The organism is Maricaulis sp., assembly GCF_048269565.1.
In the GTDB taxonomy this organism is placed as follows: Bacteria; Pseudomonadota; Alphaproteobacteria; order Caulobacterales; family Maricaulaceae; genus Maricaulis.
The window spans coordinates 1-45,441 of the sequence record NZ_JBLXIK010000011.1; the positions used below are offsets into that span (position 1 = coordinate 1).

A 45,441-nucleotide genomic window follows, 5' to 3' on the forward strand; every position below is an offset into this window, starting at 1 on the left:
GCATTCGCCGCGTCCCGCACACCTCCCAAACGGGGGGAACCACTCAAACCTCCAGCGGCGAGCCGCGTGGAGATTTTCGTGCATCCCTCAGGGCTGGCGCGCCACGCCCTCGCGGCGCGGATCGGCGCCGCCGATCAGGGTGCCGTCCTCCAGCCGCCGCACGATATGGATGCCGGAAATCTCGCCGCGATTGGCATCGAGCGTGAAGCCGAGATCCTGCAGGCCGGCGAGGATGGCCGGGTCCATGCCGGCCTCGATCCGGACGACATCGCCATTGGCGACGACATTGGGCAGATCGATCGCCTGTTGCGGTGTCAAACCCCAATCCAGCATGCCGACCAGGGTCTTGGCGGTGTAACCGATGATCGAGGAGCCGCCCGGCGAGCCGGTGGCGAGGACGAATTGGCCCTCGGCATCGAACACAATGGTCGGCGACATCGAGGAGCGCGGGCGCTTGCCGGCCTCCGGCGCATTGGGGATCATCCGGCCTTCGGCATCGACGGGGATGCGGGAAAAATCGGTCAGCTGATTATTGAGGAAAAAGCCGCCCGCCATGCGGTGGCTGCCGAATGTGCTCTCCACCGTGGTCGTCATCGAGACGACATCGCCATCATTGTCGACGATCACGAAATGGCTGGTGCCCGGCGAATCCGGCGTCGCGTCGAAGCCCGGCACGTGAATGCCCGCAGGGATGCCGGCGGTGACATGCGGCGTGGCTGTGCTGCCGGCAACGAGGCTGGCGCGGTCGCTGATGTAGTCATCGGCCAGCAGGCCCGCGACCGGCACGGTGACGAAATCGGGGTCGGCGATATAGGCGTCGCGATCGGCATAGGCCAGGCGGCTGGCCTCGATGAAGCGGCGCCAGCCCTCCACGCTCTCCGGCCCGGTGGCCGCCATGTCATAGGACTCGAGCAGGCCGAGGATCTCGTTGACCGTCACCCCGCCCGAGGCCGGTGGCGGCATGCCGCACACGGTCCATTGCCGGTAGGGCCGGCAGATCGCCTCGCGCCGCAGCGCCTGGTAGCCGGCCAGATCGCTGGTCGTCAGGCCGCCGGGGCGCGGCTCGTCCTGAACCGCCGTGACAATCGCCTCGGCGAGCGGGCCGGAATAGAGATTATGCCAATCGGCGGCGATGGCGCGGGCGCTCGTCGCATAGGCCGGATTGCGCAGGATGTGGCCAACGGGCAGGGGGCTGCCATCCTCGAGGAAGAAATAGCTGCGCGAGGCCGGCCATTCATCCAGCGGCGTGCGCGGTGCTGTGCCGGCGATCAGCCCGTGCAGGCGCGGCGAGACGGCAAAGCCGTCATCGGCCAGCTCGATGGCGGCGCTGAAGCCGTCGGCCCAGGGCAGTTCTCCGTGATCGCCATGGGCCAGGGCCAGCATCGCCACGGCGCCGGGCGCGCCGACAGAATGGCCCGAGAAGACGGCGTCATAAAAGCTCAGGGGCTGGCCGGTCTCGTCGAGGAAGAGGTCGGGCGAGGCGCTGGCCGGCGCCGTCTCGCGGCCGTCATAAGCGGTGAGTTCGCCGGTTTCGGCGTCGTAATACATCAGGAAGGCGCCGCCCCCGAGGCCGGAGCTTTGCGGCTCTACCAGGCCGAGCACGCTCTGCACCGCGATCGCCGCGTCGATCGCATCGCCGCCGGCGCGCAGGGCCTCGAGCCCGGCTTCCACCGCGTGCGGATTGGCGGCGGCCACCATGGCCTGGCTCACCGGAGCGGGCGCTTGCGGCGTGGCCTCGGGGGCCGTCTCCTGGCCGCAGGCCGCCAGGGTGAGTGTCGATACCAGCGCGCTGGCACACAGCAGAAAACGGATCATGGCACTTGCCCCCTGTCGCAGTCTGGGCACGATAGCGCGAAGCGGCACCAGATGAGAGGCCCCAAATGGCAGTTCCGGGAAAAACCAACACATTGACCGATGTCGCCGGGCTCAGGGTCGGCCAGGCCGAGGATGCCGCCGTGCAGACCGGGGTGAGCGTGATCCTGCCCGATCAGCGCGCCGTCTGTGCCGTCGATGTCCGCGGTGGCGGACCGGGAACGCGTGAGACCGATGCGCTCGCCGCCCACACCCTGGTTGATGCCGTCGACGCGGTGGTGCTCTCGGGCGGTTCTTCCTACGGGCTCGCCGCGGCCGATGGCGTCGCTGCGATGCTGGGTGCCCAGGGGCGCGGCTTTGACCTGATGCCGGCGCCGGGCGTGCCGGTCTCGCCGGTCATCCCCGCGGCCATCCTCTATGACCTCGCCAATGGCGGCGACAAGGCCTGGGGCGAGGATCCGCCCTATCGCCAGCTCGGCAAGGCGGCGCTGGCGGCCGTATCCGGCGAGGTGCGGCTCGGGCGCGCCGGGGCCGGCTATGGTGCCCGCGCCGGATCGCGCATCGGCGGCACGGGTTCAGCCAGCCTGGTCACCGCCGACGGCATCACGGTGGCGGCTTTGGTCTGCGTCAACAGTTTCGGTTCGGTGACCATGCCCGGCAGCGATGTCTACTGGGCCTGGCCGTGGGAGATTGGTGGCGAGTTCGGCGGCGCCCGCCCGGCGCCGGACTGGTCGGCCACGCCGGAAGATTGGGGCGCGGCCAAGATCAATCCCGGCGCCCGCGAGAACACCACCATTGCCATTGTCGCCACCGACGCTGCCCTGAGCCCGGCCCAGGCCCGGCGCCTCGCCATCATGGCCCAGGACGGGCTGTCGCGGGCGATCCGGCCGGTGCACACGCCATTTGACGGCGATGTCGTCTTCGCGCTGTCGACGGCGCAGCGCGACTTGCCGCAACCGGCTGAATTCACCCTGGCACGGCTTGGCTCGCTCGCCGCCGATTGCCTGGCCCGGGCCGTCGCACGCGGTGTCTACGCGGCGTCGGAACAGGCCGCGGCAGAGACGCTCTGAGCGCCTGTGCAAGAGGCCTGCGTTTGCCGGTTCACGGTACTTGCTTTCGCAAAGGCTCGCGGTTAGGTTCCGCGCCTCCTCAGGGCAATAGACCTTGAGGGCATGGCCTGCACCGGTAGCTCAGTTGGATAGAGCACTAGACTACGAATCTAGGGGTCGGGAGTTCGAATCTCTCCCGGTGCACCATTTTCCAGACTTCAGAAGACGGCCTTGCAGGTCAGACGCGTCAGGCCGCAGCGGTTTCGCGCGAATGCCACATGTCGCGGATGGTCTGCGATAGCGAGACCGGCTCGAAGGGCTTCACGATCACACCGAGCGCGCCCATGGCGATATATTCATCCTGCTCATGGACTTGCGCCTTGGCGGTCATGAAGATCGCAGGCAGGTCACGGCCTTCTGGCAGTTCGCGGATGCGCCGCAGCGTTTCCGGGCCATCCATGCCGGGCATCATCACGTCGAGCAGAACCAGTTGCGGCGCGAAGCCGGGCAGGGCATCGAGTGCTTCCTGTCCCGACAGGAAGTGCCGGACCTCGAAGCCGCCGAGATCCTCGAGCACCATCACCGCGACGGTGGCGATCGAGCCGACATCCTCGACATAGAGAATTCTCTTCAGGTCATCGCTCATGGGTCAGGCTGCCTCTTCCTGGCGTGAAGAGACGGGCAGGTCGAGGTGGAACACGGTCCCCTGGCCCTCCTCGGTCTCAAAACTGACCGCGCCGCCGAAGGCTTCGATCAGGGTCTGGGTGATGTTGAGGCCAAGCCCGCTGGAGCCCTCCTGGCGCGTCAGCGAGCTGTCGGCCTGGGCGAAACGTTCAAACACCTTGCTGCGGAAGGCTTCGGGAATGCCCGGGCCATGATCGGCGACAGAGATGCGCACACGATCGCTCTGGCTCATCATGGCCGATACCATAACCTCACCGCCTTGCGGCGAATAGCGGATCGCGTTCGATAACAGGTTGACCAGGGCCTGGTTGAAGCGGTTCTGGTCGAGGCGGACAAGGGTCGCTCCGATGCCGCAACACCGCCGCAGGGTGACACCGCGGGCCTCGGCCATGGAGTCATTTTGCGCCACAATCGTGCCAACGAGGCCGCAGATCTCGACCGCCTCCATGTGGTATTCAATCTTGCCGGCGGCGATTTTCTCGAGATCGAGAATGTCATTGACCAGCGTGGTCAGGCGCTGGCAGCTATTGTGGGCCAGTTCGAGCAATTGCGCGCTCTTGTCGTCGAGACGGCCCTCGGTCTTGATCTTCAGCAGGCCGAGCGCGCCGTGGATCGAGGTCAGCGGTGTGCGCAATTCATGGTTTACGGTCGAGATGAACTCGTCCTTCATGATGTTCACCTGCTTGCGCTCGGTAATGTCGCGCACGATGCCGCAATAGAGCGGCCGATTGTTGAGCAGGATTTCGCTGACCGACAGATCCATCGGAAAGGTCGAACCATCCTTGCGCTGTCCGGTGACTTCGCGGCCGGCACCGATGAGTGAGCGAATGGCGCCCGGCGCGGACAAGTCCGGGGGGAGATCGCTCGCCGGGTCAGCCTGTGGCGGCAGCAGCATGGCGACGCTGCGACCCGTCATCTCGTCGGGCTCATAGCCGAAAATCCGTTCGCAAGCCGGGTTGTAGCTGTCGATATTGCCGAACTCGTCGACCACGATCAGCCCATCGACAACACTGTTGATGATCGAACGGGTCTTGAACTCATTCTCCTGCAGACCCTCGGTCATCAGCTGGAAGGCGCGCGCCAGCTCGCCGATCTCGTCATTGTCCCTGACCGGCAGGTGGATCGGCCGCAAATGGGAGCGGGCACGGGAGATTTCCTGGGTCATCTGGCGCAGGGGCTTGGTCAGCTGGTTGGCGATCAGGGCCGTCACAATGCTGCTGAGCAGGATAAGGACGGCGCCGAGCACCAGGCTTTGGCGCTGGGTCTGCAGCACCGGAGCCATCAATTCGTCGCGCGGCACACTGACGACGATGCCAAGCGAGGCGTGGTCAAACCGGTCGTCGATCGGCAGTTCGATGAAATACTTGACGCTGTCGGCCTCGACCAGGGCCGCTTCGCCGCCGGAGAATTGCAGCCGCGTCAGGAAGGCCGGCGGCGGGCGTGTGTAATTGCTGGCCAGCTCCAGATGGGAGATCGTGCCCTCGGCGGTGTATTCCATATAATCGCCGGCCTGGGTGACGATGAAGGTGTCGGTGCTCAGCTCGATGGTCCGGAAGGTTTCGGCGAGCATGGTCTCGTAATTGGCATTGATGACGATCATGCCGAACAGCTCGCCATCAGGACCGAACACCGGGACAATGCCGCGCACCGTCGGGATCATGGCGGAATCGATCTGGCCGTGTTCGCGGTTATAGGTGACGGGCGAAAAGAACACCCCGCCCGGCGGCAAGGCGGCACCGTGCCGGAAGTAACTCTCGCTGGCCTTTTCCTGCAGGTTTTCAGAGACAACGGTTTCGAACCCGTCAGGGACACGATTGACCCGGACCAGTTCACGGCCATTGTCGGCGATGCCGATATAGCGGATCTGATTATAGGAGGGGTGGGTGCGCATCACCGAGGTGAAGATCGTCGCCAGCCGCTGCTCCCATTGCGCGGTCAGCGAGCCGTCCTCGGGATCGACATCACCGTGCTCACGACTGCGGATAATGCCGCTGATTGGCGGCATCTGCGCGATAATCGTCGCGTCATTGCCCAGATTGCGGAAGGTCTCGCGAAACTGCAGCGCGGCGAGCCGGCTTTCACCGGCCAGGCTCTCGATGGCGGTGTTGAACGAGATTTCCGTGGTGCGCAGATAGGCCAGGCCGCTCATCACCAGGGCTGTGGCGAAGGAGGCGGCACAGGCGAGCAGCGTAATCTTGACCCGCAGGGAGCTGGTGATCCGGCTCGTCCGAGTTAACATCTTCACTCCATGCAATCGCATTAATTGCCGGACGGGACTGCCGGCATCGGGCAAGCTCCATCTTTACCGTCATAGGGCTGGAGGGCGATTAATCCCGGCCTCATATTTAATGCACCGGTGCTCGTCCGCGGGCACCGGGCCGGCAGCTACACCGGCAGTTCGGTGGTGTTCTTGATGGCTTCCATGGCAAAGCTGGCGCTGACATCAGAGAGCGGCGCGATGGCGATCAGCTTCTTGTAGACATCGTCGTAGGCGCGCACATCGGGCAGGCAGAGCTTGATCAGATAGTCGACATCGCCGCTGAGCCGGTAAAATTCCACGACTTCCGGCATGCGCCGCACCCCCTCGGCAAACCGGGTCAGCCATTCGGCGTCATGGCGGCTGGTGCGTACTGTGACGAAGAGGGTGGCGTGCAGGCCCAGCCCCTCGGCATCGAGCAGGCTGACATTGCGGCGGATAATGCCGTGTTCGGCCAGGCGCTTCATGCGCCGGGCGGTTGGTGTCGCGCTGAGGCCGATCGCGTCGGCAATGTCCTGTACGGTCCGGTCAGAATCGACCTGGATCAGCTTCAATATGCGGCGGTCATAGTCGTCCAGCACGTCATTTCCCCTGATTCAGAGTTTGCATCTCTTCATATTGCCTGAATTGGAGGGGAAATGAGTGTTTTAAACTCAGGCGGGGGTGATTTGATGGCGGCCCAGCTTCGAGAGTGCCATCGACATGCCGCCACGCCCTGAAACTCCTGCCGCCCTGTCGCGCCTGCGGGCCGGCATGGTCGGTCGTGACGAAATCCTGTCAACGCCAATTGGCGAGCGCCTGATGGTTTATGCCGATTACACGGCCAGCGGACGTGGCCTGCGCCAAGTGGAGGCGCAGATCGAGCGCCTGACGGGCCTGTATGCCAATCCCCACACCGTCGACAGCGCCACGGGCCGGGCGTCGGGTGAATGGCTGCGCCAGGCCGATGCGATGATCCGGCAGGCGGTGAATGCCGGCCCGCAGGACTGCCTGATCGCCTGCGCGTCCGGCGCGACGGGGGCGATCCACAAACTGCAGGAGATTCTCGGTCTTGCCGTGGCACCGGCCAGCCGGGACCACATTGTGTCCGCGATCGCGACCGGCCTGGGCGCCGATGGCCGCCAGCTTGTCGAGGACGCGCTCGCCGCGACCCGGCCGGTGGTTTTCGTCGGCCCCTATGAACACCATTCCAACGAGCTGAGCTGGCGTGAAAGCCTGGGCGAGGTCGTGGCGATCGGTCTTGATGCCGATGGCGGGATCGATCTGGTTGAGCTCGAGGCGCAATTGCGCGATCCGCGTTTTCTCGGGCGGCGCCGGATCGGGGCCTTCTCGGCAGCGTCCAACGTCACCGGGGTGCGCAGCGATGTCATCGCCCTGGCCCGCCTGCTCCACGCCCATGATGCCATCCTGTGCCTCGATTGCGCGGCCAGTGCGCCCTATCTGCCGATCGACATGCATCCGGAAGGCCTGTCCGATGCCGCGATTGATGCGGTCTATTTCTCGCCGCACAAATTCATCGGCGGACCGGGGGGCTGCGGCATTCTTGTCTTTGACCAAGCGCTCTACCGGCGCGATCTGCCGCCAACCCAGAGCGCCGGCGGCACCGTGCGCTATGTGACCAAGAGCGGGCATGATTTTATCGAGGACATCGAGGCGCGCGAACGTGCCGGCACGCCGGGCGTGCCGCAGATTGTCCGCGCAGCCCTGGCATTGCAGGCGCAGCGCGAAGTCGGGCATGAGACGATTGCCCGCCTTGAGCACGCAGCGCTCGAGCGGGCGATGTCCCGCTGGAGCGCGAATTCGCGAATCGACATTCTCGGTCCCGCCGATCCGGCGCGCCGGATCGGGATCGTGTCGTTCAACATTGTCCAGCCGAACGGGGAGATTCTGCACCCGCGTCTGGTGACGACGCTGTTGAATGACCTGTTCGGTATCCAGTCACGCGCCGGCTGTTCCTGCGCCGGACCCTATGGTCACGAGCTGCTCGGGATCACGCCGGAACAGTCCGAGGCCATTCGCAACGCGGTATTGCAGGGACAGGCCGGATTGCGGCCGGGCTGGTGCCGGGTCAGCCTGCACTGGGTGATGGAGGCCGAGGAGATCGAATTCCTCATCCGCGCGGTCGAGTTCATCGCCGCCCATTCTGACCGGCTGGCAGGCTTGTATGCCTATGACAGTGCCAGTGGACGCTGGAGCTGGCGCGGTGAGAATCCGGCGCCGGCAACCGGCCTGCCCGATCAGTTGCTTGACGCGGGACCGGTGGCAGCGGCGCATGTCCCGACGGATCGCGATGCCTGGTTCGCGGCAGCTTTCCGCGCTGCCGAAGCATTGGTCGAGGTCAAGCCGGCCCTGGTGTGAGCCGGCGGCTGATCAAACGCCCGCAGTGCGCAACAGGGCGTCGATCTCGTCACGCTGCGCGGCAGTGGCCGGCGCGCCGCGCGGATAGAGCGGGGTGGGCCAGTCGCGGTCATTGATGCGATGCCCGTCCCAGCGCTCGGTGGATGCGATGAAATGCTGCGCCATTTCGCGGCCACCGGTTTCCAGGCAGCCCAGCAGGCAGGTGTCGATATAGGATTGCGGGATCGGGTGATCGCTGTCGGCATGCAGCTGTTCGCGATTGACCACGATCCAAAGCCGGGCGTCGCCGAGCTCAAGGGTGTCGGGGTTCAGCAGGCTCACGGTTTCCGGCGCCACCGGCACGAAGTCATAGCCGCGCTCGCGATGCCGGATCTCATCAGTGACCCGGGTCGGCACCAGGGCGGCGCTGAGCACCGATGTCGATGCCGGCCGGACGCCGAGATAGGTGGCGGCTTCGTCGCCATAGCGCGTCGTCCAGCCGCGTTGCCAGCCGGCGGCCATCACCGGGATGATCGGCGCGTGCAGGCCGGAATAGGTCTGGCGGCTGTAGGCATTGAGCAGGCTGCCATAGCCGACGATGTATTCAGCAGTGTCCATGGGAGGGAGCATAAACGGAAACGGCGCGGGATGTCCCGCGCCGTCCGTATTCAATCATGGCCTTCCGGCCGGTATGCCACCGCCTAGTTGCGGCGTGCCGTGGAACGGCTGGAATAGGAGGCTTGCGCCACCGGCATTTCCTCGGAATAGGTCTGATCGCCTGCAGGCATATCAGTCCCGTAGAGATAGGTGCTGGTGCCGGGAGCCGGCGGCTGGTTCGCCGCGACAGCCGGGATATTGCTGCTCATTGGCGGATTATGGCCAGGCAGATCGATATCGTCGCAATCCATCAGGCGCCATTCCCAGCGCTCTTCGGAACGCATGGTGTAGCGGGTCACCGAACCGGTCTCGGCCGGAATGACATGGCTGTCGACCCGGGCGGGCTGGTCGACGACCTGGATGGAATAGGTGTCATAGCGCGGGTCGATCGGAATTTCCTCGACGCTCGCGGCCTGGACCAGGACTTCGCGGGTGATCGTGGAGAATTCAGCCGGGTGGTTGATCTCGTTGATCTCGGCTGGCGTGACGATGACATTGCGGGTCACGGTCTGATACTCGCCGGCTTCTTCGACCAGGCACCAGATTTCGCCGGTTTCCGAATCATAGCGGGTCATCGAGGCACCAGGCTCATAGCCGCGGCGCCAGACCTGGCGGGGCTCACGGACCATGATGGTCTCGGTCACCGTATCGTGCACGGCTGGACGCACAACATATTCCGAATAGGCCGGGCGAACCTGAACCGTTTCGGTGACGGTGTTATAGACCGGCTCATGGACGATGTAGCGCACACCGGCCTCACGCGAGACGTATTCGCGGACCTCGTCGCGCAAACGCGGCGGAGCCACGTCATAACGCTCATAGGAATCCTGGGTGACCACCTGTTCCGTGAAGGCGTCGTATTGCGGTTCGATGCGCACTCGCGCATAGCACTCACCGCTCGTGGCGCTGGATGGCGGATCCGGCGGAAACCACTCGGCATCGCCCGCGAAGGCCGCCGACGAAGCCAGAATCGCCAGTGCGCTTCCGGTGATCAAAAACTTGCTTTGCATGTTGCATCCCCCCTTCAGGACGACGCCCCGCGACGACCGCAGGGCACTCCAATTACCGGAGACGTTAACGCACTTCCTTGGTGGCGTTAAGGAAATTTAAGCAATTATTTCAAGATTCACCGGGCAGGGGAATGTCCTGCCGGAGACTCGCCTTGGAAGGGGCGCCGGTCAGCCTCCCGCGACACTGCGCAGGATCTGGCCGGTCAACCATGCGCCCCAAGTCCCGGTGATATAGCCGACGACTGCGAGCAGGACACCCACCGGTGCCAGCGACGGGTGGAAGGCCGAGGCGACGACCGGGGCCGAGGCTGCGCCGCCGATATTGGCCTGGCTGCCCACCGCCAGGAAGAAGACCGGCGCCTTGATCAGGAATGCCATCAGGATCAGCAGGGTGGCATGGACGGCGATCCAGATCGCCCCGATCACGAAGAATTCCGGATTTCGGGCGATGGCGGTGATGTCCATATTCATGCCGATGGTGGCGACGAGAACATAGATGAAGACCGAGCCGACCTTCATCGAGCCGGCGCCGCTCATCTTGCGGGCCGGGGAGAAGGACAGGCCGACCCCGATCGTGGTGGCAACGATAATCAACCAGAAGAAACCGGAATGCAGGCTGTAGCGTTCCAGTTCCGGGTAGTGTTCCAGGAACCAGGGTGCGAGGAAATCGGATGCCAGATGGGCGATCGCGACGGCCCCGAAGCCGATCGCGGCGATATAGATCAGGTCGCGCAATTCTGGAATGCGCGCGTGTTCGGCTTCATAGGCCTCGGCCTTGACGCGCAGATGGTCAACGGCGCGCGCATCGGCACCGAGGCGGCGGTCGATCGCGCTTGCCTGGCTGGCCGCGATCAGCAACAGCGCCATCCAGACATTGGCGACAATGACATCAACCGCAATCCAGGCCGAGAAGATCTCGTCGCCGACATCGAAGATTTCGTACATCGCTGCCTGGTTGGCGCCGCCGCCGATCCAGCTGCCGGCCACGGTGGTCATGCCGCGCCAGACGGCTTCCGGCCCGTCAACGCCGATCAGGTCGGGCAGGAAGGTGCTGGCGATCATCAGCGCAATTGGTCCGCCGATGATGACGCCGAGGGTTCCGGTCAGGAACATGATCAGGGCCTTGGGCCCGAGCCGCAGCGTGGCGGGCAGGTCGGCCGACATCGCCAGCAGGACCAGGGCGGCCGGCAGGAGATAGCGCGAGGCCATGAAGTAGAGCCGCGACTGGTCCGGGTCGACGATGTTGAAAGTGTTCAGAAGCGAGGGCAGGAAATAGCACAGCAGGAGCGGCGGGAAGATCTGGTAGAAGCGCTTGAAGACCGGTCCGCCCGAAGTCGAGGTCCAGAAGACGACCCCCAGAATAACGGCCAGCAGGCCCAGGACGACGGCATCATTGCTGATCAGCGGTGCGATTTCGGTTTCCATGCATTCCCCCGTTTGAGGCGCCGATAAGACGGTGCCCCGGCGCACTTCGCAAGCCCCCAATGCAAAACGGCCCGGCGCAGGGCCGGGCCGTTTCATCAACGCTCCGTGAGCCTACCAGACCGAGACGCGTTCCTCGGGCGGCAGGTAGAGCTCATTGTCTTCGGTGACACCGAAGGCTTCGTACCAGACATCCATATTCCGCACGACGCCGTTGGTGCGATATTGCGACGGGCTGTGCGGATCGGTGGTCAGCCGCGAGACGAGGCTGTCCTCGGTGTAGAGGCGGCGCCACACCTGGGCCCATGCCATGAAGAAGCGCTGATCGCCGGTAAAGCCGTCAATCACCGGTGCTTCACCGCCATGTTCGTCGAGATACATGTGGTAGGCGCGATAGGCCATCGAGAGCCCGCCGATATCGCCGATATTCTCGCCCAGCGTCAGGCGGCCATTCACATGCATGCCTTCAACCGGAGAGAACTCTTCGTACTGGGCAACGATCTGGTCGGTACGGGCATCGAACTGCTCGCGCGAGAACTCCGTCCACCAGTTGCGCAGCAGGCCATCACCATCGGACTGGCTGCCCTGGTCATCGAAGCCATGGCCCATTTCATGCCCGATCACGGCACCGATGCCGCCAAAATTGACCGCCGGGTCGGCATTGGGGTCGAAGAAGGGCCCCTGCAGGATGGCCGCCGGGAAGACGATCTCGTTCGCGGTCGAGGAATAATAGGCATTCACCGTTTGTGGCGACATGCCCCATTCCCAGTCGCGGATCGGCCCATTCAGACGGGCGCGGCTGTCGGCGCGGTACCAGGCCGAGATGCGTTCCGAATTGCCAAACAGGTCATCCGGGCGGATCTCGATCGAGGAAAAATCCGGCCACTGATCGGGATAGGCGATCTTCGGGGTGAATTTGGCGAGCTTGTCGAGCGCTTCGGCCCGGGTCTCGTCATCCATCCATTCCAGCGTCTCGATCCGCTCGCCCAGGGCGCGGCGCAGATAGGCGACGAGGTCTTCCATCTGGGCCTTGTTCTCGGCCGGGAAATGACGCTCGACATAGATGCGGCCAATGGCCTGGCCGAGCGGTCGGTTGACATACTGGATCCCGCGGCGATCCCGGGCGCGCGGCTCGTCCGTGCCCGAAAGCGTGCGGCTCCAGAAGTCGAAGCTGCGCTCGTAGAATGCTTCGTCGAGCTCATTGCTGTTTGAGCTCATATAGTGAAGCATCAGATAGTCCTGCCACGTCTCCACCGGGATTTCCCCGAACAGGGCGGCGAGCGACTGGACCGCGGTATTCTGTGACACGACGACATGATCCTGGTCACCAAAGTCCAGCGCCGTCATGAAACGCGTCCAGTCAAAGCCGGGGGCGTAGGCTTCCAGCTCCGCGACGGTCATCGGATTATAACTGGCCACCCGGTTGCGGCTCTCGGCGCGGGTCCAGTGGATGTCGGCGATCGCGGTCTCCAGCTCGAGCACGGCCTGGGCCCGCTCGGCGCCGTTCTCTTCGCCGATCATGCCCAGCACGTCGGCCATGTAGTCGACATAGGCTGTGCGGTAGCCGGCGAAGCGTTCATCATCACGCAGATAATAGTCGCGATCCGGCATGCCCAGACCGGACTGGCGGATATAGACGACATAGGTGTCGGGGTTTCCGGCATCGCGGCCAACACCGGCCCCGAACAGCGAGGCAAAGCCGCTGGCGCCGAACAGGTCGATGATGTCGTCATGGCTCTGCGCTGCGGCGATCCGGTCGAGGCCGGGCCGGGCCGGGCTGAGGCCGAGTTCATTGAGGCGGTCGGTATTCATGTAGCTGGCGTAGAGATCGCCGACCTGTTGCTCGACCGAGCCGGCCGGGTTCTCCGTCGCGGATACGTCGGCAATGATCGTGTCGATCCGCTCTTCCGCGCTCAGGGCGAGCTCGGAGAAGGAGCCGAAATTCGAGAAGCCGGGCGGGATCTCGGTGGTGTCGAGCCAGCCCTCATTCACGTAGCGGAAGAAGTCGTCGCCCGGGGCGACGGTCTCGCTTATGTGCCGGGTTTCGATACCCCAGTCGCCGAGGGCCGGCGTGGCCGTCTCGACGGCAGCGGTATTGACGTCAGCGGCGTCGTCGGCGGGCGGTTCCGCGGCTGGATTGCAGGCCGCGAGCAGGACGAGGCAGGCGCTGCCAAGAAGTAATTTTTTCACGGGATATGTCTCCGTCTTGATCGAAATTGATTGGGGGCAAGACTAGGGCGCGATGGCCGGGACGCAAGTGCCGTGCGGGTATTCAACCGGGGCGTCGCCGTCGCGTGGGCGCAAAAAAGGCGGTCCGGCATGGGCCGGACCGCCTGGCTTGTCATCCGGTCCGCTTACCAGATCGAAACCCGCTCTTCCGGTGGCAGGTAGAGTTCATGGTCCTCGGTGATGCCGAAGGCGTCATACCAGGCGTCGATATTGCGCACGACGCCATTGACCCGGTATTGCGCCGGGCTGTGCGGGTCGGTGCGCAGACGCGAGACCAGGCTGTCCTCGGTCTGCTTGGAACGCCAGACCTGGGCCCAGGACATGAAGAAGCGTTGATCGCCGGTCAGGCCGTCGAGCACCGGGGCTTCACCGCCACCATGATCGGCAAGATAGGCATGGTAGGCCTGGTAGGCGATGGAGAGGCCGCCGAGATCGCCGATATTCTCGCCGAGCGTCAGCTGCCCATTCACATGCTCGCCCTCGATCGGGGAGAAGGCGTCATACTGGGCGACCAGCGCACCGGTCCGCTCCTGGAAGTGCTCGCGGGAGAAGTCAGTCCACCAGTTGCGCAGCACGCCATCGCCGTCCTGTTCAGCACCCTGATCGTCGAAGCCATGGCCCATTTCATGGCCGATGACACCGCCGATGGCGGCGAAATTGACTGCCGGGTCGGCAAAGGGATCGAAGAAGGGGGCCTGCAGGATGGCGGCCGGGAAGACGATCTCATTGCTGTCCGGATTGTAGTAGGCATTGACCGTCTGCGGGCTCATATACCACATCCAGTCACGCTTGGATTCGTTCAGCTGGGCGCGTTGATCGGCCCAGTTCCAGGCGCTGATCGCGCGGACATTGCCGATCAGGTCGTCGCCGCTGATCTCGATCGTCGAGTAGTCGCGCCAGACGTCCGGATAGCCGATCTTGGGCAGGAAGCTTTCCAGCTTGTCCTGGGCTTCGGCACGGGTGGCGTCATCCATCCATTCCAGTGTCGTGATGCGCGCTGCGAAGGCGGCCCGCAGATATTCGACCAGCTCTTCCATCTGCGCCTTGTATTCCGGCGGGAAGTGACGCTCCACATAGACTTGGCCGATGTTTTCACCAAAGCGCCCATTGACGAACTGGATCGCCCGCAGATCGCGTGGGCGCTGCTCGTCCACGCCGTTCAGGGTGCGGGAATAGAAATCAAAGCTCGCCTCGTCGAAGCGGGCCGGCAGCTGGCCGGTCTGGTTGTCGACGAAATGGAAGGCGAGATAGGAGGCCAGCACTTCGACCGGTGTCTCGGCAAACAGCTGGGCGCTGGCCTGGACGGCGGTGTCGGTGTTGACGACGACCTCATTGATATCGGCGATGCCGAGGGCTTCCAGGAAGGGCGCCCAATCGAAGCCCGGCGCATAGTCTTCCAGCTCGGCCAGGGTCATCAGATGGTAGTTCGGGACAGACTCGCGGGCCAGTTCGGCGGGCCACTGCACCTGGGCGAGGGCGGTCTCCAGTGCCATGATATCGGCGGCACGTCCCTCTGCATTGTCGACGCCGGCCATGGTCAGGATATTGGCGATGTAGGCGACATAGGCGGCGCGATAGGCGACATAGCGTTCGCCCTCATCGAGATAATAATCCCGGTTCGGCAGGCCGAGCCCGCCTTGCGAGACATGGGTGAGATAGCGTTCCGGATTGCCGGAATCCTGGCTGACATAGATCCCGATCATCGAGTGGTGCACGGGCAGGCCGAACCAGCGGGCGATGTCGGCATGGGTGCTGGAGGCGAGCACGGCGTCGAGCTCCTCCTGGATCGGCGTCAGGCCGAGGGCCTCGATCCGGTCGGTGTCCATATAGCTGCGATAGAGATCGCCGATCTGCTGCTCCGGTGTGCCGGCTGCGGACGTGGAGGCTGCGGCCTCAGCGATGATCTCATTCACGCGCTCTTCCGAGGTGAGATAGAGGTCAAGGAAGGCTCCGGAGGAGCGGAAACCGGCCGGGATTTCGGCGGTGTCGAGCCAGCCCTGATTGACATAGGTGAAGAAGTCGTCGCCCGGATTGACGGTTTCGCTGACATAACCGGTCTCGATACCCCATTCGCCCAGCGCCGCTTCGCCGGTGATCGCCGTCGTGTCCACGGCCGGTGTTTCCACAGCCGGTGTATCAACAGCTGCGGTGTCGACGGCAGGCGCCTCGGCGGCCGGGTTACAAGCGGCAAGCATGGCAAGGCAGGCACCGCTGAGCAGATACTTTTTCATACTTCAATTCCCTAAAAAATGGCGTTAACCGCCGATCCTAAAGGGCGCGTGGCAGGAAGCAACTGACGGTTCTGTTAAGTTTCACGCGGCGCATGATGGCAAAACGGCCCGGATTGCTCCGGGCCGCTCTGTTGTGGGTCTGTCTGTGGTGCGCGTCGGGCGCCTTACCAGATCGAGACGCGCTCTTCTGGTGGCAGGTAGAGCGCATCGCCTTCCTGGATGTCGAAGGCGGCGTACCAGGCATCGAGATTGCGGACGATGCCATTGGTCCGGTATTGCGACGGGCTGTGCGGATCGGTGGTCAGACGTGCGACCAGATTGTCCTCACGATACAGGCGGCGCCAGACCTGGGCCCAGGCGAGGAAGAAGCGCTGATCGCCGGTATAGCCGTCGATCACCGGCGCTTCGCCGCCGCAGCAGGAATCCAGATACTGGTGATAGGCGGTGTAGGCCATCTGCATGCCGCCGAGATCGCCGATATTCTCACCCATAGTGAAAGTACCGTTGACGGTCATCCCTTCGATCGGGGAATAGGTGTCGTACTGCGCGCCAAGGCGGGCAGCGCGGTCCTCAAACCCGGCATTGGTCTCGGCCGACCACCAGTCGCGGATCGAACCGTCATAATCGAAACGGCGGCCCTGATCGTCGAAGCCGTGACCAATCTCGTGCCCGATCACCGCACCGATGGCGCCGTAATTGATGGCCGCATCGGCATTGGGATCGAAGAAGGGCGGCTGCAGGATGCCGGCCGGGAAGGTGATCTGGTTCATCAGCGGATTGTAGGACGCATTGATGGTTTGCGGCGGGTAGGGCCACTGGTTGCGGTCAACGGGTTCGGCGAGGTCGGCAACCTGCTCATTCCAGTTGAAGGCATTGATGCGCATCGCATTGCCGAACAGGTCATCCGGCGCGATTTCCAGCGCCGAATAGTCCCGCCACTCATCGGGATAGCCGATGCGCGGTTCGAAGGTCGACAGCTTGCGCAGGGCATTGGCGCGGGTAGCCTCGTCCATCCATTCCAGACGGCTGAGACGTCCTTCAAACGCGGTCACCAGATTGGCGACCAGCTCTTCCATCGCCGCCTTGGACGAAGGCGGGAAATGCCGGTCGACATAGATCTGGCCGACGGCTTCGCCCAGCTGGCCACCGACCAGGTTGACGCCGCGGCGATCGCGCGGCCGTTGTTCCTCGGTGCCATTGAGTGTGCGACCGTAGAAATCGAAATTGGCCCGGTCGAAGGCCGAGGACAGATTGCCGGCATTGTTCTGCAGGAAATGGAAGGTCATATAATCCTGCCAGACATTGACCGGTGTCTCCTCGAAGATCCGGGCCGTTGCCTCGATCGCGCTCGGCTGGGCAACCAGATAGGTCGCAACCCCGTCGAGGCCCATCCGGGTCATGCCACTGGCGAAATCGAGTTGTGGCGCGAGCGCCGCAAGCTGGTCGAGCGGCATCGGATTGTAGATTTCCGAGATATTGCGCGAGCGCTCCTGGGTCCAGTGAACCTCGGCAAGCTGCGTCTCGAGCGCCATGATACCCGCAGCACGGCTGGCGCTATCCTCGATACCGGCCAGATCGAGCATGCGGGCGATGAAGGCCGTATAGGCCTCACGATAGCGGGCGTAGTTCTCATTCTCGAGATCGACGTAATAGTCACGGTCGGGAAGGCCCAGCCCGCCCTGGCCGACATAGACCGTATGGCGGGTCGTGTCGGCGGGATCGGGGATGATGCCGATATCGAGCGGGGCCGGCTGCCCGACGGTCGCAAACAGGTTGAGAATTGCTTCCGGGGTATCCGCGGCCGCGATCGCGTCGAGATAGGGTTGTGCAGGGGTCAGGCCGAGCGTCTCGATGGTTTCGGTATCCATCCAGCTGCCATAGAGGTCGCCGACTTTCTGCTCGATCGTCCCGGCGGCGGGATGCGCGGCAGCCAGTTCGAGAATGATCTCCTGGACCTGCTCTTCCGCTTCCAGCGCCAGCTCGGTGAACATGCCGAAATTGGACAGGTCCGAGGGGATCTGGGTCGTTTCGAGCCAATGGCCGTTGGCGAAACGGTAAAAGTCATCACCGGGCGCATAGGCGAGGTCCATGCCGGTCTGGTCAAAGCCCCAGTCGCCGATCTGTGCGGGTGCCTCGATCGCGCTATTGGCCGTCAGTTCCGTCGTGTCGCCGGACAGTCCGGCCTGGCCGCAGGCAGCGAGGAGGGCGAAGGCCGCCGAACTCAGCAAAAGTTTCTTCATGGAATTATCCCCTGTGCGATTGGATGTATCTGGGCAGGCCCCGCGCAAATTACAGCGCGGGGCCTGGATTGGCTACTCCGCCGGGGAGTGATCGAGATGACCCGGCATTTCGCCATGGGCGAAATCGGTGTCGGTATAGTCTCCACCCAGAGCGGGCTGTGGCTCGCCGGTCCAGAGCCGCCGGAAGAACCGCGCGATATCGACACCGATGGCGTAGAGCGACGGGACGAACAGCAAGGTCAGGAACAGCGCAAACAGAACCGCGAAGCCCAGTGCAACGACCATCGGCTTGAGGAATTGCGCCTGGGTCGAACGCGCCGCGATCATTGGCAGGATGCCGAGGAAGGTGGTGACCGAGGTCAGCAGGATCGGCCGGAAACGCTGGACGCCGGCATCGACGAGGGCCTGGAATGCGCCCACCCCATTGGCCCGCAATCGGTTGACGAAGTCCATCAGGACCAGGTTGTCATTGATGACGACGCCCGCCGCTGCGCCGACCCCGAAATAGGAGAAGAGGGCGATCGGCATATCGAACATCAGGTGGCCGAAAATGGCTCCCGTCAGCGCGAAGGGGATGGCGACCATGATCAGGATCGGCTGGGCATAGCTGCGGAAGGCAACCGCCAGCAGGATGTACATCGACACCAGGGCCACGCCGAACAGGCCGATCAATTCCTGCATGAACTCGCGTTCGCCTTCGGACTGGCCGATCTCGTCGCGGCTGATGCCGTGGAAACGCTCTTCCCAGCCGGACCAGAATTCCGCCTCGAGGCTCTGGTTGATATCGCCGCGCGCCGACGGGTCCGAGAGCTCGGCATTGACCGTCACGGTGCGCATGCCATTGCGGCGGTTGATCCGGTTCAGCCCCGGCGCAAAGGTCACATCGGCGACCGCCGACAGTGGCACTTCATGGCCGTCACTGGTGCGGATGCGCAGATCACGCAGCGTATCCAGTGAACGTCTCGCATCACGATCGAGGCGAACCATGACCCGCACATCCTGGCCGTCACGTGGCAGGCGCTGGACTTCCTCGCCATAGAAAGCCTGACGGACCTGGCGCGTCACATCGCTGAGTGTCAGGCCGAGTGCCCGGGCATCGGGACGCAGGGTGAACTGGAGCTCCTCGGTCGAGGTTTGCAGCGAGTCGACGACATCATAGAGCGTGTCATAGCTGCGCAGCTGGGCTTTCAGGTCGTCGGCGGCCGCACGCAGCACGTCGAGGTCCTGGTGGGAGATTGCGAAGGTGATGGAACTGCCGCCATCATTCATCGTTGAATCCAGGGTGACTTCCTCGGCATCCGGGATCGGTCCAAGGAATTCGCGGATTTTCAGGGCGACGTCCGCGGTCGGCAGCAGGCCGGGGCGGAATTCCGGGTCGGCGATCGTGATCCAGGCGCGGATACGGCCGTCGGTGGCGAGAGTCGAGCGACTTTCGATCATGTCGACTTCGCCAGGGAACTGCTCACGGTAATAGTGCAGGGCCTCGTCCTGGGCGTTGTCGAGCTGTTCGCGAACCTGCTCGGTCCGGCTCCAGGGCGCACCTTCGGCCAGCTGGATATTTACCTGGATGGTTTCATTCTCGATCTGCGGCATGAAGACGGAGCCGACACGGTTGGTCATCATCAGCACGATAGAGATCGCGAAAATCCCCATAAATGTGATCAGCGTCGCATAGCGGTTGCGGATCGCGAACTTGACCGCGGGGCGATAAGCGCTGCGGGCAAACCAGACCATGGTCTCGGCGATGGCGCGTTGAACCTTGATCAGCGGGCCGAAAAAGCCCGTGGTCTTCTGGGGTTTCATATGGGCCAGGTGGGCCGGCAGGATCAGCAGCGATTCAATCAGCGAGAAGGCCAGGGACGCGATCACCACGAGTGAAATCTGCTTGGTGAACTGCACCGTAGGCCCGGTGATGAGCATGAAGGGCATGAACATCATCACCGTGGTGATGACCGCGAATATGACCGGCTTGATCACCATCTGGGTGCCGATGATGGATGCGGTCAGCCCGCTCTCTCCACGTTCGACACGGTCGTGAATATTCTCGCCGACAACAATGGCATCATCGACCACGATCCCGATAACCAGCAGGAAGGCGAACAGCGACAGCATGTTCAGCGTGACGCCGAGCATCGGCAAAAGCATGAAGGCGCCGCCGAAGGCGACAAAAATGCCGGCCGTCACCCAGAACGCGACGAGGGGACGCAGGAAGAGGAAGAGAACGATCAGGACCAGAAAGCCACCGAACAGCGCCGAGTTCAGGATCGTCGCCATCCGGGCTTCATACATCTCCGAATTGTCCCACCACAGCGAGAGGCTGACACCATCGGGCAATTCAAGCTGCTTGCGTTCGATATAGCCGCGCACGCTGGCCGAGACGTCGACAACATCAATATTCGGCGTCGTCAGCACGACGATCAGCGCCATCGGCTCGCCATTATAGGTGGCTGCCAGATTGGCATCGACGAAACCGTCATCGACCCGCGCGACATCGCCGACACGGACGGTGCCGCCGGCCGAGGTCTGGCGGATGATGAGGTTTTCGAACTCCGAACGCGTGTCGGCCAGCTGCCGCGACGTAAGACTCAGTTCGCCCAGTTCGGTGCGAACGCTGCCGGCAGAAGCATTCAGCGAGCTGGCGCGAATGGCGCGCACGATCTCGTCGAAGCTGAGATTATAGCGTTGCAGGTCGTCTTCCGCGAGCTCGATCGAGACTTCCTCGCCGAGCACGGCCCATGTATTGACCAGGGATGATCCTGGCAGCTGGGCCACTTCATCACGGATCTCACGCGCAATATGCTGCAGGTCGCGGCGGTCGATGAAACCATGCACGGCAAAGCCGATGACCTGGTCCTGGGCGCGCCACGGGTTCACAACGGGGCGGTAGGCCGATTGCGGCAGATTGTTCACCGAGTCGACTTCGAGTTTGATGTTGTCAATGAACTCGCCGACATCAACAGAGGGCAGGCCCTCGACATTGATAAATCCATTGCCCTCGCGAGCGGTCGACGTGATGGTGTCGACGCCATCGAGATCGGCCAGGGCCTCCTCGATCCGGACAATCAGCTGTTCCTCGACTTCCTGCGGCGATGCGCCGGGCCAGGCGACCGAGACGGTGGCGCCATTGACGGCGATCGTCGGAAACACTTCCCGGTTCAGCTGGAAATACCCGAAAATCCCGCCCAGCAGGGCAACGATCATCAAGAGGTTGGCGGCGACTGAGTTCCGGGCCCACCAGCCGACAATACCGCGGGGAGCCTCATCATGTGTTGTGTTCGGGTCGGTCATGGCCGTCTCCTGATCGCAGTGTCGAATTAACCGGCGCTGGCGACGGCTTCACCATCGCTCGGCTCGGATTCGGTCTCGGTGGGTTCTTCGTCGGTTTCGGTTTCGATGGTTGCCGAGTAGTCGGGCAGGACGTCGCCGGAGGCGTCCAGCGAGCGCAGGCGCATCCCGGCGCTGGCGCCGCGGATTGGCGAGACGACAATCATCTCACCGCCACCTACGCCGGACGACACGACGAGACGGTCGGTGCTCGAGGTCACGACCGTGACGGTGCGGATGTCCAGGGTGCCGCCCTCATTGACGACGAAGACCGTGTTCTCGCCGCGCAGTGCCGAGCGGGGCAGAACCACCGCATTCTGGACATTGCGGCCCTGGATTTCGGCGTCGACGAACAGGCCGACAGCCAGAGGTGCGCCACCAGCCGCTGCCGCGCCATAGGGGTCTTCGACCTCCGCGGTGGCGTAGAGAACACGGGTCTGCGGGTCAATGGCGCTCTCGGTGCGGTTGATATAGCCGGTCCATTCGCGGGCTTCGCCGGCGAGAACGGCCGTCAGCTTGACCGGAATGCCTTCGCTGTCGGGGCCGGCATTATAGGCAATCGGGATGCCGAGCAGGCCGAGATCATTGTCGGTGAGTGGCAGGCGAACCAGGATGGTGTCGGTCGAGAAAACCTCTCCCAATGGCGTGCCGGTGGTCACAAACTGGCCCAGGTCCGCGCTTTTCACCAGCACACGGCCGTCGAAGGGGGCGGAAACGCGGGTGCGTTCGAGATCGAGACGTGCCGCCTGCAGGCTGGCCTGGGCGCTGGCCAGCTGGGCACGGGCATCGGCCAGTTGCGGCTCGCGCAGGGTCAGGGCGGAGGCTTCGCCCTCGCCCAGGTCGGCCCATTCGCGGGCCGCCAGCTCGGCTTCAGCCTGCTCGCGCGCCAGGCCTTGCTGCGCCTGGGCGACCAGTGCTGCGGCGCGGGTGACGGCGAGGTGATAGTCGGCGTCATCGATACGTACGAGGGTTTCGCCCGCTTCGAAGAAACCACCCTCAATGAAGCTCGGATTGACGTAGGTTATGCGGCCGGTGACTTGCGGCACGAGATTGATCTGGGTGCGTGGCCGGGCCTGGCCCTGGGAATGCACGGTCAGCGCGACCGTTTCCTGCCGGGCCTCCTCGACGAAGACGGCAACCGGTTGCGGTGCCGCATTGGCGCGCTGCGGTTCGGGCTTGGTCGAGAACAAGGCGATGATGATCAGCAGGACAATCCCGCCGGCAACGCCGAAGATTGCGAAGCGTCCGATAAGTTTTCCCATGACTATTCTCCTGTCTGCGCGGCCGGGTCTGCGGAAGATGCCGCGGAGAAATCGCCGGCGATGGCGAGGTAAAGATCGACCCGGTTCGTCGCGCGATCGCGACGGGCCGAGATGTATTGGCTTTCAGCGCTGATACGCCGGCTCTGGGCATTCAGCAGATCGAAGATGGTCGAGACGCCGCTCGAATACTGGCGTGTCACCAGCGCTTCGGCCTCGGCGGCCTCGTTGAAGGCCTGCTCCAGGCTGGCGACGCGCCGGGCGAGGATGTCGTCGGCATAGATCGCGTTTTCCGCTTCCTGCCAGGCCGTCAGCACGGTCGAGACATAGGAGGCGACCTGCAGCCGGGCATTGGCCTCGGCCTGGTCCCGCTGCGCCCGCAGGCTCCCGCCGGCAAAAATCGGCGCCACGAGCGACGCCGTGAGGCTGGAGACCAGCGTATCAAGGTCGAACATGTCGGCGACATCTGTACCGCCGGTTCCCGAGCCGCCGGTCAGCGACAGGCTCGGCAGCAAGGCCTTGCTGGCGGCATCGGCCCGCAGACCGGCCGAAGCCAGCCGGCGCTCGGCGGCGCGCACATCGGGACGGCGCAGGAGGAGATCGGCGGGTGAGCCGATCCCGGCCAGTGCGTCGATCACCGGGAAGTCACCCTCACGGGCGATTTGCCCGGCGGGATAACGGCCGAGCAGGGTTTCCAGACTGCGCGCGGCAGAGGCTTCCGCCCGTTCACGCGATGCCAGCGCGGCCTCGGAGGATGCCGTCGCGCTGCGTGCCGTGCGAACATCCGAGCTGCGAACCAGGCCACGGGCAAAGCGCCGCTCGGTCAGATCCAGCGCATTCTGGCTGCGCTGGACATCGCGTTGTGCGAGTTCGGTCTGCTGACGCGCTTCGATCAGGGCCAGCCAGCCCTTGGCGACCAGTCCGGCGACAGAGAGTCTGGCGGCGGCGAGGTCGTCAGCGGCGGCTTCGGCGTCGAGAGCGCCGGCATTGGCGCCGTCGCGAACACGACCCCACAGATCGGCTTCCCAGGATGAGCTCAGCCCCAGTGAAAGACTGTCCGAGCCGCTGCCCTGATAGGGTTCGGTGCGAGTATAGCCGCTTGAGAGGCTCAGGGATGGCAGGCGGCTGGCACCGGCAATGCGGGCGGCAGCGCGGGCGGCGTCATAGCGCGCCAGCGATTGGGCCAGTCCGGGATTGGCGGCGAGAGCTTCATCAACGAGCGCTGCTAGGCGGGGTGCGCCGAGTGATTGCACCCAGTCCTGGGCCGCAATTTCCCCGGAGGCATCGGCCGAAGCCGACCAGCTGTCCGGAGTGGCGGGCAGGAGGTTGTCGGGCTGAAAAGCCGGCACACTCGCACAGGAGGCCGCTGTCAGGGCGGTTGCGACGATTAATAGGCTTTTCTGCATGCGATGTTCCAACGCGTGACGATTGCTAGAGTTTTGCCAAACTAGGCGGCGCATAGCGAATGTCAACAGATTTTTATCGAAAAACACTAAAACATTAGCGAATGACATGAAAAGCCTCTCGTTTTTCGAGATGTAAAAACCAACCGGTATCGGCCTTTTCGCGAGCTGCTTCTTCCCGGCTGCAGAATGTGCGATAGGGCTGTGTACGGCACCCGTATCCGCGCAGACGCGGGTGCCGCTGTATGCCGAACCGCCAGGCACAAGGCGAGTGAAACTTGAGAAAGGTCGACGTGGACAATCAGCCCTCAATTCGCATCCGCCGCCGGGATACCGCAATCGTCGCGACCATGGGCTCGCTGGTGCTTGTCCTGTTCTGGTTGTTCGGCGAGCTTGGCTTTGTCGAGACCTTCGTCGCCATTGCGACCTTCGCCGGATTGTCGACCTTCTACTACCTGACGGTCAGTACGACGCTGAATCCGCCGTCCTCTGCCCTTCCGGTCAAGGCGGAGCAGACTCCGCCAAGTGGCCCGGCGACGTCCGAGCTGATGCTGCGTCATCTCCCCATTCCAGTCCTGTTGATCGGGCCGGAGGGCCGGATCGAGATGGCCAACCCGGCCGCGCGAGAGTTTCTCGGACTTGGCTCACTGGCCGGGCACCTGTCCTCGGTGCTGCGCCAGCCACGCGTGCTGGAGGCTGTCAGCGCGGCGCTTCGGGGCAATTCGGGCCCGCCCGTCGAGTATTCGACCCTGGCGCCTGTCGAGAGCCATGTCCGCGCCTTCGTCGCACCGATGCGGGCGCCAGACGACACTGTCATGCCCTGGCGGGCGATGCTGGTGCTGTCGGATGAAACCTCGATCAAGCGCGCCGATCGCATGCGGGCCGACTTTCTCGCCAATGCCAGCCATGAATTGCGCACACCGCTGGCCTCGCTGGCCGGCTTCATCGAGACCCTGCGCGGCCATGCGAAGGACGATCCCGAGGCGCGCGAGAAATTTCTCTCCATCATGTTCGAGCAGACCGAGCGGATGAGCCGGCTGATCAATGACCTTCTCTCGCTCTCGCGGGTGGAGCTGGACGAGCATGTGCCGCCAAACGGCCTTGCCGACCTGGTCGTGCTCGCCGGGGAGGTGATTGATTTCCTGCGGCCGCAGATCGAGGACAAGCAGATCGAGCTCACGCTCGAAGCGCCGGACTCGGTGATCGCGGTGGGTGACCGCGATCAGCTGACCGAGGTCTTCCAGAACCTGATCGAGAACGCGGTCAAATACTCCCCGGCGAATTCCAGCGTCCTGGTCCGTATCGAGCCGGAACAGCCCCGCGACCAGGCGGAACGCCCGGCCAGCATGCTGGGCGAGGGTGCCAGCCGCCTGACGCTGGCGGCCCCGAAATCGGGGGCTGCCGAACGCTATGTCGCCGTAAGGGTGCGTGACCAGGGCCGCGGGATTGACCGGCGCGACCTGCCGCGGCTATCGGAGCGATTCTACCGGGTTGGCGGCCAGAAGAGCGGGCCCAATGAAGGCACCGGACTCGGCCTCGCCATCGTCAAGCACATCGTGAATCGCCATCGTGGCGGCTTCACGGTCGAAAGCGAGCCGGGCGGCGGTTCAGTATTCTCAACCTTTGTTCCGGCTGCGCTCGGACCTGCCGTGCCAGCTGAATCCGGCCGGGAGCTGCAAGGCGGTGGCGAGGAGAGCGCAGTCTGATCCGGGCATTGTCACAAAACCGTAGCTCATCTGTCATAAATGGGCTTCGGGCAGCCGATACGAGTTTGGCGACCATTGATTACAGGCGGCAAAGTGCCGTGTGACTGAAGGGCTGACCTGCATGTCGATCATCTCCATCGTCGCTCTCGCACTGCTCGTCATGATCGCCGGCGGCTTCTATGTCGGTCGCTCGCGCGCCATAGCCTCAGTCGACGGCGCGACCGCCGGTATGCACTCCCTGCCCAATTATCATGGCTATTATGTTGCGATCTGGACCGGCGTTCCCGCCTTCATCCTGTTGGGTCTGTACGCGGTTTTCGGCGGGCAGCTGGTCGAGCGCCTCGCGGTCGGCGAACTGCAATCCGAGGCGGTCTCCATCAATCGCAGTCTCGATGAAGCGCTCGCAGCCGACGCGGATTTCCTTGAACTGAATCAGGCCGCGGCCCATCTGCGTGAGCAAGTCGAGCGTCTCAACGCCGATATCCAGGCCCTGCGCAATGCGCGCGGCGAGGACCGCAATCCCGAGGAGCTCGACCAGTTTCGCACCGCGCAGATCGAGGCCCTGAACCTGTCCACGACGGCCGAGGATGCGGTGAGGTCGCGGCGGCAGGCCGTGGTTGACGCTGTTGAAGTCGCCGCGATCGCGGATGGTGCCGACAACCGCGCGCTGGCCGGCTATGAGCTCGCCCAGTCGCCGCGAGAGCGCCGGCAGCTCTTCCTGTCCGACAGCCGCCGCATTGCGCGGGGCGAACTGGCCAGCCGGGACTCGCCTGCCTTGCGTGCAGCAGCGCAAACGGTTTCGCGCAATCAGACTGTGATCAAGTTCGCGGCGGCCGCATTGGCCCTGGTCTTCGGCGCCGTCGGTTTCGCCGTGACCCGCGGGCAGGTTTCGAGCCAGTTCCGCGCTCGCAACAACGTCGAGCGGCTGGTGACTGCGGCGCTGCTGATCTCCTCGGTTATCGCCATTCTGACCACGGTCGGCATTGTGCTCTCGCTGTTGTTCGAGAGCCTGCGCTTCTTCTCTTCGGTGCCGGTGCTGGATTTCCTGTTCGGCCTCCAGTGGAGCCCGCAGATCGCAATCCGTGCCGACCAGGTTGGTCAGTCGGGCGCCTTCGGTGCGGTGCCACTCTTCGCAGGCACTGCCATGATCACCGTGATCGCGATGACTGTCGCGGTTCCGATCGGCCTGTTTTCGGCGATCTATCTGTCGGAATACGCCGGCCCGAAATTCCGGCAGGTCGCCAAGCCGGTCCTGGAAATCCTCGCGGGCATCCCGACGGTGGTTTACGGCTTCTTCGCCCTGCTCGCAGTCGGGCCGGCGATCCGCGCGCTGTTCACGGCCCTGGGGTTTGAGAGCGTCGTGACCCAGAGCGCCCTGTCGGCCGGACTGGTGATGGGCGTGATGATCATCCCCTTTATCTCCTCGCTGAGCGATGATGTTATCAATGCGGTGCCGCAATCGCTTCGCGACGGCTCGTTCGCCATGGGGGCGACGCGGTCGGAAACCATCACCCAGATCGTGATGCCGGCAGCCCTGCCGGGCATTGTCGGGGCGATCCTGCTGGCCGTCAGCCGCGCAGTCGGTGAGACGATGATTGTCGTCATGGCTGCGGGACAGGGCGCCAACCTGACCGCCAACCCGCTGGAATCGGTGACAACCATTACCGTGCAGATCGTGATGCTGCTGACCGGTGACCAGGAATTCGACAGTCCGAAAACCCTGTCCGCCTTTGCGCTCGGGCTGGTGCTGTTCGTGCTGACCCTGTTGATGAATATCGTCGCCTTGCGCGTGGTCCAGAAATATCGGGAAAAATATGACTGATTCACCCCGAACCTTCGCCGTCCGCGAGGATGTGGAACGCCGTCTGGCCAAGCGGTATCGTGCGGAGCTGCGCTTCCGTTCGGCTGGCCTGACGGCCATCGGTATCGCCGTCACGATCCTGTGCATCCTGATCGGATCGATCGCCAGCGAGGGCATCCCGGCCTTCACGGCCCATCAGCTCGTTCTGCCGGTTACCCTTGAGCGCGACCGGGTCGATCCCGAGGGAGATGGCTCGGAGGCTTCGCTGCGTCGTGGCTCGTATAACCGTGTCTTGCAGGATGCCCTGCGTGCAGAATTTCCCGGCGTCACCGCGCGCAGTGATGTGCGCAATCTCTTCAATCTCTACACGCCGCTGAATGCGACGCGCCTGATGGATACCGTGCTGGGGGATCCGTCACTGGTCGGCACAACCCATGCCTTCACCATGCCGCTCGCCGACGATCTCGATCTCTATCTCAAGGGCCGCCTTGTCGACGACCGCACCCTGCCGGTGGCCGGCGATCTGACGGTGACCGCCGATGGCGACGCTCTGGTGCTGCAGTCGACGACGACGGATTTTGCCGCACTGGTGCACGAGATGCAGCTGGCGCTGGGGGCCGAGGCGCGGACGCTGGAAATGCGCGCCGAGCAGGTGCTTGTCGCACTCGACCAGGTTCCCGACGAAGATGTCGCCCGCTTGCAGGCCGAAGCCGACCGGCATGCGGCCAATGCTGTGGCCCTGCGGGAACTGGCGCTCGCCGGCGAGGGATTCCTGCCGCTGACTGGTGAGATGCCAAGCGTGATCATCGAGACCGGCGGCCAGGCTTTCCGGCTGACACAGCTGGCGACCGATGGCTCGAGCGCGCGTGGAACGGCGGTGCTGGGCGATGGCGAAGTCGAGAACGCGTCTGCATGGACCCTCTATGTCATCGACACGCCGGAGGCCCGCCGGCGCGTCTCGGATCAATTGCTCATCTGGACCCGCTCCCTGGTCGAACGCGGCATGATCACGGCCGGCTTCAACACCCATCTGTTCAGCAATGCCGACTCACGTGAACCGGAACTGGCCGGGGTGAAGGGCGCGCTCTACGGCTCGATCCTGACGATGATCATCACCATGTTCCTGTCGGTGCCGATCGGCGTCTTCACGGCCGTCTATCTTGAGGAATACGCCCCGAAGAACCGCTTCACCGATTTCATCGAGGTCAATATCAACAATCTGGCCGCGGTGCCGTCGATCGTGTTTGGCCTGTTGGGCCTGGCAGTCTTCATCAATGCCTTCGGCCTGCCGCGATCGGCGCCGCTCGTTGGCGGGCTGGTGCTGTCGCTGATGACCCTGCCGACGGTCATCATCGCCACGCGGGCGGCGCTGAAGGCGGTCCCGCCCTCGATCCGCCAGGCGGCACTCGGGATCGGCGCGTCGAAGACCCAGGCGGTGTTTCACCATGTGCTGCCGCTGGCCGCGCCGGGCATTCTCACCGGGTCGATTATCGGCCTGGCCCAGGCGCTGGGCGAGACTGCCCCGCTGCTGATGATCGGCATGGTCGCCTTTATCGCCGATGCGCCAAGTCTCGGCCTGGCGGGCTTTACCGAGCCGGCGACGGTGATGCCGGTGCAGATTTTCCTGTGGTCGGACGGTGCCGAGCGGGCTTTTGAAGCGCGCACCGCCGCGGCCATTCTCATTCTCCTGGCGCTGATGATCGGCTTCAATGCCGTTGCGATTTATCTGCGCCGCCGCTTCGAACGAAGGTGGTAACGTCATGATCGACGCTGAAGTCCAACCAACCGTCTACCACAAGAATGCGCTCGGCGGCTCGTCCGTGAAGGTCGAGGCCCGCGATGTCAGCGTGTCCTATGGTGACAAACAGGCGCTGTTCAACGTCTCGCTCGACATCCCCGACAAGAGTGTCACCGCCTTTATCGGGCCATCCGGCTGCGGCAAGTCGACCTTTCTGCGCTGTATGAACCGCATGAATGACACCATTGACGGTGCGCGCGTGTCGGGCTCGTTGAAAATCGATGGCGCGGAAGTCAATGACCGTGCCGTTGATCCGGTGGTGCTGCGCGCCAGTGTCGGCATGGTGTTCCAGAAGCCGAACCCGTTCCCCAAGTCGATCTATGACAATGTCGCCTACGGGCCGCGCATTCATGGCCTCGCCTCGAACCGCGACGAGCTTGACGCCATCGTCGAGCAGAGCCTGCGCAAGGCCGGCCTCTGGTCCGAGGTCTCCGATCGCTTGCAGGGGCCCGGCACGGGTCTGTCCGGTGGTCAGCAACAGCGCCTGGTCATCGCCCGCGCGATTGCGGTCAATCCGGAAGTGATCCTGATGGATGAGCCCTGCTCGGCGCTGGATCCGATCGCGACCGCGAAGATCGAGGAGCTGATCGACGAGCTGCGCGAAAATTATTGCATCATCATGGTGACCCACTCGATGCAGCAGGCGGCCCGCGTCTCGCAGATGACCGCCTTCTTCCATATGGGGTCGTTGATCGAGGTCGGTCCGACCGAGGAGATTTTCACCAATCCGCTCGAGCCCCGGACCCAGGACTACATTACCGGACGCTTCGGCTGACGAAGCGATTGCCCGAGGAGGGCCAAATGGCGCTAACCAAGCACACACACATTGTGACGGCATACGGTGAGGAGCTGGACAAGCTCGCAGACGAACTGGCGCGTATGGGCGGGCTGGTCGAGATGCAGCTCGAGGCTGCCGTTGCCGCCGTCGTACGGCGTGACTCGTCGGTGGTCCCCGATGTTCGCCAGCGCGAGACCCAGGTCAATGCGATGCAGGTTGATATCGAGAAGCGGGTAATCCGGCTTTTCGCCCTGCGGCAGCCGCTCGCCACCGATCTGAGAATGACGATTTCCGCGCTCAAGATCGCGTCTGACCTCGAGCGGGTCGGCGATCTTGCGAAAAATATCGCCTACCGCTCCCGGGATCTCAACGGTTTCGCACCACTTGCGGTGCTGACCCGTGTTGAGCGTCTCGGCGCGATCGTCGCCAAGCAAATGCACGAAGTGCTCGACGCGTTGTCATCCTTTGACATCGAGCCGGCCATCCGTGTCTGGCGCAATGATGACGAGGTGGACGAGCACTATAACAGCCTGATCCGCGAGATGCTGCTGAGCATGGCCGATGACCCCGCCCTGGTGGGACCGGGCGCCCACATCCTGTTCGTGGCCAAGAATCTCGAGCGCATCGGCGACCATGCCACCAATATCGCCGAGGCGATCCACTACATGGTCACGGCCGAGGCGCTGGAATCGGCCGACCAGTCGTCGCGCTGATGAATTGAACGGGAGTCGATGATGAAACCCCAGGTGCTTGTGGTTGAAGACGAGGATGCCCTCGCGACGCTGCTTCAGTATAATCTCGAGAAGGAAGGCTATCAGGTCAGGCTTGCCAGCGATGGTGAAGAGGCCCTGATGCTGACCGGGGAGGCCATTCCCGATCTCGTGCTGGTCGACTGGATGTTGCCCAAGGTGTCGGGGATCGAGGTTTGCCGCCGCCTGCGCGGCCGCCATGAAACCAGCAATGTGCCGATTATCATGCTCACCGCGCGTGGCGAGGAAACCGACCGGGTCCGCGGACTCGATACCGGCGCCGATGACTATATCGTCAAACCCTTCTCGATGACCGAATTGTTCGCGCGCATCCGCGCCGTGCTGCGCCGTATCCGGCCCGGTCTGGCCGAGGACCTGATCACGGCCGGCGACATCGCGATTGACCGCGTGGCCCACAGGGTGAAGCGCGGTGATCGCGAGATCCATCTCGGGCCGACCGAGTTCCGCCTGCTCGACTATCTCATGCAGCACCCGGGCCGGGTGTTCTCGCGCGAGCAATTGCTTGATGCGGTCTGGGGTTCCGACGTCTATGTCGAGGCACGCACTGTGGATGTCCATGTCGGCCGTCTGCGCAAGGCGATCAACAACGCCGCCGAGACCGATCCGATCCGGACGGTGCGCTCGGCGGGCTATTCCTTCGACGTCAGCCGTAGCTGACCCTGGCAGCTGGGTTCTGGGGCAGCCGGGTTCTGGCCGTCGCCGGATGCAAAACGGCCGCCCCGGGGGGCGGCCGCTGCATGATCGTTCGGGCTGGTCTGTCTGCTGCGATCAGAAGTTATAGCGACGCGTTGCCGTGATCGAATTCAGCGCGGCGGCGGCTTCGCCACTGCGACGGCGCTTCTGGCTGGGCTGGTAGGCCATGTTGGCATGGGCATCGCAATAGGCGTGGCTCGCGCCGGTCTTGCGTCCGCAAAAACGGAAATTCGACAGCGACGGGTCACCGATTGGCCATTTGCACATGCTGTCCTTGAGGGTCAGGACAGTCGCGAATTCGCCCGATGGCAGGACTGCCGGCTCCATGGGAGCCGAGACGGGAGCCGCCGGTGCTGCAGGCGCCGGGCGGGCTGTGCGGACCGGTTCGATGGATGCCGTGGTCGTGCGAGGCCGGGACGGTTTCGCGGGCCGGCGCGCCGGGCGCGACGGGGTCGCACGGCCTGACAGACCCAGCCTGTGCACCTTGCCAATTACCGCATTCCGGGTGACACCACCCAGCTGTTTGGCAATCTGACTCGCGCTCAGGCCTTCCGACCAGAGCTTCTTGAGTTCTTCGACACGTTCGTCAGTCCAGGCCATCGCAGACTTCTCCCGGTTGGGGTGCGCCAGCCACCTTGATGATGGTAAACAGGGCGCATCGCCATTCATGATTAATTACACAATATATTGTAGCCGGCGAACCAAAAACCACAAGATCAGGCAGGCGCGAATCCTGTGGAAAGCGCACTTGCCTGCTAAATCGTTAACGTTGATGGTTACTGAAAGCTTAAGGGTAATCCGTTATGAGTAATGCTTCTCCAAGACCTGTCGCGGCGCCGCGGAGCTTCGGCGCCATCAACAGTCTCGGCTTGTGGACGCTGTACAAGAAGGAGGTCCGGCGCTTCCTCAAGGTCGTGACCCAGACCGTGCTGGCGCCGGTCGCCACCACCCTGCTTTACATGACGGTTTTCGCGGTGGCGCTGGGTTCCGGACGCGCTGCGGTTCATGGCGTGTCCTTTGTCGAATTCCTCGCACCGGGCCTGATCCTGATGGGGCTGCTCAACAACGCCTTTGCCAATACCTCATCCTCCATCCTCGTCAGCAAGGTACAGGGCAATGCGGTCGACTTCCTGATGCCGCCGCTCTCGGCGCTCGAGCTGGAAATCGCCTTTATCGGCGGCGCGGTGACGCGGGGCGTATTGGTGGCCGCGGTGACCGCCCTGACCCTTGTCCCCTTCGTCAATGTGATGCCGGTGCACTTCTGGGCCGTGGCCTATTTCGGCATTGGTGCGGCGGCGATGCTCGGGATGATCGGCATTATCGGCGGGCTGTGGGCGGAGAAATTCGATCACATGGCCGCGGTGACCACATTCGTCATCACGCCGCTCACCTTCCTGTCGGGCACATTCTACTCGATCAGCCGCCTGCCCGAACCGGTCCGCCTGATCAGCCAGTTCAACCCGTTCTTCTACATGATTGACGGCTTTCGCTATGGTTTCACCGGCTTTGCCGACGGTTCGCTGACTGTCGGTGTCGTGCTGGTCGGAGCGATCAACCTGGTGCTGGCGGTGATCTGCTATCGCCTGTTACGTGCAGGCTGGCGCTTGAAGACCTGAACGGACGGGCCTAGACCGTAAACAACAAAAAGGGGCGCCGGTGGCGGCGTCCCAACACGATCCGGAGAGACCCGATGCCTGCGCCAATGATGGATACCTACGCTCCACCCGAACTCATTTTCGATCACGGCAAGGGCGTTCGTCTGGTCACCGACAAGGGTGACAGCTATCTCGATTTCATTTCCGGCATCGCGGTCAACTGCCTCGGCCATGCGCATCCCAAGGCCGTTGCGGCGCTGACGGAACAGGCCGGCAAGCTCTGGCACCTGTCCAACATGTTCAAGGTCCCGGCCGGGATCGAACTGGCCGACAAGCTGACGGCGGCGACCTTTGCCGATCGCGTCTTCTTCACCAATTCCGGTGCCGAGGCGATGGAATGTGCGCTGAAAACCGCGCGCCGCTACCAGTATGTCTCGGGTAACCCGCAACGCTACCGCATCATCACCTTTACCGGCGCCTTCCATGGCCGCACCTATGGCGCGATCAATGCCGGCGGCAATCCCAAATATCTCGAAGGCTTCGGCCCGGCGATGGAAGGGTTCGACCATGTCGAGTTCGGCAATCTCGACGCTGTCCGCGCCGTGCTGTCCGAGGAGACGGCTGCCATCTGCGTCGAGCCGGTCCAGGGTGAGGGCGGTGTGCGCGCGGGCGATGATGCCTTCCTGCGCGGGCTGCGCCAGATCTGCGACGAAAACGGCCTGATGCTGATCTATGATGAAGTCCAGTGCGGGGCCGGCCGGACCGGCAAGCTGTTCGCCCACCAGTGGGTCGAGGGCGCCGAGCCCGATATCATGGCTTCCGCCAAGGGCATTGGTGGCGGCTTCCCGATGGGCGCCTGCCTCGCCACCGAAGCGGCAGCCCGGGGCATGGTCGTTGGCACCCACGGCTCGACCTATGGCGGCGGACCGCTGGCCATGGCCGTCGGCAATGTCGTGTTCGACGAGCTGACCTCGGACGGTTTCCTCGACCATGTCGTTGAGATGGCCAATTTCATGCAGCAGCAATTGCATGGCCTCGCCGACCGTCATTCCGACAAGATCGAGGAAGTGCGCGGCAAGGGTCTGCTGCTCGGACTGAAGCTGAAAGAGGGTTTTGATCCCAAACAGCTTGTGGTGAAGGCTCGCGATCGCCATCTGTTGATCGGCGCCGCCGGAGACAATGTCGCGCGGATGGCACCGCCATTGATCATCACGCGTGATGACGCCAGCGAGGCAATAGCCATCCTCGATGAGGCGCTCAGCGCACTTTAGGCGAACTGACATGACCGATATGACGCCCGCCATTCCCGGCGAGCTCGACGATTTCATTGCCGGCTTCCAGGTCGAGGGCCGGGCGGTGCGGGGGCGTGTCCTCCGCTCCGCCGGTGTGCTCAACCGGATCCTGTCGGCGCATGACTATCCCGAACCGGTGGCGCGTCTGCTCGGCGAGGCGGTCATTCTGGCCGGCCTGGTCGGCCCGGCGCTCAAATTCGACGGCCGGTTGATCGTCCAGGCCAATGGCACCGGCCCGGTCTCATTCATCGTCGCCGAATATGTTGCTGGCGAAGGCGTGCGCGGTTTCGCCAAGGTCGATCGCGAGGCCCTGGACACAGCGCTGGCCGCGGCCGATGCCGAGACGCCGACGATCCGCACCCTGCTGGGTGAGGGCTATTTCGCGATGACCATCGATCAGGGTCCGGACATGGACCAGTATCAGGGCGTGGTCCCGCTTGAGGGCGCCAGCCTGGCCGTGATCGCCGAGCATTATTTCGCCCAGTCGGAACAGACGCCGACCCGGTTGCGCATGGCGGTCGGCGAGGTCTGGACCCAGAATGGCGGCAAGAGCTGGCGTGGCGGTGGCTCCCTGATCCAGGCCGTCGCCGGCGATGAAAGCCGGGGCTCGGCGACGGAAGACTGGGACCATGTCCGGGCCCTGTTTGAAACCATCAGTGATGAGGAATTGCTCGATCCGGACCTGCCGGCCGGGTCCTTGCTGCTTCGCCTGTTCCATGAGGACGGGGTGCGGGTGTTCGAGCCGGCCGCGCTGCTGCGTCGTTGTTCATGCGAGCATCAACGCCTGTTGCGCATTATTGCCAGCTTCCCCGCCGATGACCGCGAACACATGACGACGGACGGCAAGATCGTGATGACCTGCGAATATTGCAATCGCGACTGGAATTTCCTCCCGGAGGAAGTCGCTTCCGCCGCGGGCTGAGCCGGCGTTTGCGGCGTTGTCAGCGCTCAGGAGCGCCAGAAGCGCGGCATGATCACCACCAGGACGGCGAGGACTTCGAGCCGTCCGATCAGCATGTTCGCCGTGAGGATCCATTTGGCCGCATCGGGCAGGGACTGGAATGTGCCGGCCGGGCCGATGATGTCCCCCAGTCCCGGCCCGACATTGGCCAGCGAGGTTGCCGCCCCCGAAAGGGCGGTGGTCAGATCCAGGCCGATCACTGACAGGGCGGCGGCGCTGATCGCGTAGACGGCGAAGAAAACGAAGAAGAATCCCAGCACGGAATGCAGGGCGCTGTCGGCAACCGGACGGCCATTATAGCGCATCTGGAAAATCGCGTTCGGCCGCAGGAGTTGCGCCAGATAGCGCCGGATCGCGGTGCCGGCGATCTGGTAGCGGAAAATCTTGATGCTGCAGCTCGTCGATCCGGCACAGCCGCCGATGAACATGAAGACGAAAAACGTCGATTCCGCCGCTGCGCCCCAGGCACCGTAGTCGGTTGTGGCATAGCCGGTGCCGGTGATGATCGAGACGGCGTTGAAACTGGCCATGCGCCAGGCCGGGTCCTCGCCATGCACGCCGGTGGCGATCAGGACGCCGGCCAGGACCACGGTGGCGAGCAGAATAACGAAGAGGAAGCCGCGCGACTGGGCGTCCTTGAGGATAAATTGTGGCTTGCCGCGCAGCGCCAGCACCAGCAGCGTGAAGGGCAGGGCGGCGGCGATCATGAAGACCAGGGTGATCATGTCGGCGCCGGTATGCATGAACTTGCCCATCGACATGTCGGAGGTCGAAAACCCGCCGGTCGACAGCGTCGACATGGCATGGGCCGTGGCGTCGAGCAGGTTCATGCCCGACATCAGATAGGCGACAGCACAGATCAGCGTCAGCATGGCGTAGACGGCCGAGATATTGGCGGCGATCTGGGTTGCTTTCGGTAGCACCTTGTCGGTCTTGTCGCCGGTCTCGAGCAGGAAGAGCTGCATGCCGCCGACGCCAAGCATCGGCCAGAAGGCCATCGCGGTGACGATGATGCCGATTCCGCCGAGCCATTGCAGGATGGCACGCCAGAGCAGAAAGCCGGGCGGGCGGAAATCGAGTCCGGTCAGGACGGTCGCGCCGGTCGTGGTCAGTCCAGAGACAGCCTCGAACAGCGCATCGGTCCAGTCCATGCCCTGGTCGGCCAGCCGCATCGGCAGGGCAGCGGTGATCGACAGCGCGATCCAGGCCCCGACCATCAGCAGGAAGACCCCGCGCGGCGTGATGGAATCAACCGGCCCGCGATTGGCCAGCGAGATCGACCCGCCGAAAAACAGCCCCAGAACCGAGGCCAGGAAGAAGGCCCGGGCGCTGACGAGTTCCTGCGCGACCAGGTCGATGATCGCGGGCACCAGCATGCCTGCCGAGAGGAATGTCACCATGATGCCGATCATGAAGACAACGGGGCGGATCGACATGTTCAAGGCATCAGGCTCCGCAACAGCGGCCGGAGCGGTGATGCCGGGACGGTGATGTTAGTGGAGGCTGAGGCGGTCATAGGGCCGGTCCAGCGGAAAATCGGGGATGATGGCGGCAAAGCTGTCGCCACCCTCGCGGCGCATCTCATAGCTGCCGCTCATGAAGCCGGATGGGGTCGAGAGCGGCGCGCCACTGGTATAGCGGAAGCGCTCACCCGGCCGGATGACCGGTTGCTCGCCGACCACGCCGGGGCCCTGCACATGCTCACTGCGTCCCATTGAATCAGTGATGACCCACTGTCGCGAAATCAGCTGGACGGGCTGGCTGGACGTATTCTCGATCTCCACCGTATAGGCCCAGACATAGCGACTCTCATCCGGCTCGGACTCGTCCTCGAGATAGTCCGGGCTGACACAGATCTTCACGCCGTCGGTCTCCTGCTCATACATGCTGTCTTGTCCGCCCATGGCCATCGGCTCGCATCGCCGCTGGTTTCAATCCGCCATCATCTGCCCGGTCGCGATCTCGCTCAACCCCCTACGGTCAGCATGGGTGGACAGAAGGCGACGGATATCGGACATCTTCCAGCCAACCGCAACAGAGCCGATCCCGTCATGTCCGTTTCCGGTATTCTCCCCGACCACCAGCTCAAGGCCCTGTTCGACCAGGGCGTCATCGCTGCAGATGCGCCACCTGACGCGTCCCAGATCCAGCCGGCCAGCATCGACCTGCGCCTCGGGGCCAAGGCCTACCGGCTGCGCGCCAGCTTTCTGCCCGGCCAGGGCCGGACGGTCGCCGATCGGCTGGCCGATGATCTTGTCATGCACACGGTCGATCTGCGCGAGGGCGCGGTGCTGGAGACGGGCTGTGTCTACCTGGCGCCGTTGCAGGAACGTCTGAAACTCCCCGCCGGGCTGAGCGCGGCGATGAATCCGAAGAGCTCGACCGGGCGGATTGATGTCTTCACCCGCGTTATCACGGACCAGGGGGTCGCCTTCGACCAGGCGCCGCTCGGTTATGAAGGCCCGCTCTATGCCGAAATCTGTCCGCGCACCTTCTCCATCCTGGCGCGCGAAGGCGAGCGGCTGAGCCAGATCCGCTTTCGCCGCGGCGCGCATGAAACGCTGCGCGAGGTGACGGTCAGTGTCGATCTCGCCGGTTTCGAGAATGGCATTGTCGGCTATCGCGCGCGGCGCCATGCCGGCCTGGTCGACCTGTCGAAACTGGGCGGTCATGCCAGTGTCCGCTTCTGGGAACCGATGACGGCGCCCGACCGCCGCCTGGTGCTCGATCCGGGTGAATTCTACATCCTGGCCTCGCGGGAATCGGTCTCGATCGGCCTCGACGAGGCGGCCGAGATGGCCCCGATCGCACCGGAGATCGGTGAATTCCGCGCCCACTATGCCGGGTTTTTCGACCCCGGTTTCGGCATTGCCGAGACCGGCGGGGCCGGCAGCCGCGCCGTGCTGGAAGTGCGTGGCCATGATGTGCCCTTCATGCTCGACCACGGCCAGGCGATTGCACGCCTGGTGTATGAACCCATGCTCGGGCGCCCGACAGCAGCCTATGGTGCTGTTGCGTCCAACTATCAGGCCCAGGGTCTCAAACTGTCGAAATTCTTCGCAAACTGATTGCCGTGAGCGATGAATAAGGACTTCGCGGCGGACGTCACCACGCCTATAATCAGCGCCGCACGCGGGTGTAGCTCAATGGTAGAGCAGAAGCTTCCCAAGCTTACGACGAGGGTTCGATTCCCTTCACCCGCTCCATTCTCCCCTCAGCCTTGAACCCGCCCTCCGCCGGGTGATGATTCCGTGCTGTACGTCCGGCTATCAGTAGCTGTGCCGCAGATTGACACGCGGATGGCTTGCGTTTCAATCTGCGTGCGGTTTCGCGGGGAATCGAGGGGATTGCCGCTGACCGCTCGGGGGGATTTCAATGCGTGTTGTTCTGGGTCTGATCGTGACGTTGCTGTTCTGTGGCCCTGGGGTGGCGCAGGTGGAAACCTATGCGGCGATGCCGCGGATCTGGGCGGCCGACCTTTCTCCGGACGGGACGCATCTGGCCACGGGTTGCAGTCCGCGCGGTGTGCGCGAGATCTGCATCTACGACCTGGCCGGCGGCGCGGCGCCAGTCGTTATTCCGGCTCCGGACGGCGGCGAGATGTCCGGCTTCGATTGGCCGGGCAATGCCTATCTGATCTATTACATCGACTCGGTTCAGACCTTGCCGACGCAGGACGGCCTGCGGACCGTGACCTTGACCCAGCCCGTCTCCTACTCGCTGGCGACCGGCCGTTCGGAAACCCTGATGGTCAATTCACGCCTGGTCTCGCCAATGGTGGGGGCCGAGGGGCGCGTTGCCATGGAGATTACCTTCGCGCTTGATACCCGTGCGGGCGCCGGCTCGCGGATTGGCGGGCGCGATGACAGCGGCACCGTTGTTTATGAGATGAACCTGGAAAACGGCCGCCGAGTCCGCCGCATGGAAGTGTCGGACGGCTCAACCATCGGCTATTTGCTGAATCCCGAGGGCGAGGTGGTGCTGGATGTCCGGCGGTTTGATGAAACCGGGCAGTATTCGGTGCACAGGCCTGACGGAGCCCAGAGCCCGGCGATCTATTCGGGCACTTTCCCGGCAAACCAGCCGCGGGTTTATGGCGTGATGGACAATGGCGAGGCTGTCGTCATCCGGATTCCGGGGACCGGCCTGCAGCGGCTGGACATCGCAACCGGCGCGCTCAGTGCTTTCGATGTCGGCGGAGAAGACGTGTCGCAAATGGGTGCGATCGTTGATTATTACGCCAGCGAGGTCGTCGGGTTCCGCTATACTGACGATCTGCCGCGCCAGATCTTCATCGATCCGGATCTCGCTGCCCTGCACGCGGAACTGAAACAGATCCTCACCGAGGATTCGGTCCTTATCACCACCTGGACGCCGGACCGGAGCAAGCTGGTCGTGGAGGGGCGCGATCCTGGCCAGCCGGCGAACTACTATCTGCTTGACCTGGGCACCGGCGGGCTCGGCTTGCTGGATGTCGAGACCGTGCTGCCCGAGGGCCACGCACCCGGTTCGCGTGAATATCTGGAGTATACGGCCTCGGACGGCCTCGCCATCCCGGCCTATCTGACCATGCCGGCCGGATTCGCCGAGGGCGATGCACCGCCGGCGCTGATCGTCATGCCACATGGCGGGCCGCGTTCCCGTGATACGGCGGAGTATGACTGGTGGGCCTCCTTTTACGCCGCGCGTGGCTATGCGGTCTTTCAGCCCAATTTCCGGGGCTCCTCCGGTTATGGCGAGGCGTTCGAACGCGCAGGTTATGGCGGGTTCGGCTCGCGGATGATCGATGACATCATCGAGGGCGCCCATCATGTGCAGGAAAGCGGTCGCGTCCGGCCGGGCCAGTATTGTGTGATTGGCGGCAGCTATGGTGGCTATGCGGCGTTGATGACGGCCTTGCGCGATCCCGGCAATGTCGCCTGTGCCCTGTCTTTCGCCGGTGTGACAGACCCCTTCGCCTTTCTCGGCAGCCGCGACAACAGGCATACCAGCCTGCGCTATTGGGAGCAGTATATGGGCGAGCGGTTTGGCGACCGCGACGAGCAGGAGACCATCACCCCGGCCGCCCGCGCTGACGAGCTTCGTCTGCCGTTGCTGATCATGCACGGCGAAGACGATACAACGGTGCCCTACGGCCAGTTCCGGCTCCTGCGCAATGCGATGGAGGGGCGTGACAATGTGCGTTTCGTCACCGTGCCCGATGCCGATCACTATCTTGGCACCCCCGAGGCCCGCACCACCCTGCTGCGCGAAAGCCAGACCTTCCTCGACGAGAACTTCCCGGCACACTAGCCTGCGCCGGCAGGTCTAGCGCCGCCGCAACTGGCTCAGATCCAGCCCCGCCAGCTCGGCGAGATGGGCGATCATGATGACGCCGACGGCGGCGGCGAGGATGGCGATCAGGGTCCAGGGGATGAGCCGCGGTCCGCGTTCGGGGCGGACGGGCTGTCCGGCGCGCCAGCGTCCGATGAGGAAGAGGGCGAGGCAAATTCCGAGCACGATGAGCGTGGCGGTGAGGGAGAGATACATGCCTGGTCCGTATATGTGCTGACGCCGTGTTCGGTCTTGTCCCAGAAATAGGGGCGCGTCACCAGCTGGTACAGGGCGCGCGCTGCAGCCCAGCTCTGCAGCGGCCAGTAGAGAGGCATCGACAACAGGTCGCCCAGCCTCACGGGCAGGCCGGCCCGGCGCATGCCCGTGGCTGCGGTCGCCGCCGACGCGGCATAGCCGGCCAGCAGGAATCCGCCATAGAGCACATCGTCGGCGCTGCCGGTGCCGGCATCGAGCAGGCCCCACAGGCAGAGCGCGGCCAGCGGTGCATGCGCCAGCGCCGAGACCAGGGCTGCACCGAGCGTAAGCGCGAGCGCGAGAACGGTTGGCCGGCCCGCCAGGTCGCGGGTGCCGCCGCGGCTGTGGACAGCCAGGGTCTGGGCATATCCCTTGAGCCAGCGTGTGCGCTGGCAGATCCAGGGCCAGACCTGCGTCGGTGCCTCCTCCAGGGTCAAGGGTGCAATCACGTCACAGCGATAACCCATCGCGTGCAGGCGGAAGCCCAGATCGGCGTCCTCGGTCACATTCCAGGCGTCCCAGCCACCGGCGCGGCGCAGGGCTGCGGTGCGGAAATGATTGCTGGTTCCGCCCAGCGGCAAGGGCCAGCGCAGCCGGGCGTAGAGCGGTAGCAGGGCGTGGAAATGCGAGGCGTATTCCAGCGCGAATTGCCGGGTCAGCCAGCATTCGCGCCGGTTGAACCAGTTGAGGGGCGCCTGCAGGCAGGCCAGGTCCGGACCTGCCGCAGCGAAGCTTTCGGCAGCGATGCGCAGCTGTCGCGGATGCGGCCTGTCCTCGGCATCGTGAATGGTGACGATTTCGCCGGAGCAGAAACGCAGGGCGTAATTGAGGGCGCGCGGTTTGGTGCGCGGCCCGCCTTCGGGCACCAGTATGACGCGGTATTTGTGATCGAGGTCCAGCGCCCGTGCGGCGGCGATCGTTTCGTGATCATCCACTTCCAGCGCCAGGCGGATTTCCAGCCGGTCGGCGGGGTAGTCGATTGCCTCCAGCGCTGCGACCAGCACCGGCAGTACCGCGCTCTCGCGATAGAGCGCAATGATAATGCTGACACGTGGCAGGGCGCAGTCCCGCAGCTCACGCCGCCTGGCCCAGGCTGGCGGCAACAGGCAGGCCAGCAGGCGAAGGAGGACCAGGGCGCTGAACAGCAGGGCGGCGATTGCGGCGAGCAGACTGGCCTCCCAGTTCGCCCGGCCGGCGGCGGCGATGAGCAGCAGGGCGAAACCGATGACAAGGGCGCCCGCCTGCCCCCGCGACAGGCCGCCCTTGGCGCTGAAGGCGGGGGTGCGCTGTGCCAGGCCCTCGGCGGCATCGCTGGCCCACAACCGGGCCAGCAGCTCCGGGGCATCAACCCTGTCGCGCCCGGGGACCGGCCCAGGGGCCGGAGAGTTGATGGAGCCGCGCTGGCCGTCGTCCATGACGTCACTCACAGAAATTGCGCTTTGGTGTCTGATATCCAAAACGCAACCCAGAGGAGAGTCAAGGCTTCTGCCCGGGCTGGTCAGCTGCCGGGATTGAGGACGTCGATCAGGGCCGGGCGCTCCAGCGTGTCATCGGCGAGGGAGAAGATGGTGGCGGTCGCTGTCGGATAGCCCATCGGCAAGGCGGCCCGGGCGCCGCAACGCGCGGCCAGCTTGTGCGCCAGTCCGCCAATGCCGGGATTGTGCCCGACCATGACAATCTGCGAGGCCTGTTTGAAGGCGCCGAGCGCGGCGCGCTCCAGCATTTCGGTGCTGGCATGATAGAGCGCCATCGGGTCCTCGATCGGCGGCATGCCGAGCAGCGGGGCGAGATGCTCGAAGGTCTGGCGCGTGCGCCAGGAAGGCGAGACCAGGGCCCGCTCGGCGGTCAGTCCGAGCCCGGCAAGCCGTTCGGCGGCCTTGCGGCTGTCCTCATGGCCGCGCGCGGTCAGTCCGCGCTGGAAGTCGTCATCGGCCTCGAGCCGGTCGACGGCCTTGGCGTGACGCATCAAAATCAAAATCCGGTCCATCAAGGCCTGCCCTGTCCAGGTTCAGAAAATCCGCATCATCCCGGCGTATCTTGCCATGACCGGGTCTGATGTGTCCCAAGTCCTAGTGTGTTTCGCGCCGCTTTTGAACCAAGCAGACAAGCCGGCGGCTGTTGCCGGTTGATGGCGGTGGCTTCATCCGCCTGCGGGCCTAGTCCAGCGTGCGCCGGTAACGCCGGATCGCGATGGCGGCGATGACCAGGAACATCACGATCAGCGGCCAGATGCTGGGCCAGACATCGGGCAGGTCGGCGCCCTTGAGCATCACCGCCCGGACGACGCGGATATAGTGCGTGGTCGGGATCATCTGCCCAAGCGCCTGGGCCCATTGCGGCATGGCGGCGAAGGGGAACATGAAGCCGGACAGCAAGAAGGACGGCATGAAGAGGAACATGGTCAGCTGCATCGCCTGCATCTGGCTGCGCGCCACGGTCGAGAACAAAAAGCCCAGCGCCAGATTGACGACGATGAACAGGGCGCTGGCGATGACGAAGGCGAGCGGGCTGCCCATAAACGGCACCCCGAACAGATAGCGGGCCCCGGCCAGCATGATGGCGACCTGCAGGGAGCCGACAAAGACATAGGGCGTGATCTTGCCGATCATCACCTCAAACGCCTCGGTCGGGGTCGAGAGCAGGGCTTCCAGCGTGCCGCGTTCGGCTTCGCGCGTCAGCGAGATCGAGGTCATCATCGCCATGGTCAGGGTCAAAATGGTGCCCAGAAGGCCCGGGACGATATTGAGCGCGGTGCGTCCGGCCGGATTGTAGCGCCGGTGAATCACGGTTTCGACCGGCGGTGTCATCTCGCCGAGCCAGGGCTCCAGCGCCCGTTGCACGATGCTGGCAAAGGCACCGCTGCCGGCGCTGGCGGCGACCGGGTCGGAGCCATCGGTGTCGAGCAGGATTTGCGGCCGCTCGCCGCGTGCCAGATCGCGCTCGAAATTCTGCGGGATCGTCACCACGAAGGAGGCGGTGCCATCGCGCAGGGCGATATCGGCCTCTTCGGGCGAGGCGATATGGCCCGTAATATCAAAGAATTCCGAGCTCTCCATTGCCTGGACAATGGCACGGCTGGCCGGGCCGCTATCGCCCATCTCGACCAGGGTTGGCAGATGGCGCGCATCGGTGTTGATGGCATAGCCGAACAGCAAAAGCTGCATCACCGGGATACCGACCATCATGCCGAAGGTCAGCCGGTCGCGCGTCATCTGGATGAATTCCTTGCGCAGGATGGCGATGATGCGATTGAGCGAAGCGAACCGGTTCATTGGAAATTGTCCTGTGCACCGGTCATCAGCCAGATGAAGGCTTCCTCAAGCCCGGTCTTGGCCCTGGAGACCTCGAATTCGGGGCGGTCGCGCCAGGGCGCAATCGCGCGCAGCAAGGCCGCCTCATCGCGGCCCGACACATGCAGGGCCGAGCCGAAACGGGCGATCTGGTCGACGCCGGGCGCGCCATCAAGCGCGTCATAGACCGGTTGCAGCCCCTTGCCTTCGATGCGCCAGGTGTGCAGGCCGACAATGTCGGCGATGTCGGCCGAGGGCGCGTCGATCAGCTTCCTGCCATAGGCGATATAGGCGATGGAATCGCACTGCACGGCTTCGTCCATGTAATGCGTCGAGACCAGCACGGTGACGCCCTGTTGCGACAGGCGCCGGATGCGGTCCCAGAAATCGCGCCGCGCCTTGGGGTCAACCCCGGCGGTCGGTTCATCCAGCATCAGCAGGCCGGGCTTGTGCATGGTCGTGGCGGCGAGCGCCAGACGCTGTTTCCAGCCGCCGGAGAGATTGCCCGCCAATTGCCGGGCGCGCGGCTCGAGATCGTATTCCTCCATCGTCGCCTGCACGGTTTGTTTCTGGTTCGGCACCGCGTGCAGGCGCGCCATGAATTCGAGATTTTCCTTCACGGTCAGGTCGCCATAGAGGGAGAATTTCTGCGTCATGTATCCGACGCGCGACTTGATCTCGCGGCTCTGGGTGCGGATGTCATAGCCCAGCGCCGTGCCGCCGCCGCCATCGGGTTTGAGCAGGCCGCACACCAGCCGGATCGTTGTCGTCTTGCCCGAGCCATTGGGGCCGAGAAAGCCGTAGATCGCGCCCCTGGGAACCTGGATCGAGAAGTCATCGACGACCCGGGTGTCGCCGAAACTCTTGGTCAGGCCGTGGACATCGATGACCAGTTCGCCATCCATGCTAGCGGACCTCGAGACGCAGCGGCGTGCCCGGGGGCGGCGGATTGGCATCGAAGCGCGCTTCGGCGCGATAGACCAGACGCGCCCTTTCGCTGTCGGAATAGATGAAGGGGGCGGTGAATTGCGCCTCGTCATCAATGCGGGTGATGGTCGCCATCAGACCGGCGCCGCAGGCATCGCAGGAGACCGCGAAACGGGTGCCGACCGGGGTTGCAGCCAGTTCCGGTTCCGGGATGAAGACCACGGCATGCACCGCGCCTTCGGGCAGGATGGAGTAGACCGGCAGGGCCGGGCTGGCCTGTTCGCCGGGATAGCGGATCTGGCGTTCCACCCGGCCATCAAACGGTACGGTGACGGCGCGCTGGGACAG

General features: G+C 64.1%; 34 protein-coding genes and 2 tRNA genes. 15 read left to right on the top strand and 21 right to left on the bottom strand.

What is annotated here, in order from left to right:
* Positions 1-87 precede the first annotated feature (87 nt).
* Positions 88-1,815, bottom strand: a complete 1,728-nt coding sequence (locus ACN0YL_RS14095; protein WP_417498408.1) for a gamma-glutamyltransferase — start codon at positions 1,813-1,815, stop codon at positions 88-90.
* 65 nt (positions 1,816-1,880) lie between these two features.
* Here ACN0YL_RS14095 and ACN0YL_RS14100 point away from each other — a divergent pair, with 65 nt between their 5' ends.
* The gene (locus ACN0YL_RS14100) at positions 1,881-2,882 is read left to right on the top strand and encodes a P1 family peptidase (RefSeq protein WP_417498409.1); all 1,002 of its coding nucleotides are present in this window, start codon (positions 1,881-1,883) and stop codon (positions 2,880-2,882) included.
* A 109-nt stretch (positions 2,883-2,991) separates the two neighbouring features.
* Positions 2,992-3,068 (top strand) — tRNA-Arg (locus tag ACN0YL_RS14105).
* Between the two features lie 40 nt (positions 3,069-3,108).
* On the opposite strand, the gene ACN0YL_RS14110 is transcribed toward ACN0YL_RS14105, so the two are convergent.
* The 3 genes from ACN0YL_RS14110 to ACN0YL_RS14120 form a co-directional block, all read right to left on the bottom strand.
* Positions 3,109-3,507: a response regulator gene (locus ACN0YL_RS14110; protein ID WP_417492254.1), complete on the bottom strand. Its 399-nt coding sequence runs from the start codon at positions 3,505-3,507 to the stop codon at positions 3,109-3,111.
* Positions 3,508-3,510: 3 nt separating this feature from the next.
* Complete coding sequence (locus ACN0YL_RS14115) at positions 3,511-5,784, bottom strand: ATP-binding protein (RefSeq protein ID WP_417498410.1); 2,274 nt, start codon at positions 5,782-5,784, stop codon at positions 3,511-3,513.
* A gap of 146 nt (positions 5,785-5,930) precedes the next feature.
* The gene (locus ACN0YL_RS14120; protein ID WP_417498426.1) at positions 5,931-6,380 is read right to left on the bottom strand and encodes an Lrp/AsnC family transcriptional regulator; all 450 of its coding nucleotides are present in this window, start codon (positions 6,378-6,380) and stop codon (positions 5,931-5,933) included.
* A 124-nt stretch (positions 6,381-6,504) separates the two neighbouring features.
* Here ACN0YL_RS14120 and ACN0YL_RS14125 point away from each other — a divergent pair, with 124 nt between their 5' ends.
* A complete protein-coding gene (locus tag ACN0YL_RS14125; protein ID WP_417498411.1) occupies positions 6,505-8,160 on the top strand; it encodes an aminotransferase class V-fold PLP-dependent enzyme in 1,656 nt (551 codons plus the stop codon).
* A gap of 12 nt (positions 8,161-8,172) precedes the next feature.
* Here ACN0YL_RS14125 and ACN0YL_RS14130 read toward each other — a convergent pair whose 3' ends face one another.
* The 9 genes from ACN0YL_RS14130 to ACN0YL_RS14170 all read right to left on the bottom strand — a co-directional run bounded on the left by ACN0YL_RS14130 (position 8,173) and on the right by ACN0YL_RS14170 (position 23,917).
* On the bottom strand, positions 8,173-8,757 hold the full coding sequence (locus tag ACN0YL_RS14130; RefSeq protein ID WP_417498412.1) for a gamma-glutamylcyclotransferase: 585 nt from the start codon (positions 8,755-8,757) through the stop codon (positions 8,173-8,175).
* Positions 8,758-8,840: 83 nt separating this feature from the next.
* A complete protein-coding gene (locus ACN0YL_RS14135; protein WP_417498413.1) occupies positions 8,841-9,806 on the bottom strand; it encodes a hypothetical protein in 966 nt (321 codons plus the stop codon).
* Between the two features lie 168 nt (positions 9,807-9,974).
* Positions 9,975-11,231, bottom strand: a complete 1,257-nt coding sequence (locus ACN0YL_RS14140; protein WP_417471335.1) for a DUF819 domain-containing protein — start codon at positions 11,229-11,231, stop codon at positions 9,975-9,977.
* A 111-nt stretch (positions 11,232-11,342) separates the two neighbouring features.
* The gene (locus ACN0YL_RS14145; RefSeq protein ID WP_417498414.1) at positions 11,343-13,418 is read right to left on the bottom strand and encodes a M13 family metallopeptidase; all 2,076 of its coding nucleotides are present in this window, start codon (positions 13,416-13,418) and stop codon (positions 11,343-11,345) included.
* A gap of 164 nt (positions 13,419-13,582) precedes the next feature.
* Entirely contained in the window at positions 13,583-15,688 is a 2,106-nt protein-coding gene (locus ACN0YL_RS14150) for a M13 family metallopeptidase (RefSeq protein WP_417471339.1), read from the bottom strand.
* Between the two features lie 164 nt (positions 15,689-15,852).
* Positions 15,853-17,928, bottom strand: a complete 2,076-nt coding sequence (locus ACN0YL_RS14155) for a M13 family metallopeptidase (RefSeq protein ID WP_417498415.1) — start codon at positions 17,926-17,928, stop codon at positions 15,853-15,855.
* Positions 17,929-18,000: 72 nt separating this feature from the next.
* Positions 18,001-21,216 carry an efflux RND transporter permease subunit gene (locus ACN0YL_RS14160; RefSeq protein WP_417471342.1) on the bottom strand — a complete coding sequence of 1,072 codons (3,216 nt, stop codon included), beginning with the start codon at positions 21,214-21,216 and terminating at the stop codon, positions 18,001-18,003.
* Positions 21,217-21,242: 26 nt separating this feature from the next.
* Positions 21,243-22,514: an efflux RND transporter periplasmic adaptor subunit gene (locus ACN0YL_RS14165; RefSeq protein ID WP_417498416.1), complete on the bottom strand. Its 1,272-nt coding sequence runs from the start codon at positions 22,512-22,514 to the stop codon at positions 21,243-21,245.
* 2 nt (positions 22,515-22,516) lie between these two features.
* Positions 22,517-23,917: an efflux transporter outer membrane subunit gene (locus ACN0YL_RS14170; RefSeq protein WP_417492265.1), complete on the bottom strand. Its 1,401-nt coding sequence runs from the start codon at positions 23,915-23,917 to the stop codon at positions 22,517-22,519.
* Between the two features lie 275 nt (positions 23,918-24,192).
* Here ACN0YL_RS14170 and ACN0YL_RS14175 point away from each other — a divergent pair, with 275 nt between their 5' ends.
* From ACN0YL_RS14175 to phoB, 6 genes are all read left to right on the top strand, one after another.
* Positions 24,193-25,620 (top strand): ATP-binding protein, encoded by a 1,428-nt coding sequence (locus ACN0YL_RS14175; protein ID WP_417498417.1) that lies wholly within the window; start codon positions 24,193-24,195, stop codon positions 25,618-25,620.
* A 121-nt stretch (positions 25,621-25,741) separates the two neighbouring features.
* Complete coding sequence (pstC, locus tag ACN0YL_RS14180) at positions 25,742-27,442, top strand: phosphate ABC transporter permease subunit PstC (protein WP_417498427.1); 1,701 nt, start codon at positions 25,742-25,744, stop codon at positions 27,440-27,442.
* Positions 27,435-29,177 (top strand): phosphate ABC transporter permease PstA, encoded by a 1,743-nt coding sequence (pstA, locus tag ACN0YL_RS14185; RefSeq protein WP_417498418.1) that lies wholly within the window; start codon positions 27,435-27,437, stop codon positions 29,175-29,177. The genes pstC and pstA overlap by 8 nt, the downstream gene beginning before the upstream one ends.
* Positions 29,178-29,181: 4 nt before the next feature.
* Entirely contained in the window at positions 29,182-29,994 is an 813-nt protein-coding gene (pstB, locus tag ACN0YL_RS14190; protein WP_417498419.1) for a phosphate ABC transporter ATP-binding protein PstB, read from the top strand.
* Between the two features lie 26 nt (positions 29,995-30,020).
* On the top strand, positions 30,021-30,710 hold the full coding sequence (phoU, locus tag ACN0YL_RS14195) for a phosphate signaling complex protein PhoU (protein WP_417492268.1): 690 nt from the start codon (positions 30,021-30,023) through the stop codon (positions 30,708-30,710).
* 21 nt (positions 30,711-30,731) lie between these two features.
* Positions 30,732-31,424: a phosphate regulon transcriptional regulator PhoB gene (gene phoB, locus ACN0YL_RS14200; protein WP_417471378.1), complete on the top strand. Its 693-nt coding sequence runs from the start codon at positions 30,732-30,734 to the stop codon at positions 31,422-31,424.
* Between the two features lie 111 nt (positions 31,425-31,535).
* Here phoB and ACN0YL_RS14205 read toward each other — a convergent pair whose 3' ends face one another.
* Entirely contained in the window at positions 31,536-32,060 is a 525-nt protein-coding gene (locus tag ACN0YL_RS14205) for a GcrA family cell cycle regulator (protein WP_417471354.1), read from the bottom strand.
* Between the two features lie 203 nt (positions 32,061-32,263).
* Between ACN0YL_RS14205 and ACN0YL_RS14210 the strand changes: the two genes are divergently transcribed.
* The 3 genes from ACN0YL_RS14210 (at position 32,264) to ACN0YL_RS14220 (ending at position 35,269) form a co-directional block, all read left to right on the top strand.
* Complete coding sequence (locus tag ACN0YL_RS14210; RefSeq protein ID WP_417492269.1) at positions 32,264-33,076, top strand: ABC transporter permease; 813 nt, start codon at positions 32,264-32,266, stop codon at positions 33,074-33,076.
* A gap of 74 nt (positions 33,077-33,150) precedes the next feature.
* Complete coding sequence (locus tag ACN0YL_RS14215) at positions 33,151-34,326, top strand: aspartate aminotransferase family protein (protein WP_417492270.1); 1,176 nt, start codon at positions 33,151-33,153, stop codon at positions 34,324-34,326.
* Between the two features lie 10 nt (positions 34,327-34,336).
* Entirely contained in the window at positions 34,337-35,269 is a 933-nt protein-coding gene (locus ACN0YL_RS14220) for an Hsp33 family molecular chaperone (RefSeq protein WP_417498420.1), read from the top strand.
* 26 nt (positions 35,270-35,295) lie between these two features.
* Here ACN0YL_RS14220 and ACN0YL_RS14225 read toward each other — a convergent pair whose 3' ends face one another.
* Together ACN0YL_RS14225 and apaG are read right to left on the bottom strand one after the other, a co-directional pair.
* Positions 35,296-36,744, bottom strand: a complete 1,449-nt coding sequence (locus ACN0YL_RS14225; RefSeq protein WP_417498421.1) for a TrkH family potassium uptake protein — start codon at positions 36,742-36,744, stop codon at positions 35,296-35,298.
* 57 nt (positions 36,745-36,801) lie between these two features.
* Positions 36,802-37,194: a Co2+/Mg2+ efflux protein ApaG gene (apaG, locus tag ACN0YL_RS14230; RefSeq protein WP_417471380.1), complete on the bottom strand. Its 393-nt coding sequence runs from the start codon at positions 37,192-37,194 to the stop codon at positions 36,802-36,804.
* A 165-nt stretch (positions 37,195-37,359) separates the two neighbouring features.
* Here apaG and ACN0YL_RS14235 point away from each other — a divergent pair, with 165 nt between their 5' ends.
* The 3 genes from ACN0YL_RS14235 (at position 37,360) to ACN0YL_RS14245 (ending at position 40,600) form a co-directional block, all read left to right on the top strand.
* On the top strand, positions 37,360-38,376 hold the full coding sequence (locus tag ACN0YL_RS14235; protein WP_417498422.1) for a 2'-deoxycytidine 5'-triphosphate deaminase: 1,017 nt from the start codon (positions 37,360-37,362) through the stop codon (positions 38,374-38,376).
* Positions 38,377-38,440: 64 nt separating this feature from the next.
* Positions 38,441-38,514: transfer RNA gene (locus ACN0YL_RS14240), tRNA-Gly, on the top strand.
* A 169-nt stretch (positions 38,515-38,683) separates the two neighbouring features.
* Positions 38,684-40,600: a prolyl oligopeptidase family serine peptidase gene (locus tag ACN0YL_RS14245; protein ID WP_417492274.1), complete on the top strand. Its 1,917-nt coding sequence runs from the start codon at positions 38,684-38,686 to the stop codon at positions 40,598-40,600.
* A gap of 107 nt (positions 40,601-40,707) precedes the next feature.
* On the opposite strand, the gene ACN0YL_RS14250 is transcribed toward ACN0YL_RS14245, so the two are convergent.
* The 5 genes from ACN0YL_RS14250 to ACN0YL_RS14270 all read right to left on the bottom strand — a co-directional run.
* Positions 40,708-42,291 (bottom strand): glycosyltransferase, encoded by a 1,584-nt coding sequence (locus ACN0YL_RS14250; RefSeq protein WP_417498423.1) that lies wholly within the window; start codon positions 42,289-42,291, stop codon positions 40,708-40,710.
* Between the two features lie 83 nt (positions 42,292-42,374).
* A complete protein-coding gene (locus ACN0YL_RS14255; RefSeq protein WP_417492276.1) occupies positions 42,375-42,842 on the bottom strand; it encodes a SixA phosphatase family protein in 468 nt (155 codons plus the stop codon).
* Positions 42,843-43,032: 190 nt separating this feature from the next.
* Positions 43,033-44,148 carry an ABC transporter permease gene (locus ACN0YL_RS14260; RefSeq protein WP_417492277.1) on the bottom strand — a complete coding sequence of 372 codons (1,116 nt, stop codon included), beginning with the start codon at positions 44,146-44,148 and terminating at the stop codon, positions 43,033-43,035.
* A complete protein-coding gene (locus tag ACN0YL_RS14265; RefSeq protein WP_417498424.1) occupies positions 44,145-45,071 on the bottom strand; it encodes an ABC transporter ATP-binding protein in 927 nt (308 codons plus the stop codon). The genes ACN0YL_RS14260 and ACN0YL_RS14265 overlap by 4 nt, the downstream gene beginning before the upstream one ends.
* A gap of 1 nt (position 45,072) precedes the next feature.
* The coding region (locus tag ACN0YL_RS14270) for an HlyD family efflux transporter periplasmic adaptor subunit (protein ID WP_417498425.1) at positions 45,073-45,441 on the bottom strand (369 nt) is incomplete at its 5' end.

Coding starts and splice junctions, on each gene's coding strand:
- ACN0YL_RS14095 (WP_417498408.1), bottom strand. CDS start 1,815: ATGATCCGTTTTCTGCTGTGTGCCAGCGCGCTGGTATCGACACTCACC.
- ACN0YL_RS14100 (WP_417498409.1), top strand. CDS start 1,881: ATGGCAGTTCCGGGAAAAACCAACACATTGACCGATGTCGCCGGGCTC.
- ACN0YL_RS14110 (WP_417492254.1), bottom strand. CDS start 3,507: ATGAGCGATGACCTGAAGAGAATTCTCTATGTCGAGGATGTCGGCTCG.
- ACN0YL_RS14115 (WP_417498410.1), bottom strand. CDS start 5,784: ATGTTAACTCGGACGAGCCGGATCACCAGCTCCCTGCGGGTCAAGATT.
- ACN0YL_RS14125 (WP_417498411.1), top strand. CDS start 6,505: ATGCCGCCACGCCCTGAAACTCCTGCCGCCCTGTCGCGCCTGCGGGCC.
- ACN0YL_RS14130 (WP_417498412.1), bottom strand. CDS start 8,757: ATGGACACTGCTGAATACATCGTCGGCTATGGCAGCCTGCTCAATGCC.
- ACN0YL_RS14135 (WP_417498413.1), bottom strand. CDS start 9,806: ATGCAAAGCAAGTTTTTGATCACCGGAAGCGCACTGGCGATTCTGGCT.
- ACN0YL_RS14140 (WP_417471335.1), bottom strand. CDS start 11,231: ATGGAAACCGAAATCGCACCGCTGATCAGCAATGATGCCGTCGTCCTG.
- ACN0YL_RS14150 (WP_417471339.1), bottom strand. CDS start 15,688: ATGAAAAAGTATCTGCTCAGCGGTGCCTGCCTTGCCATGCTTGCCGCT.
- ACN0YL_RS14155 (WP_417498415.1), bottom strand. CDS start 17,928: ATGAAGAAACTTTTGCTGAGTTCGGCGGCCTTCGCCCTCCTCGCTGCC.
- ACN0YL_RS14160 (WP_417471342.1), bottom strand. CDS start 21,216: ATGACCGACCCGAACACAACACATGATGAGGCTCCCCGCGGTATTGTC.
- ACN0YL_RS14165 (WP_417498416.1), bottom strand. CDS start 22,514: ATGGGAAAACTTATCGGACGCTTCGCAATCTTCGGCGTTGCCGGCGGG.
- ACN0YL_RS14170 (WP_417492265.1), bottom strand. CDS start 23,917: ATGCAGAAAAGCCTATTAATCGTCGCAACCGCCCTGACAGCGGCCTCC.
- pstC (WP_417498427.1), top strand. CDS start 25,742: ATGTCGATCATCTCCATCGTCGCTCTCGCACTGCTCGTCATGATCGCC.
- pstA (WP_417498418.1), top strand. CDS start 27,435: ATGACTGATTCACCCCGAACCTTCGCCGTCCGCGAGGATGTGGAACGC.
- pstB (WP_417498419.1), top strand. CDS start 29,182: ATGATCGACGCTGAAGTCCAACCAACCGTCTACCACAAGAATGCGCTC.
- phoU (WP_417492268.1), top strand. CDS start 30,021: ATGGCGCTAACCAAGCACACACACATTGTGACGGCATACGGTGAGGAG.
- phoB (WP_417471378.1), top strand. CDS start 30,732: ATGAAACCCCAGGTGCTTGTGGTTGAAGACGAGGATGCCCTCGCGACG.
- ACN0YL_RS14205 (WP_417471354.1), bottom strand. CDS start 32,060: ATGGCCTGGACTGACGAACGTGTCGAAGAACTCAAGAAGCTCTGGTCG.
- ACN0YL_RS14210 (WP_417492269.1), top strand. CDS start 32,264: ATGAGTAATGCTTCTCCAAGACCTGTCGCGGCGCCGCGGAGCTTCGGC.
- ACN0YL_RS14215 (WP_417492270.1), top strand. CDS start 33,151: ATGCCTGCGCCAATGATGGATACCTACGCTCCACCCGAACTCATTTTC.
- ACN0YL_RS14220 (WP_417498420.1), top strand. CDS start 34,337: ATGACCGATATGACGCCCGCCATTCCCGGCGAGCTCGACGATTTCATT.
- ACN0YL_RS14225 (WP_417498421.1), bottom strand. CDS start 36,744: ATGTCGATCCGCCCCGTTGTCTTCATGATCGGCATCATGGTGACATTC.
- apaG (WP_417471380.1), bottom strand. CDS start 37,194: ATGTATGAGCAGGAGACCGACGGCGTGAAGATCTGTGTCAGCCCGGAC.
- ACN0YL_RS14235 (WP_417498422.1), top strand. CDS start 37,360: ATGTCCGTTTCCGGTATTCTCCCCGACCACCAGCTCAAGGCCCTGTTC.
- ACN0YL_RS14245 (WP_417492274.1), top strand. CDS start 38,684: ATGCGTGTTGTTCTGGGTCTGATCGTGACGTTGCTGTTCTGTGGCCCT.
- ACN0YL_RS14250 (WP_417498423.1), bottom strand. CDS start 42,291: ATGGACGACGGCCAGCGCGGCTCCATCAACTCTCCGGCCCCTGGGCCG.
- ACN0YL_RS14255 (WP_417492276.1), bottom strand. CDS start 42,842: ATGCGTCACGCCAAGGCCGTCGACCGGCTCGAGGCCGATGACGACTTC.
- ACN0YL_RS14260 (WP_417492277.1), bottom strand. CDS start 44,148: ATGAACCGGTTCGCTTCGCTCAATCGCATCATCGCCATCCTGCGCAAG.
- ACN0YL_RS14265 (WP_417498424.1), bottom strand. CDS start 45,071: ATGGATGGCGAACTGGTCATCGATGTCCACGGCCTGACCAAGAGTTTC.